Genomic DNA, 54,255 nt, shown 5'->3' on the forward strand with positions numbered 1-54,255 from the left:
GCATCCTAAAGTCCGAATTCTTCTACCTGAACAAGTTCACCAGCATCGAGCAACTGCAGGATGGACTGCGCCAATACATTCACTACTACAATCATGACCGCATCAAGCTCAAACTAAAAGGGCTGAGTCCCGTGCAATACAGGACTCAGYCCTTTCCGGCCTAGCCATCAACCGTCCAACTTCTGGGGGTCAGTTCAGATTGCCGGGGCCTTCTTACATTTAGCGCAGGGCCAGTGCGAAGTCGTCGAGTTGGGTGATGCAGGTGTTCCAGCCGTCGAAGAAGCCCAGCTTCTCGTGCTGGTCCCGCGTTTCGTCATCGGGGTGCATCACCGTAGCGGTGTAGCGGCTGCCCGTACCTTCGTCGGCCATCGTGATGATGGCCGTGAAGCCAAGCCACGGCTTGGCCGGACGCCAGCCGCCAGTCAGCATCGACGTCATCACCAGGCGCGCTTGCGGCACCACCTCGAGAAAGCTGCCGGGGTTGTCGCTGACACCCCCGTCGGGGCCGCGCATGATGGTATGGAAGGCGCCGCCCGGCCTGAGGTCGAAGGCCAGCACCTCGGTGGTCCAGGGTTTGGGGCACCACCATTCCTTGAGCAATACCGGGTCCGACCAGGCGCGCCACAATGCGGCGCGCGGCGCGCGTAGCACGCGGGAGATGACGAGGTCGCGGGATTCAGCGTTGTCGGCTGGGCTGTTTGACATGGGCTTGCTCCTCCTGATGTAGACGTTCGACAAATTGGGCCATGCGATCGGACCTGGCCTCCCAGACGGCGCGTTGCTCGGCTATCCACTGCTCGGCCTGCGAGAGCCGCTCCGGCAACAACTCGCACGTGCGGGTGCGCCCAAGCTTGTGCGTGCGGATCAGGCCGCTGCGTTCGAGCACGGTCAGGTGCTTCATGAACGACGGCAGCGCCATGTCGAACGGCGCCGCCAGCGTGGACACCGACTGCGCGCCGCCGCCCAGTGCGCTGACAATCGCGCAGCGGGTGGGGTCGGCGAGCGCGTGGAACACCTCGCTGACCGAAGCTTGATAGTTAGCCATATGGGTAACTATAGGCCAAAAGAAAATCCCCGGCAAGGCGGGGCCTGCTCGGGGATTCGGGACGGGCGAAGGCGCGAGCCGCGTGATCAGCCCATCGCCGCCTTCACCGCCTCGCCGAGTTGATACACCGCCAGCGCGTAGAAAAAGCTGCGGTTGTAGCGCGTGAGCACGTAGAAATTGCGCAGGCCGATCAGGTACTCGGTGGGCTGGTCCGGCGTGGGCAGGTCCACCACCAGCACGCCGGTCTCGCCTTCGCGCTGGAGGTCGATCGGCTCGTCCACGCGCAACCCGGCGCGGGTGAGCTGGTTCAGCGTGCGCGTAGGCCACGGCTCGCCGTCTGCGGCAGCCACGGCAATGCCCCGGCTGCCTTCGTCGCCGGCAATGCGCCAGATCACGGGCCGGCCCTGCTCCCAGCCGTGCAGTTGCAGGAAGCGGCCCACGCTGCCGATGGCATCGACGGTGCTGTTGCGCAGGTCGACGTGCCCGTCCTTGTCATAGTCGAGTGCGTACTCGCGCAGGCTGGTCGGCATGAACTGCGGAATGCCCACCGCGCCCGCGTACGAGCCGAGCACCGAGTAGACATCGGTACGGGTCTCGCGGCACCAGAGCAGGTAGTCCGCCAGTTGGTCGCGGAACAGCTTGGTGCGCGCGTCGCGGTTCGGGGTGTCTGGGTAGTCGAAGGCCAGCGTGGAGAGCGAATCCAGCACGCGGAACGTGCCCATGTCGCGCCCGTAGATGGTTTCCACGCCGATGATGCCGACGATGACCGACGCCGGCACGCCGAACTCGGCCTCGGCGCGGCGCAGCGTGTCGCGGTTTTCCTGCCAGAAGCGCACGCCCGCGTTGATGCGGATCGGCTCGATGAAGCGCGAGCGGTACGTCCGCCAGCTCTTCCGGCCCGGCGTGCTCGGCGGCATGATCAGCCGCGACACCGTGGCCGAATACACCGCCTGGCTGAAATACGTGTCCAGCTCGGCGCGCGGGAAGCCGTGGCGCGCCACCATGTCGTCGATGAACGCGCGGGTTTGCGGATGATTTCGATAGCGGCCCGGTTCGATTTCTTCTTCCCGGACGCTCACACGACGCTTGCCGGCAGCCATCAGTCGAGGAGAAACGCCGCACAGGCCCAATGCGGCAGCGGTGAGTGCGGCGCCCAGCAGCGGGCGGCGCAAGGAGCGCTGTTTGTCGGTCATGTTGTCCTTTGCAAGTCGCACCGAGTATAGCGGATGCCTCCCGGCGCCAGCGATCCCGCCGGCTCACGGATGATGTGGCACGTCATGTGCTAACGTATCGATTGGAGACAAACTTGACCCGGAAACGACAATGCCAACGGGCTACTACACACATCCCGCATTCCAGCTGCACGAGATGGGACATTTCCATCCGGAGTGCCCGGAACGGCTGCAGGCGATCGAGGATCACCTGATCTCGCACGGGCTGGACGGGCTGCTGGACCGCCGCGACGCGCCAGCCGCCACCGAAGAGCAGATCGAGCGCGTGCACCGGCCCGACTATGTCTCCCAGTTGGCGGCCGTGAGCCCCGCGAGCGGCTACCACGCGATCGATCCGGATACCACCATGAATCCCCACACGCTGACCGCCGCCACGCACGCGGCCGGCGCCGCCGTGGCCGCCACCGACGCCGTGATGGCCGGCGAACTGGAAAACGCGTTCTGCTGCGTGCGCCCGCCGGGCCACCACGCCGAGCCGGACCGCGCCATGGGCTTCTGCTTCTACAACAACGTGGCGATTGCCGCCCGTCACGCGCTGGCCGCGCACGGCCTGGAGCGCGTGGCCGTGATCGATTTCGATGTCCACCACGGCAACGGCACCGAGGCGGCTTTCCGCAACGACCCGCAGGTGCTGATGTGCAGCTTTTTCCAGCACCCGTTCTATCCGTACAGCGGTACGGAGCACATTGCGTCGAACATGGCGAACATCCCGCTGCCCGCCTATACCAACGGCATGGCAGTGCGCGAGGTGGTGGAGACGATCTGGCTGCCGCGCCTGAACGAATTCCGGCCCCAGATGCTCTTTATCTCGGCCGGCTTCGATGCCCACCGCGAGGACGACCTCGGCCAGATGGGTCTGGTAGAGCAGGACTACGCGTGGATCACCGAGCGGCTGATGGAAGTGGCGCGCGTGCACGCCAAGGGTCGCATCGTGAGTTGCCTGGAGGGCGGCTACAACCTCAGCGCGCTGGGTCGGAGCGTGCATGCGCACCTGAAGGTGTTGATGGAAGGCTGAAAACCTTTAAGGTCGTCGATTCAAGTGACCCGTAATTCGCAAAAATGCGATCGACGGTGCTTCTATATGCTCTCAATGCATAAGGGGATCGAAAAAATCTCGTTTGAGGTATGAAGCGAATCGCATAAAATGCGAGCTTCAGAAAAATAATGCGCGGCAACAACGCTGGAGACCCCACGCTGTTGCCGTTTTCTTTTCTCTTTCCATGATCGAACTGCAAGGACTCTCGCAGCGATTCCCCGGCGGGTCGGGGGAAGTGCATGCGCTGCGCGACGTCAGCCTCTCCATCGCGCCCGGTGAAGTCTTCGGCATCATCGGCCGAAGCGGGGCCGGCAAGAGCACGCTGGTGCGTGCCATCAACCTCCTGAACCGGCCCAGCGCCGGCCGGGTGATCGTCGACGGCCACGATTTGACCGCGCTGGACGCCAACCGCCTGCGCGCGGCGCGCCGCGAGATCGGCATGATCTTCCAGCATTTCAACCTGCTGTCGTCGCGCACGGTCTATGACAACGTAGCGCTGCCGCTGGAGCTGGCCGGCAAAACCAAGTCAGAAATTGCCGCGACGGTGCTGCCGCTGCTGGACCTCGTGGGCCTGTCGGCCCTGCGCGACCGCTATCCCGCGCAGATCAGCGGTGGGCAGAAGCAGCGCGTGGGTATTGCGCGTGCGCTGGCCAGCAAGCCGAAGGTGCTGCTGTCCGACGAAGCCACCTCCGCGCTGGACCCCGAGACCACGCGCGCGATCCTCGACCTGCTCAAGCAGATCAACCGCGAGCTGGGCCTGACCATCGTCATGATCACGCACCAGATGGAGGTCATCAAGCAGGTCTGCGACCGCGTGGCCGTGCTCGAGGCCGGCCAGGTCGTGGAAACCGGCCGCGTGATCGACGTCTTCCTGCGCCCGCAGCACGCCGTCACGCGCGCGATGATCGGCGACGTGATCGCCCAGGAGCTGCCGGCCAGCGTGCTCAAGCGCGTGGAAAGCCGGCTCGGCAACGGCCGCGACCACGTCTACCGGCTGGCTTTCACGGGCGAGAACGTCGACCGGCCGGTGCTGGCCCAGGCGATCCGCCAGCACGGGCTGGACTTCAACATTCTGCACGGCCATATCGACGAGATCCAGGGGCAGGCGTTCGGCTCGCTGGCGATCATGGCCACGGGCGAGCCGGCCGCGGTGCGCGCGGCCATGGAGTATTTGCAGACGCAGGGCGTTGTGGTGGAGGAGATCGAACATGTGGTCTGAAATGTTTGACCTGTTCCTGGCGTCGTTCGGCGAGACGCTGTTGATGGTGTCGATCTCGGGCGTGGTGGGCGCATTGTTCGGCGTGCCGCTGGGCGTGCTGCTGCACCTGACCAACCGGGGCGGCGTGCTGTCGCATCCGCTGTTCAACCGCTCCATCGGCGTGGTCGTGAACGCGGTGCGTTCGATCCCGTTCATCATCCTGCTGGTGGTGGTGATCCCGTTCACGCGCTTTATCGTCGGTTCGTCGATCGGCACAACGGCGGCCGTGGTGCCGCTGACGATCGCGGCGGTGCCGTTCATCGCCCGGCTGGTCGAGGCGGCGCTGCGCGAGGTGGACAAGGGGCTGGTGGAAGCCGCGCAGTCGATGGGCGCCACCACGCGCCAGATCGTCTGGAAGGTGCTGTTGCCCGAGGCAATGCCTGGCATCGTGGCCGGCCTGACCATCACCTTCGTGAGCCTGGTCGGCTATTCGGCCATGGCCGGCGCCATCGGCGGCGGCGGGCTGGGTGACCTGGGCATCCGCTACGGCTACCAGCGCTATATCACCGAGGTCATGGTCGCCGTGGTGGTGATCCTGATTGTCTTCGTACAGGCCGTGCAGAGCTTTGGCGACTGGCTCGTGCGCCGCATCAGCCATCGTTGATCGGCTTCAATTCTTTGGGAAACTAGGGGTAAATCGAAAATGCAACGTCGTAATTTGCTGAAGACTGCCGCAGCGCTGGCGCTGGGCATGGCTGTTTCCGTGGGCGCCTCCGCGCAGGAAAAGCCGATCAAGGTTGGCGTGACGGGCGGCCCGCACGCGCAGATCATGGAGCAGGTGAAGAAGGTGGCGGCCAAGGACGGCCTGAATATCCAGGTGGTGGAGTTCAGCGACTATATCCAGCCGAACGCTGCGCTGGCCGCTGGCGACCTCGATGCCAACAGCTACCAGCATCTGCCGTACCTCGAAGCCCAGATCAAGGATCGCGGCTACAAGTTCACGCACGTGGGCTTCACGGTCACGTTCCCGATGGGCGTGTACTCGAAGAAGGTGAAGTCGCTGGACCAGATCAAGCAGGGCGCCCGCGTGGGCGTGCCGAACGATCCGACCAACGGCGGCCGCGGCCTGTTGCTGCTGCAGGCCAAGGGCTTGATCAAGCTGCGTCCGGACGCCGGCCTGAAGGCCACGCCGCTGGACATCGTGGAAAATCCGAAGAAGATCAAGATCGTCGAACTGGACGCCGCCCAGCTGCCGCGCTCGCTTGACGACCTGGACGCCGCCGCGATCAACGGCAACTATGCCGAGTCCGCCGGCCTGTCGCCCACGCGTGATGCAATCGCCACAGAAGGCCCGAAGGGCCCGTACGCGAACCTGATTGCCATCCGCGCGGCGGACAAGGACAAGCCGTGGGTGGCCAAGCTGGTCAAGGCCTACCACTCGGCCGAGGTGAAGCAGTACATCACCAACACCTACAAGGAGTCGGTGATCACCGCCTGGTAATCATCACTCCGGTGCCGGTCAGGGACGATTTTCGAGGAAATCGTCCAAACCCTGTGCACGCGGGGCATCCTGCGGCACAATGGGCGCAGATTTCTTCGATTGCCGGGCTAGCCCCGGCAATTCTTTGTCTATAAAATAGTACGATCGTTCGAAAAACTAAAGCTGCGCCACCCCGGTGGTTATAATGGCGAGCGATTTAAATCTTTGGACTATCAGCTATCAGTGGAGTGAGCGCATGAAAGTACTCGTCGCAGTCAAGCGGGTGGTGGACTACAACGTCAAGGTCCGCGTGAAGTCGGATGGCACGGGCGTCGACCTGGCCAACGTCAAGATGAGCATGAACCCGTTCGACGAAATCGCCGTGGAAGAGGCCGTGCGCCTGAAAGAAGCTGGCGTCGTCACCGAAGTGATCGCCGTGTCGTGCGGTGTCACGCAGTGCCAGGAGACCCTGCGCACCGCGATGGCCATTGGCGCCGACCGCGGCATCCTGGTGGAATCGAACGAAGACCTGCAGCCGCTGGCCGTGGCCAAGCTGATCAAGGCACTGATCGACAAGGAGCAGCCGCAACTGGTGATCCTGGGCAAGCAGGCCATCGACGATGACTCGAACCAGACCGGCCAGATGGTGGCCGCGCTGGCCGGCCTGCCGCAAGCCACGTTCGCCTCGAAGGTAGTGGTGGCGGATGGCAAGGCATCGGTGACCCGTGAAGTGGATGGCGGTCTGGAAACGCTGTCGGTCAAGCTGCCGGCCGTGGTGACCACGGACCTGCGCCTGAACGAGCCGCGCTACGTGACGCTGCCGAACATCATGAAGGCCAAGAAGAAGCCGCTGGAAACCGTGAAGCCCGAAGACCTCGGCGTGGATGTGGCCCCGCGTCTGTCGACCGTGAAGGTCGTGGAGCCGGCCAAGCGCAGCGCGGGCGTGATGGTGCCGGACGTGGCCACGCTGGTGCAAAAGCTGAAGTCTGAAGCCAAGGTTATCTGAGCGCGGGGAGAGAAAACATGACTGCACTCGTCATTGCTGAACACGACAATCAATCGATCAAGGCCGCCACGCTGAACACCGTGACGGCTGCCGCACAGTGCGGTGGCGACGTCCACGTGCTGGTAGCCGGCGCCAATGCCAAGGCTGCCGCCGATGCCGCCGCCAAGATCGCCGGCGTTACCAAGGTCCTGCTGGCCGATGCCGCCTATTTCGGCGACGGCCTGGCCGAGAACGTGGCCGAGCAGGTGCTGGCCATCGCCAACGACTACAGCCACATCCTGGCGCCGGCTACGCCGTACGGCAAGAACATCCTGCCGCGCGTGGCCGCCCGCCTGGACGTGGCCCAGATCTCGGAAATCTCCAAGGTCGACGCACCGGATACCTTCGAGCGTCCGATTTACGCTGGCAACGCCATTGCCACCGTGAAGTCGGCCGACAAGATCAAGGTCATCACCGTGCGCGGCACGGCGTTCGACGCGGCTGCCGCCGAAGGTGGCTCGGCTGCGGTCGAGACCCTGCCGGCCGTGGCTGACCTGGGCATCTCGCAATTCGTCTCGCGCGAAGTGGCCAAGAGCGACCGTCCGGAGCTGACCGCCGCCAAGATCATCGTGTCCGGTGGCCGTGGCGTGGGTTCGGGCGAGAACTACACCAAGGTGCTGACGCCGCTGGCCGACAAGCTGGGCGCCGCGCTGGGCGCCTCGCGCGCCGCCGTGGACGCCGGCTTCGTGCCGAACGACTATCAGGTCGGCCAGACCGGCAAGATCGTCGCGCCGCAGCTGTACATCGCCGTCGGTATTTCGGGCGCGATCCAGCATCTGGCCGGCATGAAGGACTCCAAGGTGATCGTCGCGATCAACAAGGACGCCGAAGCCCCGATCTTCTCGGTGGCGGACTACGGCCTGGTGGGCGACCTGAACACCGTGGTGCCGGAGCTGGTGGCAGCACTGGGCTGATGTCTGGCCCGCGCCGGGCCGCGTACCGTCTGGTATGGGCGCCGGCGCCACAACAAGAAGAATGAAGCCGTTCCGGGAGCATCCCGCGAGCGGCTTTTTTACAAGATCCAGGAGACTTCGATGACTTATCGCGCACCGCTCAAGGACATGCTGTTCGTCATGAACGAACTGGCGGACCTGAACGCCGTCAGCCAGATGCCGGGCTATGAGGAAGCCACCCCGGACACGGTGCAGGCCGTGCTCGAGGAAGCGGCTCGGTTCAACGAGGAAGTGGTGGCCCCGCTGAACCGCGCGGGCGATCTCGACCCCAGCAGCTGGAAGGACGGCGTGGTCACCACCACGCCCGGGTTCCGCGACGCGTTCCGCCAGTTCGGCGAGGGCGGCTGGCAGGGCGTGCTGCATCCGAGCGATTTTGGCGGCCAGGGTTTGCCCAAGCTCGTCGCTACGCCGTGCATCGAGATGCTGAACAGCGCCAACCTGTCGTTCGCGCTGTGCCCGCTGCTGACCGATGGCGCCATCGAAGCCCTGCTGACCGCCGGCACCGACGAACAGAAGGCGGTCATCCTGCCCAAGCTGATCGCAGGCGAGTGGACCGGCACGATGAACCTGACCGAGCCGCAGGCCGGCTCGGACCTGGCCGCCGTGCGCACGCGCGCAGAGCCGCAGGGCGACGGCACGTTCAAGCTGTTCGGCACCAAGATCTTCATCACGTACGGCGAGCACGACATGGCGAAGAACATCGTCCATCTGGTGCTGGCCCGCACGCCGAGCGCGCCGGAAGGCGTCAAGGGCATCTCGCTGTTCGTCGTGCCGAAGTTCCTGGTCAACCCGGACGGCACGACCGGTGCGCGCAACGACGTGCACTGCGTGTCGATCGAGCACAAGCTCGGCATCAAGGCCAGCCCGACGGCGGTGCTCCAGTTCGGCGACCATGGCGGCGCTATCGGCACGCTGGTCGGCGAGGAGAATCGCGGCCTCGAATACATGTTCATCATGATGAACGCGGCGCGCTTCGCGGTGGGCATGCAGGGCATCGCGGTGTCCGAGCGCGCCTACCAGCACGCCGTGGCCTATGCGCGGGACCGCGTGCAGAGCCGGCCGGTCGACGGCTCGGCGCGCGAAGCCGTGACGATCATCCATCACCCCGACGTCAAGCGCATGCTGATGACGATGCGCGCGCTGACCGAGGGCGCTCGCGCCGTGGCCTACGTGGCCGCTGCGACCAGCGATGCCGCCCACCAGCATCCGGACGAGGCGACGCGCCGCGAAAACCAGGCGTTCTACGAGTTCATGGTGCCCGTGGTCAAGGGCTGGAGCACCGAGCTGTCGATCGATGTGACCAGCCTTGGCGTGCAGGTGCACGGCGGCATGGGCTTCATCGAGGAAACCGGCGCGGCACAGTACTACCGCGACGCGCGGATCCTGCCGATCTACGAGGGCACCACGGCTATCCAGGCCAATGACCTCGTGGGCCGCAAGACCGTGCGCGATGGCGGTGCCGTGGCGCGCGCGATCTGCGCGAAGATCGCCGAGACCGAGGCCGCGCTGGGCCAGCATGGCGGCGCTGCCTTCGTGGCAGTGCAGGGCCAACTCAAGCGGGGCCGCGAGGCGCTCGAGGCCGTGGTGCGCTTCGTCGTGGAGAGCGCCAAGGGCGATCCGAACGCGGTGTTCGCGGGCAGCGTGCCGTACCTGAAACTGTGCGGCATCGTGTTCTCGGGCTGGCAACTGGGCCGTGCGATGCTGGCGGCCGACGCCAAGCGCGGCGAAGACCCGGCGTTTTACGATGCCAAGATCGCCACGGCGCATTTCTTCGGCGAGCACATCCTGTCGCAGGCGACGTCGCTGCGCGACGCCATCGTCGCCGGTGCCGAGCCGGTCAAGGCGATGTCGGTGGACCAGTTCTGACGCGCAGCTTGCGTTGGGGATGAAAAAGGGCGACCCGAAGGTCGCCTTTTTTTCGTCGAAGTACGGACGCTCAGGAACGATCAGGCCGGCACCGGACGCGGCACGCCGTGCGTGCGCGCGGGTTGGCGGTAGCGGTCCACCGACAGGTCGTCGGCGCGAATCGCCGGGCGCGTGCCGGAGACCAGGTCGGACAGCAGCTTGCCCGAGCCGCAGGCCATGGTCCAGCCGAGCGTGCCGTGGCCGGTGTTGAGCCACAGGCCGCGAATGCCGGCGGGGCCGACCACTGGCGTGCCGTCCGGCGTCATCGGACGCAGGCCGGTCCAGAAGGTCGCGCGGCTGACATCGCCGGCGCCGGGGAACAGGTCCGTCACCACGTGTTCGAGCGTGCGGCGCTTGGCCGGATCGAGCGAACGGTCATAGCCGACGATCTGCGCCATGCCGCCCACGCGGATGCGGTCGTCGAAGCGCGTGATCGCCACCTTGTAGGTCTCGTCGAGCACCGTCGACACCGGGCTGCGCGCGGCATCGGTCATCGGCACCGTGATCGAGAAGCCCTTGAGGGGGTACACCGGCAGGTTCGACAGTCCCGGCAGCACGTTGCGGACGAACGGCGTGGACCAGCTGCCCAGCGCCACCACCACGGCCTCGGCATACATCGGCTGGCCGCCGACCACGGCTCCGGTCACGGCGTCACCCTGGGTCATCAGGCCGTCGATCGAGCGGTTGTACAGGAACTGCACGCCAAGCGATTCGGCCATGGCTGCCAGCCGCTGGGTAAACAGCTGGCAATCTCCGGTTTCATCATTCGGCAGGCGCAGGCCGCCGGCCAGCTTGTGGCCAGCGGCGGCCAGCGCCGGTTCGCTCGCGCCGAGTTCCTCGCGCGAAAGCAATTGGTAGGGCACGCCCGCTTCCTCGAGCACGGCGATGTCGCGCGCCGCGGCTTGGAGTTGCGCGTCCGTGCGGAACACCTGGAGCGTGCCCTGCTGGCGGCCTTCATAGGCGATGCCGGTCTCGGCGCGCAGTGCGCGGATGCAATCGCGGCTGTACTCGGCCAGCCGCACCATGCGCTCCTTGTTCACGGCATAGCGGGCCGGTGTGCAGTTGCGCAGCATCTGCCACATCCACTGGAGCTGGAACAGCGTGCCATCCGGCTTGATGCTCAGCGGGGCGTGTTCCTGGAACATCCACTTGATGGCCTTGAGCGGCACACCCGGCGCGGCCCACGGCGACGCGTAGCCCGGCGAGATCTGGCCGGCATTGGCAAAGCTGGTGCCAAGCGCCGGCGCGGATTCGCGATCCACGACGGTCACTTCATGACCGGCACGGGCCAGGTACCACGCGCTGGTCACGCCAATAACACCACTGCCAAGCACAAGAACACGCATTTCGATGACTCCGGACCTGCGAAAGAATGAAATAGAAGGATTCGTATCTATACTATTGACTTCAAAGTAGTGTTAGTTACCGATTAATTTAGAAAAACAGGAAAAAGTCATGAGAACGACGCGTCAGCCGGTGCGCGGCCTCGATCGGCTGGATCGGAAGATTCTTACGGTGCTCCAGGACGACGGGCGGGTGTCGATGAAAGACCTGGCGGAGCGGGTGGGGCTGACCATCACGCCGTGCATCGAGCGCGTGAAGCGCCTGGAGCGCGACGGTGTCATCATGGGCTACTACGCCCGGCTGAATCCGGGGCTGCTGGGTAGCGCGCTGCTGGTATTCGTGGAGATTTCGCTGGGCAACAAATCGGGCAATATGTTCGAGCAGTTCCGGCGCGAGGTGCTGCGGATTCCCGAGGTGCTGGAGTGTCACCTCGTCTCAGGCGACTTCGACTACCTGATCAAGGCGCGGATTCGCGAGATCAGCGAGTACCGCCGCCTGCTCGGCGACATTCTGTTGCAGTTGCCGGGCGCAGCCCAATCCAAGAGCTACGTGGTGATGGAAGAGATCAAGGAGACACTGGCCATCTCGGTGGAAGAGCGCGAGTAAGGCCGTCCGACGCAAGATGGGTGACGATCACGACTTCGGCGGCGACGGGAAGGGCGAAGGCGCCCGCCGTCCGCCCGTGGCCCGCAAGGGGCGCGGCGCCGTCAGCAATCTCCAGGGACGCTTCGAGCGCGACCAGCGCGAGGCGTTCGACGACGGCTGGGCGCCGGCCGAAGACGATCCGGCCCCGGCCGAAGGCGCGCTGCCGCCCAGGCTCGTCACCCAGGTCACGCTCGAGCAGGCCCGCTCGATCCTGACGCGCAACGCCTCGCCAGACATCCCGTTCGATGTCTCGATCAATCCTTACCGGGGCTGCGAGCACGGCTGCATCTACTGCTTCGCCCGGCCGACGCACGCCTATCTGGACTTGTCGCCGGGGCTCGATTTCGAGACGAAGCTCTACGCCAAGACCAATGCGGCCGAGCGCCTGCGCGACGAATTGTCCAGGCCGTCGTATCGCTGCGAAACCATCGCGCTGGGCGTGAATACCGACGCCTACCAGCCCATCGAGCGCGAGCAGCGCATCACGCGCGGCCTGCTAGAGGTATTGCACGAGACTGACCACCCGGTGGCGCTGATCACGAAGTCGTCACTGATCGAACGTGATATCGACCTGTTGGCACCCATGGCCGCCAAGCGGTTGGCGGTGGGGGCTGTGACGATCACCACACTCGACGCTGGCATCGCCCGCACGCTGGAGCCACGCGCGGCCACGCCGGCGCGGCGACTGCGCACGATCCGCGAACTGACCGATGCGGGGATTCCAGTGGGGGTGAGCGTGGCGCCGATCATCCCGTTCGTCACCGAACCGGACCTCGAGCGCGTGCTGGAAGCCGCCCGGGAGGCCGGGGCGGTCTATGCCAACTACATCGTGCTGCGTCTGCCGTGGGAGGTGCGCCCGCTATTCCAGGAGTGGTTGGAAGCGCATTTCCCCGACCGTGCCGAGCGGGTCATGAACCGCGTGCGCGAGATGCGGGGCGGCAAGGATTACGATGCCGACTTCGCCTCGCGTATGCGCGGCACGGGGATCTGGGCGGATCTGATGCGTCAGCGGTTCTACAAGACCGCCGAGCGGCTAGGCTTCCGTTACAACCGGTTCGAACTGGATACGTCGCTGTTCAGGCCGCCGCCCAGGCCGACCCGGCCCACCGGGCGACCCCGCGACACCGATGACCGGCAGGGTTCGCTTTTCTGAGGCGCCGCCTGCTGGTCCTCGATCATGCGGCAGGCCAACTCCAGCGCGGCTTTCGCACTGGTCGCCGGCAGGCCCGACGACAGGGCCAGCCTGACCGCGATGGCAGCCAGGCGTCCTTCTTCATACGTGGGATGTTCCATCGGGCGCTCCTTTGCATCGACCCGCCATGGCGGGCCATGCTCCATACCGTGCGTACTCGGACTTACCAGTATGGGCGATTTGCAGGAGCGCGTTTGACCAATGTCATCCCATTGTCATGTTGCAGCGAAAGTGTGCGCTAACTATTGGGAAAGCGCCTTGGCCGCCTCCACCTGCGACTCGAAGAACGTCTGGAAGCTGATAGCGAGCCCGGCCATCAGGAGGCCGGTACCGATCAGCAGGGACAGGATGACCAGGATCACCACGGGCCAGCCAGAGCGCGTGGGTTTGCCGTATGCGTTATAGCGCGCATCCCAGCGGTCGTCGGGGCGTAGCCCGAACACGATGGCGGTCAGGAAGGCCGCAATCACGGAGGTGCCGCCCGCCACCGCAAACGTCCAGTTCAGCGCGGTAGACCCGGCGCCCGTCACCAGCGAGGCGATCCCGATCGCCCCCGCCAGCGTGGCCAGCAGGTGCGCCCAGCCGAACTTGTCGCCGAATCCCTTCAGGTAGAAACGATGCGCCCCCAGGCTACCGAGCAGGAACGCCAGGGCGACGGTGATCAGCTTGGACTTGCCCCGGGCCGGGCGGCGTGCATCGGCGCCGAGGGCGGGGGCTTGGCTTGCGGTGGTGGGCATTGTGGGTGGCGATGTGGCAGGCACGGGGGCTGACAATCGTCACATTGTACGTGGAGGCTGCGCCCGGTGAGGATATCGGGACAAGACCGGAGTGGCCGGAGCCGGACCAGTGGGTGCCGGGCAGAGGCAGGTCAGTTCGATTGCCGTCTGCGCAACGACGGCACGCTGCGAGGGCGCCGGGGTTGAACCCCGTCTGGAATCGCCGACTGCACCGGGCGGCAGCCTGTGCGGACACGAGGCACGCACATCCTGAGAGACACGGCAAAACGGCCGGAGTTCCGGCCGTTCGAGAAAGGGGATGGGGGATGGGGGAGGGGCGGGAGCTCAGCGCGCGCCATCGCGGCCGCGCGCCTGCCAGCCCGGGCCCATGCCCGCCGGGCGCATGTCGTTGCCGCGACCGGGGGTATCATTCATGCTGCTGCGGTCGGACGTCTGCCTCACTGGGCGGTCATCGTCGCGTCCCGCGGCTCCGGGCGGGCGCCCGCTCAGGCGGTCATCATTGCGCGCCCGCTGTTCCATCCGTTCGATCTGCGCCCGCACGTGGTCCCGGCTTTCGGCACGCACACTCGCCATTTCCCAGCCACCGGCAACGCGATTGACGCGCGCCGATTGTTCGGCCCGGGCGGTGTGCCAGAAGGCAACTTGCGCGTGGCTGGCGGCAATACTGCCGATCAGGCCCGTGAGGGCCAGGGTACCAGCCACCAGGAGACGCAGGTGGGGGCGGGTAAGCATGCGAAATTCCAAGATCCTGTAGCAGGCAAAAGAGTCAGGAAGATGGGTTCATGGTACGCAGGCGCCGTGTGACCGCCTATGCCAATCCCGTTACCCGTGTAACCGATTGTTTCGACATTTTTGCCAGCTTTGTAACGTCGCGCCGGCCGTGGGTTTTGCGGCGGGTTTCACGGTGGATTTCACGATTTACGCGACGGTGCCGGCAGCCCATGTTGCGCCAACGGCGCACCAGGGGCCGGGCGCGGCGCGAAATGCGCGCTAAGTGTTTGTTTGGCATTGGGAACTGGGCTATACTCTTGCGTTTCGTGTTCGCACACCCCCGTTTTTTCGAGGAATAACCCCATGGTCGTAATCCGTCTGGCTCGCGGCGGCAGCAAGAAGCGCCCCTTCTTCAATATCGTTGCCGCTGACTCGCGCAACCGTCGCGATGGCCGTTTCATCGAGCGCGTTGGTTTCTACAACCCGCTCGCCTCCGGCAAGGAAGAAAGCCTGCGCCTGGTGCAAGACCGCCTGACGTACTGGCAAGGCGTTGGCGCCCAGCTGTCGCCGACGGTTGCCCGCCTGGTCAAGCAAGCCGCCAAGGCCGCTGTCTGATTGCCGCCATGGCGCGCGGCCCGTTGTGGCGCGTGCCTGACGCATCGGACGCATCGTCTCAGTGACTGGCAACGCCCCCGGCCGCAAGCCGTTGAACCGGCAAGGTACCGCGGCGCAGGCCGAGGTATCGGGCCAGCCGCCCAAGCCCCGCAAGCTGCCCGCAGCGCTGCTGTTCACCGACAGCCTGCCCGACGATCTCGTCGAAGTGGGCTATGTGGGCGCCGCCTATGGCATCCGTGGCTGGATCAAGGTCCTGCCGCACGCGGACGACGCCTCCGCATTGCTCCACGCCCGCCGCTGGTGGCTGCTTCGCGCGCCGCAGGCCGGCGTGGTGGTGGCGCCGGCACAGCCGGACGAGGCGTTGTGCGTCAAGATTGCCCAGTCGCGCGAACATAGCGGCACCGTGGTGGCCCAGGCCGCCGGCGTAGCGGACCGCAATGTGGCCGAAGCCCTGAAAGGGCGTCGCGTCTGGATCCGGCGCGCGGATTTCCCGCCGCCGGAAGAGAATGAGTTTTACTGGGTCGACCTGATCGGTTGCGCCGTGCTCAACGAACAGGGCGAAACCCTGGGCGAGGTATCCGGCCTGATCGACAATGGCGCCCACCAGATCCTCCAGGTGGCGTACACGCTGCCGGATGGGAAGCCCGGCGAGCGGCTGGTGCCGTTCGTGGACGCGTTCCTGCGCACGGTGGATACCGCCGCCCGGCGCATCGTGGTGGACTGGGGGCTCGACTACTGAAGTACCGAAGCACACCAAGGGGCCGCGGATGCAGTTCGATGTAATCACGCTGTTTCCCGAGATGTTTCGGGCGCTGACCGACTGGGGCATTACCAGCCGGGCGGCCAAGCAGCAGCGTTACGCGCTGCGCACCTGGAATCCGCGCGACTTCACGGTCGACAATTACCGCACCATCGACGACCGGCCTTACGGCGGTGGTCCTGGCATGGTGATGCTGGCCAAGCCGCTGGACGACGCGATCGACGCGGCGGCCGCGGCGCAGGCGGAAGCCGGTGTGGCAGTCCCGCATGTGGTACTGATGTCGCCGCAGGGCGCCCCGCTCACGCATGAGAAGGTGATGTCGCTGTCGCGGCGCCCCGGGTTGGTGCTGTTGTGCGGCCGCTACGAGGCAATCGACCAGCGGCTGATCGACCGCCGCGTGGACGAGGAAATCAGCCTCGGCGATTTCGTCCTGTCCGGTGGTGAACTGCCGGCCATGGCGCTGATCGACGCGGTGGTGCGGCATCTGCCTGGCGTGCTGGGCGATGCGCAGTCGGCCGTGCAGGACAGCTTCGTCAACGGCCTGCTGGATTGTCCGCATTACACGCGGCCGGAAGAATACGAAGGTGTGCGGGTGCCCGATATTTTGCTTGGGGGCCATCACGCCGAGATCGAGAAATGGCGGCGCCAGCAGGCGCTGGCCAACACCGCGCGCAAGCGTCCCGATTTGATCGAGGTGGCGCGCGGACAAGGTTTGTTGTCCAAGGCCGATGAGAAGTTTCTGTCGGAGTGGACGGCGAAAGCAGGGCGGGAGTTCGCTCCCGTCAAATGAAACCCCATCCTCTGCCGGGGCCCGGGCCAAGTCCTGGGGCATACAACGCTGGCATGATGGTAATGGAGAAAAAACGATGAATCTCATCGAGCAAATCGAGCAGGAAGAGATTGCGCGCCTGACCGCGAACAAGACCATTCCCGCGTTCGCCCCGGGCGACACCGTGATCGTCAACGTGAACGTCGTGGAAGGCACCCGCAAGCGCGTGCAGGCCTACGAAGGCGTGGTGATCGCCAAGCGTAACCGTGGCCTGAACTCGTCCTTCATCGTGCGCAAGATCTCGTCGGGTGAAGGCGTGGAACGTACGTTCCAGCTGTACTCGCCGCTGATCGCCGGCATCGAAGTGAAGCGTCGTGGCGACGTGCGCCGTGCAAAGCTGTACTACCTGCGCGAGCGTTCGGGCAAGTCGGCACGTATCAAGGAAAAGCTGGTCTCGAAGGCTGCGAAGGCTGCTGCCGCCGAGTAAGGCGATGCCGTCCGGCACCGGGCAACCGGTGCTGTATCGGATTCGGAAAGGACACCTTCGGGTGTCCTTTTTGCTTGTATGTGTGCTGCAGCGCGACATGGCGCGCTTCTGTCATACTCGATGGTGTCATGCGCCCCAAATTCGACCCAGAAACCTTGCCGGTCATCGGCACCGATGCCCTCCGCGCGCCGCTCTCGGCGCCCCGGATGCGCCCGGACTTCATCCGCCACCGCCTGCTGTCGCCGCCCGCCTGGGAGCCCGAGCTGACTGACGAGTCGCGCGTCTACGACAGGAGTCGGGGCCTGCGCGAAGCCGCCGTACTGGTGCCGCTGGTGGACCGTACGGACGGTCTGACCGTGCTGCTGACCGAACGCAACGCCAACCTCAAGGCCCACGCGGGCCAGATCAGCTTTCCGGGCGGGCGGCAGGAAACCTACGATGCGGACCGCATCGCCACCGCGCTGCGTGAGACGAAGGAAGAGATCGGGCTTGATCGGGACTATATCGAGGTGCTCGGCTCGCTGCCCGACTACATCACGGGCACCGGTTACCACGTCAGCCCCATTGTGGGGCTGGTGCGCACCGGCTTCGCGCTGGAGGCCGATGCCGGCGAGGTGGCCGACATCTTCGAAGTGCCGCTGGCCTTCCTGATGGACCCGTCACGCCACGAGCGGCGGCTGTTTCGCTGGGAGGAGGGCGAACGTCAGTTTTATTCGATGCCGTACCCGCGCGAGGAAGGTGGCCACCGCTTCATCTGGGGCGCCACCGCAGGCATGCTGCGCAACCTCTATCACCTGCTCGCCGCGTAAGAACTCGGCGAATTGCCAGGTGAATTCGCGTTGGGATGTGTGCGTCAGGCGGCCGCCTGACCGCTCTGCGCCGCGCAATGCGGGCATTGCTTGCCCACCACATAGCTTGGATGTTGCTGTTCCTCTGGCGTGACCACCGCACGGCAGGCAAAGCACTGCACCGGGCCGGCCGGCTCGAGGCTGGGGTTCAGGGCGGTTCGATAGTCGAACACGAAGCAGTCGCCCTTGTAGTGGCTGCCGCCCACTTCCTCGAAGTACTTCAGGATGCCGCCTTCGAGCTGGTAGATGTGCTCCATGCCCACTTCCTGCATGTGGATGGCGGCTTTCTCGCAGCGGATGCCGCCGGTGCAGAACGACACTACGGTCTTGCCCTCCAGCTCGGCCTTGCGGGCGGCCACGGCGGGCGGAAAATCGCTGAATTTCGCAATGTCGTATTCCACCGCGTTCTCGAAGGTGCCCACGGCCACCTCGAACGCATTGCGTGTATCGAGCATCACCACGGGGCGGCCGGCGTCGTCGTGGCCCTGGTCAAGCCAGCGCTTGAGATCCACGGGCCGCACGGACGGCGCCCGGCCCGCCTCGGGGCGGATCAGCGGCATCTTCATGGTGATGATTTCCTTCTTGGCGCGCACCAGCATCCGCTTGAACGGCTGGTTGTCCGACAGGCTCTCCTTGGGCGCGATGTCCGCGAAGCGCGCGTCGGCATGGAGCCAGGCCATGAAGGTGTCGATGGCGTCGCGCGGGCCGGCCAGGAACATGTTGATGCCCTCGGGCGCCAGCAGGATCGTGCCCTTGAGGCCGGCCGCCTCGCAGCGCGCGCGCATTTCCGGGCGCAGGGTCTCGATGTCGTCCAGCGTGACGAATTTGTAAGCGGAAATATTGACGATCTGCATGGGATGGGCGCTGCCGGACCGCGCGGCGGGCCGCGCGATAACTGCCTGATTGGAAAGGCGAAATTATAGCCGCTTGCGAGCCGGGCTGACACCCCGTTTCCAGGCACCCTGGACCGGACCAGACGTCGCCCGAGCCCCTCATTTTCCGAAAAGTCTCAAGTTTTCAGGCGGGGGGAGCCGGTACAATGGCGCCCTATGTCTGCACCCCGCTTCGTACACCTCCGCCTGCATTCCGAATACTCCGTCGTGGACGGCATCGTCCGTCTGGAGGATGCCGTCAAGGCCGCCGCCAAGGATGGCATGGGCGCGCTCGCCCTGACCGACCTCGCCAACGCATTCGGCCTGATCCGCTTCTACAAGGAAGCGCGCGGGGACGGCGTGAAACCGGTAGTGGGCGCTGACGTCTGGCTGACCAACGCCGATGACCGCGACAAGCCCGCGCGCATGCTGCTGCTGGTGCAGGACCGCCGTGGCTACCTGAACCTGTGCATGCTGCTCTCGCGTGCGTGGCTGGGCAACCAGCACAAGGGCCGCGCCGAGATCGAGCCGGGCTGGTTCGACGAACCCGGCGAGGACGGGCTGCCGCTGGCCACGGGCATGATCGCACTATCCGGCGCCATGGGCGGCGATATCGGTCAGGCGCTGGCCAACGGCAATGAGGAAGGCGCCCGCCGCGCTGCGCAGCACTGGGCGCGCGTGTTCCCGCAGCGGTTCTATATCGAACTGCAACGGGCCGGGCACCCCGGCACCGATGCCTACGTCCAGCAGGCCGTGCAGCTGGCTGCCGCGATGCAGCTGCCGGTGGTGGCCACGCACCCGGTGCAGTTCATGACGCCGGACGACTTCACGGCGCACGAGGCCCGCGTCTGCATCGCGGAAGGCGAGTTGCTGGCCAACCCGCGCCGCACGCGCAAGTTCACGACCGACCAGTATTTCAAGACGCAGGACGAGATGTGCGCGCTGTTCGCGGACATTCCTTCCGCGCTGCAGAACGCCGTCGAGATCGCGCGGCGCTGCAACCTGACGCTGGAACTGGGCAAGCCGCGCCTGCCGCTGTTCCCCACGCCGGACGGCATGTCGCTCGACGACTACCTGATCCACATGGCGCGCGAGGGCCTCGAGAAGCGGCTGGTTGTCCTGTTCCCGGACGAAGCCGAGCGCGAGGCGCAGCGGCCCGAGTACTACGCGCGGCTGGAGTTCGAGACCGGCACCATCATCAAGATGGGCTTCCCGGGCTACTTCCTGATCGTGGCGGACTTCATCAACTGGGCCAAGAACAACGGCGTGCCGGTGGGGCCGGGCCGTGGCTCGGGCGCCGGCTCGCTCGTGGCGTACGCGCTGGGCATTACCGACCTGGACCCGCTCAAGTACGCGCTGCTGTTCGAGCGTTTCCTGAATCCGGAGCGGGTCTCGATGCCCGACTTCGACATCGACTTCTGCCAGCACGGCCGCGACCGCGTGATCACGTATGTGAAGGAGAAGTACGGCAAGGACGCCGTGTCGCAGATCGCCACGTTCGGCACCATGGCTGCCAAGGCGGCCGTGCGCGACGTGGGCCGCGTGCTGGATCTCGGCTATGGCTTTGTCGACGGCGTGGCCAAGCTGATTCCGTTCAAGCCGGGCAAGCTCGTCACCATCGAGGAAGCCAAGAAGGAAGAGCCGGTCCTGGCCGAGCGCGAGAACAACGAGGAAGAGGTGCGCCAGCTGCTGGAGTTGGCGCAGCGCGTGGAAGGCATGACCCGGAACGTGGGCATGCACGCCGGCGGCGTGCTGATCGCGCCGGGCCGGCTCACCGATTTCTGCCCGCTCTACACCCAGGGCGGCCAGAACGACGGCATGAGCGGCGTGGTGAGCCAGTACGACAAGGACGACGTGGAGGCCGCCGGCCTGGTCAAGTTCGACTTCCTGGGCCTGACCACGCTGACCATTCTCGACTGGGCCGAGCGCTACATCCGCCGGCTGGACCCGAGCAAGGCTGACTGGAATTGCAGCCAGATCCCGCTGGCCGATGGCCCCGCGTTCGACATCCTGAAGACCGCCAACACGGTGGCCGTGTTCCAGCTGGAAAGCCGGGGCATGCAGGGCATGCTGAAAGACGCCAAGCCTGACCGCTTCGAGGACATCATCGCCCTCGTGGCACTGTATCGCCCGGGTCCGATGGACCTGATCCCGAGCTTCTGCGCCCGCAAGCATGGCCGCGAGAAGGTCGAGTACCCCGATCCGCGCGTGGAACCGGTGCTCAAGGAGACCTACGGCATCATGGTCTACCAGGAGCAGGTGATGCAGATGGCGCAGATCATCGGTGGCTACTCGCTTGGCGGCGCCGACCTGTTGCGCCGCGCCATGGGCAAGAAGAAGGCCGAGGAGATGGCCAAGCACCGCGAGCTGTTCCGCGAGGGCGCCGCCAAGAACGGGCTGTCGTCACAGCAGGCCGACGACATCTTCGACCTGATGGAGAAGTTCGCCGGCTACGGCTTCAACAAGTCGCACGCGGCCGCCTACGCGCTATTGGCGTACTACACGGCGTGGCTCAAGGCGCACCATCCGGCCGAATTCATGGCGGCCAACATGTCGCTGGCCATGGACGATACGGACAAGGTCAAGATCCTTTATGAGGATTGCCGCCTGAACGGCATCGCCGTGCTGCCGCCAGACGTCAACGCCAGCGAATACCGCTTCGCCCCGACCGATGCCAGGACCATCCGCTACGGGCTGGGCGGCATCAAGGGCTCGGGGCAGGGCGCCATCGAGGACATCCTGCGCGCCCGCGAGGAAAAGCCGTTCGCGGACCTGTTCGACTTCTGCGAGCGCGTGGACCGCCGGCAGGTCAATCGCCGCACGATCGAGGCGCTGATCCGCGCCGGCGCGTTCGACAGTCTCAATGACAATCGTGGCCAGTTGCTGGCCTCGGTGTCCATCGCCATGGAAGCGGCCGAGCAGAAGGCGGAGTCGGCCAACCAGGTGTCGCTGTTCGACCTGATGGGCGACGCCGGCGATGCCCACCGCCCGGAACTGCTCGACGAGCCGCGCTGGACGCCCAAGCGCACGCTGCAGGAGGAAAAGCAGGCGCTCGGCTACTACTTCTCGGGGCACCTGTTCGACGCCTGGCGCGACGAGGTACGCCGCTTCGTCAAGGGCACGCTGGCCGGGCTCGAGAAGGAAGTGCAGGGCAATGGCGGCGGCTATGGCCGCGACGTGCGGGGCAAGATCGTGGCGGGCGTCATCACCGGCATTCGCACGCAGATGACCCAGCGCGGCAAAATGTTGATCGTGCTGCTCGACGATGGTACGGGCCAGATCGAGATGACCGTGTTCAACGAGTTGTTCGACGCGAACCGCCACATGTTCCGCGAGGATGAGCTGCTGATTGCGCAGGGCAATGCCCGCCACGATACGTTCACCGGCGGCGTGCGGTTCACGGCTGAGTCGGTGATGGACCTCGTGGCCGCGCGCGCCAAGTATGCCGATGCGATCTGCCTGGGTTTCAACGGCAACGCCTCCACCGAGCGGCTGCGCGAACTGCTGACGCCGTACCTTGCCCACACGGCGCGTACGCCCGGCGTGCCGGTGCGTATTCGCTACGTCAACAAGACCGCGCAGTGCGAGGCCACGCTGGGCGAGCAATGGCAGGTCACGCCGTCGGACGACGCGCTGACCACCTTCCGCAACGCGCTGGGCGATAGCGTCCGGATGATCTATGGCTGAGGCGGCGGTGCAATCGATGACGCAGGGCGGCAAGCGGCGCATCCTGTTCCACGTCACCCATCTGCTGCATGGGGGAATCGAGACCGCGCTGGTCTCGCTGCTGACCTCGCTGGACCGCAGCCAGTTCGAGATCGGGCTGACGATCACCTATCCGTCGGACGAACTGGCCTCGCATTTTCTTGAGAGATTGCCGAAGGACGTGAAGGTCCACGTGCTGGCGCCCGAGGCCTGGCTGTCGCACTGCCGGCAGCTCAAGAAGAAGCGCAAGCTCGGGCCGCTCGGCAAGATCTACGAGGAACTGCTGCTGCCGCCGGTGCGCAAGCCGGTGCTGAACCGGCGCTTCCGCAAGATCCTGCAGGGCTATGACCTCGTAGTGGACTACGACATGTCCGTGTCTCGGCTGACGGGCAAGCTGCCCGTGCCGATGATGGGCTACCAGCATTTCAGCGTGGCGCACCTTGCGCGCGGGCATGGCCGCAAGCTCCGCAAGCTGCGGCGGCAGTGCCGCGAGCATTACGATGCCGTGGTCGTGCTCAATGACAGCATGCTGCGCGATGCGCAGGCGCTGATCCCGGAGGCTGCGGACCGGTTCGTACGGCTCTACAACCCGATCGATCTGGACAGCATCCGCGAGAAGGCCAAGGCACCGGTCGATGCGCCGGCCGGGCCGTTCGTCGTGTCGGTGGGCCGGCTCGAGGAGAGCCAGAAGGACTTCACCACGCTGCTGCACGCCTATGCGCGGCTGGTGGCGGATGGTATCGAGGACAGGCTGGTCATCGTCGGCGATGGCGCCTCCCGCCCGCAACTCGAGGCCCTGGCCAAGTCGCTCGGCATTGCTGACCGCGTCACGTTCCAGGGTTTCCAGTCGAACCCGTACGCCTGGATCCGGCGCGCGCGCCTGATGGCGTTCAGTTCGAAGATGGAAGGGCTGCCGAATGTCCTGCTGGAGGCGCTGGCGGTGGGTCAGGTTGTGGTCAGTACCGACTGCCCGACCGGGCCGCGCGAGATTCTCGATGAGGGCCGGGCGGGGCTACTGGTGCCCGTCGGCGATGCGCCGGCGCTGGCGGATGCGATCGGGCGCGGCCTGCGGGATGTCTCGCTGCGTGCCGCGCTGCTGGCGCACGCGGCGGTCCATATCGAGCAGATGGGCTTTGGGCCCACTGCGCGTGAATTCAGCGTGGTGGCAAACCGGCTGATGGCGGGGGTGTCTCCGCTGCCTGCCGGTGCAGCAGCCACAGCTTGACGTGCTTGTAGTAACTGGCCTGCCCGTTCATCAGCGCCACGCCGAGCCCCTGCGGGCCGTCGAGGAAGCCGCGCCGGAACAGGTAGGTCCGCAGGAAGGCCCAGGTGCCGTGCAGCAGGGCGCTGGCTGGCGAGGCGGTCTTGCCGCGCGCGAAGGCTTGCCGGGCGCCGAGCGTTGAATATTGATCGATCTTGCGCAGCACCTGCGAGAAGTCGTCGTAGGTGTAGTGCAGCAGCGGTGAACGCAGATGGGCCACCGGAGCATCGGTGACCACGTTCTCGTGGACGAGGTCATCGGTGAAGCGGGCCTTGCCCAGCCGGAACAGGCGGGTGAGGCGGTCCGGATACCAGCCGCCGTGGCGGATGAACCGGCCGCAGAACCGCGAGAGCCGGGGCATGTCATAGGCATCGGCCTGGCCCGAGTCGATGGCGGCCAGGATCTCGTCGCGCAGCGCGGGCGTGACACGCTCGTCGGCGTCGATGGACAGGACCCACTCACTCTGGGCCTTGGAGAGGGCGAGGTTTTTCTGGGGGCCGAAACCAGGCCACGTGGCGGTTTCGTAGACCTCCGCACCCATGGCGCGGGCAGCCTCCACGGTGCCGTCCGTGCTGCCCGAATCCACTATAATCGCGCGGTCGCACCAGGAGACGCTTTCGAGGCACTCCCGGATATTGTGTGCCTCGTTTTTCGTAATCAGTACGACAGAGATTTTCATAGAGATGCTTGCAAGGTTCCCCTTTTGGAACGCCATTCTAGCGGTAGTCGCAGTCTTGGCAGGCACAACCCCCCGTGCGAGCGGGGCGGAGTCATCGTGAACGAAAACAATAAACAAACGCCCCAGGAAGCCGACACCCTCAAGCGGGTCTGGGCTTACCTGAAGCCAGAGATGCGCCTGTTCGCGCTGGCCATCTTCGCCATGGGGCTGGTGGCCGCCAGCGAGGGGATTATCCCGAAGGTCGTCAACGACCTGCTCGACAAAGGGTTTGGCGGCGACTACGCCGGCAAGCTCTGGCATGTGCCCGCGCTGCTGACCGGTGTGGCGCTGGTCCGTGGCGTGGCGCAGTTCGCGTCCGGCTACCTGCTGGCGCAGATCTCGAACCGCGTGCTGTTCAAGATGCGCATGCAGATGTTCGGCCGCATGCTGCAGGCGCCCGCGCTGTTCTTCCACCGCAACACCGCCGCGTCGCTGATCAACGCCGTGATCTTCGAGGTCAACCAGGTGATGCAGATCCTGACCGGGGTGCTGATCACGCTGGTGCGAGACTCGCTGACCGTGCTGGCGCTGCTGATCTACCTGTTCTACACCAACTGGCGGCTTACGCTGGTGGTGGCGGTGCTGCTACCGGTAATCGGCTTCATCATGTCGAAGGTGAACCGGCGCCTGCGCCGGCTGAACCGTGACCACCAGACGCTGACCAACGAGGCCGCGTACGTGGTCGAGGAAGCCGCCGGCGGCTACAAGGTGGTCAAGCTGCACGGCGGGGAGGCCTACGAGCAGTCGCGCTTCGAGGCCATGGCCGAGCGCCTGCGCGGCTACTCGATGCGCATGGCCGTGGCGGGCGGGCTGAACCAGCCGGTCACCGCGTTCCTGGCCTCGCTGGCACTGTCGGTGATCCTGACCATCGCGATGATCCAGGCCCAGGGCAACCAGACCACCGTGGGCGGCTTCACCGGCTTTGTCATGGCGATGCTGCTGCTGATCTCGCCGCTCAAGCACCTGACCGACCTGAACCAGCCGCTGCAGCGCGGGCTCACCGCCGCCGAGATGATCTTCCGCCTCATCGACGAGCCGATCGAGCCGCAGACCGAAGGCCTGCCGCTCGAACGTGCGAAGGGCGATCTGGTGTTCGAGGACGTCGGTTTCCGCTATGGCGATGCCGGCCGGCCGGCGCTCCAGCACGTCAATTTCCGGGTGGCCCCGGGCGAGGTGGTGGCGCTGGTGGGTCCGTCCGGCAGCGGCAAGACCACGCTGGTCAATCTCGTGCCGCGCTTCTTCGATCCGACCGACGGCCGGATCGTGCTCGACGGCCAGCCCATCGCCCAGTTCGCGCTGGCCGACCTGCGTCGCCAGATCGCGTTCGTGAGCCAGGATGTCGTGCTGTTCAACGATACCGTGGCGGCCAATGTGGCCTACGGCGTTCATCCGCGTGAGGCGATCGATATGGCACGCGTGGAGCGTGCACTCGCAGCGGCCTACCTGACCGATACGGTCAAGGGGTTGCCGGAGGGGCTGGAGACCAATATCGGCGACAACGGCATGAAGCTGTCTGGCGGGCAGCGCCAGCGGTTGGCCATTGCGCGTGCGATCTACAAGGATGCCCCGATCCTGATCCTGGACGAGGCCACTTCCGCGCTCGATTCCGAATCGGAGCGGCAGGTGCAGGCGGCGCTGGAGTCGCTGATGGTGGGGCGGACCACGCTCGTGATCGCCCACCGCCTGTCCACGATCGAGAACGCCGACCGCATCGTCGTGCTGGAGCAGGGCCGCGTGGCCGAGCATGGCAGCCATGCCGAACTGCTCGCCGCCAACGGGCTCTACGCGGGCCTGCACCGCATCCAGTTCGCGACCCAGCAGTAACTTCCTCCGATCCCCCGAGGGCGCTTAGCGGATCTCCGCGCAAGCGCCGCTTTTCGGGTCGAACAGCACCGGCCACGCCTGCTCGTAGATTCCCGGCGTGCAGTGTTTCTCGCAGCGGGCATGGGCCAGCGTCACCCGGCGCGGGTCCTGCCACACCATCAGTTTGCAGCCGCTGCCGTCAATTGCATGCAGTTCGATGTGTGGCGTCTGCTGTACCTGCTTGAAATCCTCCAGATCGAACTGGCACGAACCCTTCCGGGACACCCAGAGCTTCCATCTCAGGGCCTGCACGGCATTGTGTGAAACCTTGACCAGTGCGTCCTCGCGGAAGCCATCCTCCTCGGTCCGCTTGCAACTGCCCTGTAACTCGATCACACGCGCCGCGATGGGCGTGGCGCGAGTTTCAGGCGGCGGCGGGTAGGGCTTTGGGGCGGTGGGGCCCTGCAAGGGCGCCGAGCGGTCAGCCAGCATCGGCGGCGCGCAGGCCGCACATAAAAAAACAGCCAGCATGGCTGGCAGTATGGGTTTGAACGGCATGCTGGCTCCTCGGGTGCGATCCGGCCGTCCTGCTTGGCGGCCCGCCTTCCTTATATATAGAGAGGAAGGCGCCGGAACGCGAGCGCGAGGGGATTGGGACAAGCCCTGAGGAACGCGCCTGCCCCGGCAATCTATAGTAAGAAGATGTGCGGCACGCGCCGGCTTCTCGTACTCGTCAGACCCGTTTCAAACGCTTCAGACGCGTTCCAGCCGTTTGTGCGGCAGTGGCGGCAGCGTCGTTTCGATGCCCTGCCCGGGCCGCACCACGCCGCCCGCTACGACTACGCCCATCACGCCAGCCTTGCGCACGATCTCGCCGTGCGCGTCCTTAACCACCACCTGACTCAGCAGCCCCTCGCGGAACTGCTCGATCTGCGCGCACGGGTTGCGCAGCCCGGTGATCTCGATCTGTGCATCGCCAATCCGCAAGCGGGTGCCGACCGGCAGCGCGAGCAGGTCGATGCCGGCCGTGGTGATGTTCTCGCCCAGTTCCCCATAGCCGATGTCGAACCCGGCCGCCGCCAGCGCCGCGTGCAGCTCGGCGTGGATCAGGTGGACCTGACGCAGGTTCGGCTGGGTCGGGTCCACGGCCACGCGCGAGCGGTGCTTGACCGTGGTGCCGGCATGGGCGTCGCCTTCCACGCCGATGCCGGGCAGCAGCCGGATGGACGCCTCGCGCGGCTTGCTGAAGCCGTGCACGGGGCTGCGGCTCACCGCCACCACCTGCGCCAGTCCGGCGGCCTGTTCGTCCGACTGCGCGGCTCGCATCAGGCGACCTCGCGCATGGCTTCGCGCGGCGCGGCTTGCTGCACCGCGCCAGCCGGGTAGCCGGCCGAGAACACCAGCCGGCCCGCCGACCACGTGTGCGTGACCAGCGGCTGCCCGGCCACCGTGGCCACGGCGATCAGGTCTGCGCGCAGACCCGGCGCCAGGCGGCCCCGGTCGTCGAGCAGGCAGGCATCGGCCGGGTTGGCGGTGACCAGCGCCAGCGCCTCGTTGAGCGGCAGGTCGGCCTGCCGGGCGGCGGCGTAGGCCGAGGCAATCAGCGTGGACGGCTGGTAGTCCGAACAGAGGATGTTGCCCACCCCGGCATGGATGGCGTCGATGGCGCGCATCGACCCGCTCTGGCTCTTGCCGCGCAGCACGTTGGGGGCGCCGAGGATGGTCGGCAGCGCGTGCGTGGCCGCCGCGCGGGCGGTCTCCAGGTTGATCGGGAACTCGCTCATCCGCACCCCGAGTGCCTGCATCGCGGCAATGCGCTGGGGGCTGTCGTCGTCATGGCTGGCCGTGGGAATGCCCAGTTCGTGCGCCCGGGCCACCAGCCGGTTCACGCGCTCGTGCGCACCGTCCAGCTCGGCGGATTTCCTGGCGGCGGCGTCGGCGGCTTCCTCGCGGCTCATGCCGTGGTTGCCCATCATGTACGAGAGATAGGCGTCCAGCGTCTTGAACTGGCCCTGGCCCGGGGAGTGATCCATCACGGAAAGCAGGTCCACCACGCCTTCGGCCATCAGCATTTCGAGCACGGGCACGGCGGCGGCGTCGGTCACCTCGTAGCGGCAGTGGATGCGGTTGTCGACCAGGCTGTGCGCGCGGTACGCGGCCACGGTACGCACCAGCGTGGCGGCGGTGTCGTTGTTGCGCACGCCGAACTGGTTGCTGGCGAACGAGAGCGCGTGGTACGGCGTGGTGATGCCGGCGGCGGCGTTGCGGCGGTCCACCTGCGCCACGGCGAAGTCCAGCGGAAACAGCACATTGGCGCGCGGCTCGGCCTCTTTTTCGATGGCGTCGCAGTGCACGTCGATCAGCCCCGGCATGACCGCGTGGCCGCGCAGGTCGATCACGGTGGCGTGGGCCGGCACGGCAGCCGGAGCGGGTTCGATGGCGGCGATGCGGCCATCCTCGATCAGCAGGGCGCTGTCTTGCAGCACGCGGTCCGGCAGGACCAGCGTGGCGTGGGTCAGGTAGGTGGTGGTCATGGGGGCGGTCGTCCGTCAGGCGATGGCGGTAGCGGGTTGCAGCGGCAGCAGGCGCGTGGCCACGGCGTCGCGTACGGCTTCGTCGTGGAAGATGCCGATCAGCGCGCGGCCTTCGGCCAGGGCTTCGCGGATCAGGTCGATCACCACGGCGCGGTTGTCGGCGTCGAGCGAGGCGGTGGGCTCGTCGAGCAGCAGGATCGGATGGCCGCCGATCAGCCCGCGCGCGATGTTCACGCGCTGCTGCTCGCCGCCCGAGAAGGTGGCGGGCGGCAGGTCCCAGAGGCGGCGCGGCAGGTTCAGCCGTTCGAGCAGCACGGCGGCGCGGGCGCGGGCTTCCTCGTGCGAGGTGCCGCGCTGCTGGAGCGGGTCTGCTACCACGTCGAGTGCCGAGACGCGCGGGATGGCGCGCAGGAACTGGCTGACGTAGCCGATCACATGGCGGCGCAGATGCAGGATGCGTTGCTCGGGGGCCTGGGTCAGCTCGACCCACGGCGCGCCCTCGGCGCTGGTATCGCGCAGGCGGATGGTGCCTTCGGTGGCCAGATAGTTGCCGTAGAGGCAGCGCAGCAGCGTGCTCTTGCCGGTGCCGGAACGGCCAGACAGCACCAGGCATTCGCCACGTGCGGCGTCGAAATCGATCGCGCGCAGCACGGGCAGGCGGATGCCGCCCTGGTTGTGCAGCGTGAACATCTTCCCAAGGCCGCGCACCTCGATCAGTCGCTCGGCAGGGGTGTGGAGGTTGTCGGTGGACATCGTCGTCAGCCTTGCAGGATGGAGGAGACCAGCAGCTGGGTGTAGGGGTGCTGGGGGTCGTCGAGGATCTGGTCGGTGAGCCCCTGTTCCACTACGCGGCCGCCCTGCATGACCAGCGTGCGGTGGGCCAGCAGCCGGGCCACGGCCAGATCGTGGGTGACCAGCACGGCGGCGAGGCCGAGATCGGTGACCAGGCGGCGCAGCAGGTCGAGCAGGCGGGCCTGCACGGAGACGTCGAGCGAGGCGGTCGGCTCGTCCATGAAGACCAGGCGCGGATGGGTGACGAGGTTCCGTGCAATCTGCAGGCGCTGCTGCATGCCACCCGAGAACGTGCCGGGCACGTCGTCGAGCCGGGACAGGTCGATTTCCATCTTCTCGAGCCAGGCGCCGGCCACTTCGCGCAGGTTGCCGTAGTGGCGCTCGCCCACGGCCATCAGCCGCTCGGCGATGTTGGCGCCGGCGCTGACCTGCATGCGCAGGCCGTCGCGGGCATGCTGGCGCACGAAGCCCCAGTCGGTGCGCGCCAGCAGCCGCATGCGGGCGCTGGAAAGCGTGGCAAGGTCGGTCAGGCCCGATTCGCGCATGTCATAGCTGACGCTGCCGCGCTGCGGCGGCGCCTGCATCGACAGGGCCTGCAGCAGCGTGCTCTTGCCCGAGCCGGATTCGCCGACCACGCAGAGCACTTCGCCCGGATAGAGGTCGAAGCTGACGTCGTGGCAGCCGTGCAGGCCGTCCCAGGTGCGCGTGAGATGGCGGACGGAAAGAAGCGGCGTGGCGGTCATTGGCGCACTCCCGCGGCTTCCACGGCCTGCGCGGCCTGGCGGTCGGCGCAGTACTCGGTGTCCGAGCAGACGAACATGCGGGTGCCGGCGTCGTCGGTGATGATTTCGTCGAGATAGCTGTCCGTGGCGCCGCACTGGGCGCAGCAGCTGGACCATTTCTCCACCGTGAACGGGTGGTCCTTGAAATCGAGGCTCTTGACGGACGTGTACGGCGGCACGGCGTAGACGCGCTTCTCGCGGCCGGCGCCGAACAGCATCAGCGCGGGGCTGCGGTCGAGCTTGGGGTTGTCGAACTTCGGAATCGGCGACGGGCGCATCATGTACCGCTGGTTGACGATCACGGGATAGTCGTAGGTCGTGGCGATATGCCCGTGGTGGGCAATATCCTCGTAAAGCTTGACGTGCATGGCGCCGTACTCGGACAGCGCATGCATGGTGCGCGTCTCGGTCTCGCTCGGCTCCAGCCAGCGCAGCGGCTCGGGAATGGGCACCTGATAGACCATGGTCTGGCCCGCGCGCAGTGCCGTCTCGGGAATGCGGTGGCGGGTCTGGATGATCGATGCCTCGGCGGTGCGCTCGGTGGTCTGCACCCCGGTCACGCGGCCGAAGAAGCGGCGGATGTTGATGGCGTTGGTGGTGTCGTCGGAACCCTGGTCGATCACCTTCAGCACGTCCTGCTTGCCGATGATGGCGGCCGTCACCTGGATGCCACCCGTGCCCCAGCCATAGGGCAGCGGCATCTCGCGGCTGCCGAACGGCACCTGGTAGCCCGGAATCGCCACGGCCTTGAGCAGCGCGCGGCGCAGCATGCGCTTGGTGGATTCGTCGAGGTAGCCGAAGTTGTAGTGGTCGTCGCGGGCGACGGCGGCCGGATGGGCGATGGTCTGTGTCATGCCAGCGTTTCCTCTTGGGTGGCGGCCGGTGCGGGGGCCGGCGTCGGCGCGGATGCGGCCTGCGGCGCGGCGGCCGCCTGCTCGGCGCGCAGGCGGCGCAGCAGTTCCAGGTTGGCCTGGAAGTCGACGTAGTGGGGCAGCTTCAAGTGCTGGACGAAGCCCGAGGCCTCCACGTTGTCGCTGTGATAAAGCATGAATTCGATGTCGTTGGCCGGGGCGTCGGCGGCTTCGCCCAGCTCCGCCGCGCGCATCGCGCGGTCCGCCAGCGCCATCGACATGGCCTTGCGCTCGTTGTAGCCGAACACCAGCCCGTAGCCGCGCGTGAAACGGGGCGCCTCGTCGGCATTGCCGCTGAACTGGCTGACCATCTGGCACTCGGTCAGCTCGACCTCGCCGATCGTCACGGCGAAGCCCAGTTCCTCGACGAACAGTTCCACCTCGGCGGTGCCGTAGCGGATCTCCGCCGCGAACGGGTGCGAGTTGCCGTAGCCGCGCTGGGTCGAGTAACCCATCGACAGCAGGAAGCCCTCGTCACCGCGCGCCAGGTTCTGCAGGCGGGCGGCGCGGTCAGCCGGCAAGGTCAGCGGCTCGCGCGTCAGGTCGGGCGGGGCGGGGTCGCCGGGGGGGATGGTGTCCGCTTCCACCAGTTCATCGGCTTCCAGCAGGCCCGTCACGCGTGGCATGCCGCCGGCCAGCGGCTGGGCCGATGGCGGCAGCGGCTCGGGGTCGCGGCCAGCTTCGAGCGAGAAGTCGAGCAGACGCTGGGTGTAGTCGTAGGTCGGGCCGAGTACCTGGCCGCCGGGCACGTCCTTGAATGTCGACGAAATGCGGCGTTGCAGGCGCATGGCGCCGGTATCGAGCGGCTGGGTGTAGCCGAAGCGCGCCAGCGTGGTGCGATAGGCGCGCAGCAGGAAGATCGCCTCGATCTGGTCGCCGGCGGCCTGCTTGAGAGCGAGGGCGGCGAGGTGCGGATCGTAAAGCGAGCCTTCGGCCATCACGCGGGCCACGGCCAGCGGCATCTGCTCGCGGATCTGGGCGAGCGTGAGTTCCGGCACCGACGTATCGCCACGGCGATAGCTGTCGAGCATCTGGTACGAGTTCAGGATGGCGCGTTCGCCTCCCTTCACGGCTACGTACATGTCAGTTCTCCCCGTGCGTCAGGTGCGTAAGGTGCGTAAGGTGCGTAAGGTGCGTGGTGCGCGTGAGCGCGCAGAATTGGTTGCCGCTGGCCAGCAGCAGGTCCACACCGAGCGGAAAGCTGGCGTTGTTCGCGCGCCAGCTGGCCCGGAAATCGACGGGCAGGCCGGTGACGGTCAGCGCCTGCGTGGTCTCGATGCCGGGGCCGTGCAGCGTGAGCGTGTCGCCATCGGTCAGCGAGGCCACCTCCACGATCAGCGTGGCCGAGCGGTCCGGGTAGGCCGGCTGGCCCTGGGCGCAGTCGGCGAGGGCCGGCATCGCATGGCCGGCCGGCACGCAGACGAAGCTGGCGGCATCGAGTTGATCGACCAGCGGGCAGCCGCAGTGGAAACGCAGGAAGGCGCGCGCCGGGGCGGGGACGTCAGCGGGCAGCCAGACCGGCGTGTCGGGGTCGGCCAGCGTCAGCAGCAGCGCGGCCAGCGCGGGCGAGAGGCCCTCGGGCACGCCGCTGGTGGCGGGTAGCGTCTCCAGCCGGCCCGGATGGGCGAAGGCTTCCAGCGTGGCGCGGAACACCTGCTGGGCGTCATCGACCGGGTTGTCGAAGCCGGGCAGCAGCGAGGCGGCCGGCGTGCCGAAGTTCGGCTGATTCGATTGCGTGGTGGGCATGTCAGTCTTCTCCGCGTGCCATCGTGAAGAATTCGACGCGCGTCTGCGCGGCGGTGGCGGCCTGCTGCGCTGCGCGCTCGGCAAAGGCCTGCGCCAGCGGGGTCAGGACGAGGTCGGTGACGCGCTGGTGCCAGGCCGGAAGCTGGAGCAGGGCGTCCAGTACGGCGGCCTGCTCGGCATGGCGAGTGCCACGGCCCTGCACGTAGGCCACGCCGGCGGTCCCACCGGCTTCCCCATCCTCGATCACCACGGCGCAGCGCGTGACGGTCATCTCGCCCAGATTGAACTGGGCGCCCGTGCCGCCGGCGCGGCCCCGCACCATGGCCATGCCCGACTCCGGCTTGCGCAGCAGGCGGTAGGCCGGCAGCGCCGCTGCCTCGCCAAGCCGCGCGTAGGCCGCGTCCAGCGCGTCAGACCGCGCCAGGGCCAGGGTTCGCAGCCATGCGGCGCGTGCCGCATTGGTTTCGCTTTGCATCATCACCCCTATACGTCTATACGTTTAGATGTAAAATACCACATCACGGCGATACTAGACCACAGCCACATGAAGCTTTGATGACGCGCAGGCCAGCCCGGAGCGGTTTGATCGGGCACGCCACGCGGGCGCTCCGGCTGAGGCACAATCGCATGCAATTGTGGATTTACGATGAATGCATGATGAAAGAGGGAAGCGATGTCTGATCGGGAAGTCGAACGTGGCTCCGGCGTGGCCGTGTGGCGCCAGATTGGCGAGGCGCTGGCGGACGACATCCGCAACAAGCTCTACGGCCCCGGCGAGCAGCTGCCGCCCGAGCCGGAGCTGGCTACGCGCTTTGCCGTGAACCGCCACACCATCCGGCGCGCCATGGGCGAGCTGGAGCTGAGCGGGCTCGTGCGCATCGAGCAGGGGCGCGGCACCTTCGTGCAGGAGCACGCCATCGACTACGCCATCGGGCGCCGCACGCGGTTCTCGCAGAACCTGGCCGCGCAGGGCATGCGCGGGCATATGGAGATCCTGGGCAGCCAGGTCATCCGCGCGCCGGAGGCGGCCAAGCATCTCGGGCTGGCGCGCAATGCCGACGTGCTGCACGTGCAGATGGTGGGCAAGGCCGAGGATCGCACCATCGACGTGGCCGAGCACTACTTCGACCCCAAGCGCTTCCCGGGCATGGAGGAGCAGGTGCGCGCCAAGCTGTCGATCTCGCGCGCGCTGGCGCACTTCGGCATTGCCGACTACACGCGCAAGTGGTCGCGCATCACCGCCGCCATGCCGAGCGCGCCCGTGGCGCGGCTGCTGAACCAGCCCAAGACGCGCCCGGTGCTCCAGGTGGAAGCGCTCAACGTGGATATCGACGGCGCACCGCTGCAATACAGCATGACCCGCTTTGCCGGAGACTGGGTGCAGCTCACCGTCTCCGATAGCGACTGAATCCGGGCGCGCCGCGAGGTGCGGCGCTTGCATCGCATTGGTCTAGACATCCGGTGTAGACATGCGACTGTCATCAACCAGGGGTAGTGTGTTGCCCATGCCTACGACAAACCAAACTCATTCGGCGCGGCTGGCCGGCATCACGGGTCGCCGTGTGCTGGGCGCGGCCGCCATTGGCCCGGCAACGCTGGGCTTCGACCAGGGCAGCATCGCGTCGCCGCAACAGGCGCCCGAGAACGGCCCCTGCATCGATGCGGGCGACCTGCTGGTGCTGCCCGGCATCGTCGACATCCATGGCGATGCCTTCGAGCGTGCCGTGATGCCGCGCCCCGGCGTGAGCTTCCCGTACGCGGGCGCGCTGCTCGACGTGGACCGCCAGCTGCTGTCGCACGGCATCACGACAGAATTCCACGGCGTGACGCTCTCCTGGGAAGGCGGCCTGCGCGGCGAAGCCTACGCGCTGCGCATGTTCGATGCCCTGACGCACCTGCAACCGGTGCTGGGCGCCTCCCACAAGGTGCACCTGCGCTTCGAGGCCTATCACCTAGCCGGCGTGGAGACGGCGCTGTCCTGGATGGCCGATGGCCGCGTCGGCCTGCTCGCCATCAATGACCACCTGCCGACGATGGCGCGCAAGATGGCCAATGACAGCAAGCTGGCCCAGTATGCCGAGCGCGCCGAGTGCGACCCCGAGACCTTCCGCACGCGCCTGCGCACGGCCAGCCGCAACGCGCAGGACGTGCCGGCAGGCGTCTCGAGCCTGATCGCGGCCGCCCGCGCGGCGGGCCTGCCGGTGGCTTCGCACGACGACCCGGACCTCGCCACGCGCCAGCACTATCACCGTCAGGGCTGCCATATCGCCGAGTTCCCGCTGACCATCGAGGTGGCGAAGCTCGCCCGCCAGATTGGCGACGAAACCGTGTTCGGCGCGCCTAACGTGGTGCGCGGTACCAGCCACACCGGCGCCCCGAACGCCACCGAGATGGTGGCGGCGGGCCTCTGCACGGTGCTGGCTTCCGACTATTACTACCCCGCGCCGATCCAGGCCGCGTTCAAGCTCGCGCAGCTTGGCGTGGTCTCGCTGGCGGAGGCGTGGTACCTCGTCTCGCGCAACCCGGCCCGCGCGGCCGGCCTGCGCGACCGGGGCGTGCTCGCGCCGGGCCTGCGTGCCGATGCCATCCTCGTCGATGATAGCGTGCCGGGCCTGCCGCGCGTGTGCGCCACCCTCGTCAATGGCGAACTGAAGCACGCCACGCGCGCGCTGCCGATGATCGACATCGCCGAGGCCCGCTACACGGCCGATGGCGACGCAGGCGGCCTGGCCGCATGACGATGGCCGCACCGCGCTTTGCGATCTACCTGGCGCCGGCCGAGCCGTTCCGCACCTTTGGCGCGCAGTGGCTGGGCCGCGATGCCGATGCCGGCACGCCGCTGCCACTGCCCAAGGGCCTCGCGCCGCGCCCCGATGCCTGGGTGGCGGCGCCTGCCCACTACGGCCTCCACGCCACGCTGAAGCCGCCGTTCCGGCTGGCAGCGGGCACGGATGCACGGATGCTCGATGCCGCCGCGCGTGACTTCGCGCGCGGGCTCGATGCCTTCCACGCCCGGCTCACGCTGCGCGCGCTGCGCGGCTTCCTGGCGTGGTGTCTCGATGACGGCGCGGAGAGCCACGATGGCGCACGCCGGATGCACGCGCTGGCCGACGGCTGCGTACGGGCCTTCGAGCCGTTCCGCGCGCCGCCCACCGAGGCGGAGCTGCGCAAGCGCAAGCCGGATCAGCTGAGCGCCGCCCAGCGGCGCATGCTCGAGGCGTGGGGCTACCCCTACGTGTTCGAGACCTTCACCTTTCATATCACCCTCACCGGCATGCTCGACGCCGCGGCGCAAGCCGCCGCGCTGGCGCAACTCGCGCCGGCCAGCCAGTCGCTCTGCAGCGCGCCGATGCATGTGGACGGCATCGCCGTGTTCGTGCAGCCCGAGCCCGGCGCCGACTTCCGCGTCGCGCGCCACTACGGCTTCAACGGCAGCACGCGCGATGGCGCCGGCGCGGCCTGGCTCGCATCATGACGACCTATACCCGTGCCGACTCCGGCATCGATCCCCAGGCGGACGGCCACGGCCTGTTCTACGTGATGGGCCCCTCGGGCAGCGGCAAGGATTCGCTGCTGCGGGCGCTGCGCGAGCGGCTGGGGCCGCAGGACCGCGTGGTGGTGGCCCACCGCTACATCACGCGCGCCGCCGATGCCAACGAGGCCTCGGTGGCGCTCTCCACTGACGAGTTCGCGCGCCGCCAGGCGCTCGGCTGCATGGCGCTGCACTGGCACAGCCATGGGCTGGACTACGGTATCGGCGTGGAGATCGAGGACTGGCTCGCACGCGGGCTCAAGGTCATCGTCAATGGCTCGCGCGAGTACCTGCCGAAGGCAGTCGCCCGCTATCCGGGCCTGTGCGCGGTGCATGTGCGCGTGAAGCCCGAGGCCCTGGCGGCGCGCCTGCGCCAGCGGGGCCGGGAGTCGGAAGCGGCGATCGCGCAGCGGCTGGCGCGCGCGGGGCAGGCGTTCGACGTGCCGGCGGGCTGCAAGCTGGTCGAGATCGACAACAGCGGGGCGCTGGATGACTCGGCGGCGTCGTTCGCCCGGCTGATTGGGGTAGGGCACGACTGAGCCCCAGATCGAATGAAAAATGCCCGGGACTCCCGGGCATTTTTCATGGGCGCGTGGCTCAGGCGTGCCGCGTGCAGCGCGCGGCAATGTCCAGATAGTGCGCCAGCGCCGGCGTCGGCAAATCCACCACCTTGGCCAGATCATCGTAGCGGCGCAGCCGCACCGCTGCCTCGGCATGCGGGCTGGCGATGAAGGCGTCGGCCTGCGCGGCGTCGTACGGTCCGCCCTGCAGGGCCAGGCTGTGGACCGAGGCGGGCGAGAGCGTGGCGAAGTAGGCCGGGTCCACCGCACACAGGTAGCGCTTGGCGGCCACGTGCAGGCGTACAGGCTCGGTCACGTCCGCGCCGAACAGGTCGGCCAGCGCCTGGGCGGCGGCCTCCTGGTGGCGCATGTCGGTGGTGCTGCTCTCGGCCAGCATCAGATGACCCACGTCGTGCAGCAGCGCGGCGGCCACCAGCGCCGCCGGCTCGCCGGCCTGCTCGGCCAGTTGCGCGCATTGCAGCGCGTGGGCGGTCTGGCTGATCGCCTCGCCGCCATACCAGTCCGTGCCGTGGTTGGCGAACAGCGTCTCGATGCGGGCCAGGGTCAGGCGGTCCGCGCTCATACGAGCACCTTGCGGATCTGCGCGGACACGATGTCGATGCCGGTGACGAACAGGATGATGATGATCATCACCGCACACGTCTGCGCGTACTGGAAGCTGCGGATGATCTCCCAGAGCACGGTGCCGATGCCGCCGGCGCCCACGATGCCGACCACCGACGCCGAGCGCACGTTCGACTCGAAGCGGTACAGCGCGAACGACAGCCACAGCGGCAGCACCTGCGGAATCACGCCATAGACGATTTCCTCGATCGGGCCGGCCCCGGTGGCGCGCACGCCTTCCACGGGGCGGGGGTCGATGGCTTCCACGGCTTCGGCGAACAGCTTGGCCAGCACGCCCGTGGTGTGGATCCAGATCGCCAGCACGCCCGCGAACGGGCCCAGCCCCACGGCCACGATGAACAGCATCGCAAAGACCATCTCGTTGATGGCGCGGCAGGCGTCCATGATGCGGCGCGCCGGCTGGTAGACCCACACCGGCACGATGTTGGCGGAGCACAGCAGGCCGAGCGGCACGGCCATGAACACGGCGATGGCGGTACCCCAGAGCGCGATCTGCACGGTCACGAGCATCTCGTCGAGGTAGTTGCGCCAGTCGCGGAAATTGGGCGGGAAGAAGTCGGCGGCGAACTTCGCCATGTTGCCGGAATCGCGCAGCAGGTCCATCGGGCGCATGTCGGCGCCTTGCCAGGACATGGCGAGCAAGGCCAGCACGATCGCCCAGACCAGCATCATGGACAGCGAGGTGCGCGGCGGGCGGACGTTGCTGTGCGGCGCGGGGGACGGGGGCGGGAGGCCGGGCTTGGCGGTGGCGGTCATGGGGGGCATCGGATGGAATACGGTGAAGATGGCACAAGGCCGATGGCAGCGCGCCATCGGCCCTGGGCGGGGTACGGCTTACTGGGCGCTGATGGCCTTGTCGATCTCGGCCAGGCGGCGCGATACGTCAGCCAGCTGCTTTTCCTTGTCGGCGGCGGCCAGCGTGGTGTCGGTCTCGATCTTGGACTTCTGCTTGGCCAGCTCGATCTGGCGGATCGGCAGCAGCTGCGCGTCCGACGACACGCGGAAGCCCTGGTAGGTCAGCGTGGTCAGCACCTGCTTCTCGCGCGCGGCGTCGGCGCCCTTGCCGTAGTTGACGAAGAAGTCCTGGATCTTTTTCTTCGTCTCGGCCGGCAGGTCCTTGCGGTAGACCATGGGGTCGGCGGCGATCAGCGGGCTCTTCCACAGCACGCGCACCTCGTCATAGGCATTCTTGCCCGTGTTGATGCGATAGCGCTCGAAGTTCTCGGTGTTGTTCACGGCCACGTCCACCTGCTTGTTCAGCACGGAGAGCAGGTTGGTCTCGTGGTTGCTGATGCGCACGGCCTTGAACAGCGTCTTCGGCTCCACCTTGTGGGCGCCCCACAGGTAGTAGCCCGGCACGGCCGTGCCAGACGTGGAATTCGGGTCGCCGGCGCCGTAGGAGAGCTCCTTGCCGCGCTTGATCACGTCTTCCACGGTCTTCAGGTTGCTGTCCTTGCGCACGACCAGCAGCGACCAGTAGCCCGGGTTGCCGTCCTTGTCGATCACGGAGGCGAACACCTCGCCGTTGGCGCGGTCGACGGCTTCCATGGCCGACTTGTTGCCGAACCAGCCGATCTGCACCTTGTTGAAGCGCATGCCTTCGATGATGCCGGCGTAGTCGGAGGCGAAGAACGGCTTGACCGGCACGCCGAGCGCCTTGCTCAGGTCGTCGATCAGCGGCTGCCAGGCGGACTTCAGGTTCGACGACGATTCCGTCGAGATAAAGCCGATGTTCAGGGTCTTGGCGTCCTGGGCGTAGGCGGGCAGGGCCACGACGCCCGAGGCGACCACGGCGAGAAAGGTTCTGCGAAGCATGTGTGACTCCGTTTCGGATGAGTCGTTGTGGATAACGGCAAATGACCGCAATACAGCGGGAAAGCGAAAATGGGGTGCGATGACGCGGCGGCGCTCAGGCGGCCGCGAGGTTCATCGTCACCATGGCCGGGGCCGGCATGACGCTGGTGGTGTCGGCCTGGTCGGGTACCGAGTCGTGGAGCAGTTCGTCGGCCTCGGTGCCGTACAGGTCGCGCAGCATGCCCGGCGTGAGCGCGGCGGACGGGCCGTCGTAGACCACCTTGCCCTGGCGCAGCGCCACCACGCGGGGGCAGTAGCGCATGGCCACGTCCACCTGATGCAGCGACACCACCACGGCCACCTTGCGGGTGCGGTTGATCTGCGAGAGCAGCGCCATCACGCGGCGCGACGATTCCGGGTCGAGCGAGGCTATCGGTTCGTCGGCCAGGATGACCTTGGCGTTCTGCACCAGCGTGCGTGCGATGGCGGCGCGCTGCTGCTGGCCGCCCGAGAGCGTGGAGGCCCGCTGAAACGCATAGTCGTCTATACCAACCTGGGCAAGTGCATCGAGGCCGGCTTGCACTTCGTCAGCCTTGAACAGGCGGAACAGGCTGCGCCAGGCCGGGATGCGGGTGAGCATGCCGACGAGCACGTTGGTGATCACCGGCAGGCGGCCGACCAGGTTGAACTGCTGGAACACAAAGCCGATCTCGGCGCGCACCTTGCGCACGTTGCCGGCCAGGCGGCCCTGGCGCTGGATGGAGCGGCCATTGACCAGGATCTCGCCGGCGTCGCCGGTCACGAAGCCGGCCACATGGCGCAGCAGCGTGGACTTGCCAGAACCCGAGGCGCCCAGCAGGGCCACCATTTCGCCCGGCGCGACGTGCAGCGTGACATCGTCAAGCGCCTTGCGGTCCGCGCGGAACGATTTGCTGAGTCCGCGGACTTCGATTGCATGCGTCATGTCGACTCCCTTGCTTGAATGACTTGGCGCATTCTGGGGGGAGCGGATGACAGAACGATGACGTGGCGCGGGAGAGTGTGGGGGGAATGTCTGCGGGCTGAGGCATTGGGCGCGTGACGCCCAATGCACTTTACATCAGGATGATGTCGTACTGTTCCTGATGGAACGTGGATTCCACCTGGAGCGAAATCGGCTTGCCGATGAAGTCGTTGAGCATCGCCAGATGCTGGCTTTCTTCCTCGAGGAACAAATCGATCACTTCCTGGGAGGCCAGGATGCGGAACTCGCGCGGGTTGAACTGGCGGGACTCGCGCATGATCTCGCGCAGGATGTCATAGCAGACCGTGCGCGGCGTCTTGACCTGGCCCTTGCCCGAGCAGACCGGGCACTGCTCGCACAGCACGTGCGCCAGCGACTCACGCGTGCGCTTGCGGGTCATCTCCACCAGCCCGAGCTGCGAGAAGCTGTTCACCGTGATCCGGGTGCGGTCCCGGGACAGCGCGCGCTTCAGCTCGGAGAGCACCGCGTCGCGATGCTCCACGTTCTCCATGTCGATGAAGTCGATGATGATGATGCCGCCGAGGTTGCGCAGCCGCAGCTGCCGGGCGATGGTGTGCGCAGCCTCGAGGTTGGTCTTGAAGATCGTGTCGTCGAAGTTGCGGGCGCCGACGTAGCCGCCCGTGTTGACGTCGATCGTCGTCATCGCCTCGGTCTGGTCGATCATCAGGTAGCCGCCGGACTTCAGGTCCACCCGCCGCGACAGCGCCTTCTCGATCTCGGCGTCGATATTGAACAGGTCGAAGATCGGCCGCTCGCCGGTGTAGTGCGAGAGCCGGGGCAGCACGGCCGGGGTGTACTCCTGGGCGAACTCCACCAGCTTCTGGTAGTTCTCGCGCGAGTCGATCTGGATCACGCCCGTGGCGTCGTTGATGAAGTCGCGCAGCACGCGCTGGGCCAGGTTCAGGTCCTGGTACAGCAGGCTGGTGGCCGGCTGGGTGGTCGCGTTCAGGCGGATCGACGCCCAGATCTTGCGCAGGTAGGAGATGTCGTTGCCGAGTTCGTCGTCGCTGGCTTCCTCGGCGATGGTGCGCACGATGAAGCCGCCACGCTCATCGCGCGGCACCAGTCCCTGCACGCGGGCGCGCAGCGCCTCGCGGTCTACCTCGCCCTCGATGCGTTGCGAGATGCCGATATGGGGATCCTGGGGCAGGTACACCAGCGTCCGGCCGGCGATGCTGATCTGCGTGGACAGCCGCGCGCCCTTGGTGCCGATGGGGTCCTTGATGACCTGCACCATCAGGGCCTGGCCCTCGAACAGCGTCTTTTCGATGGCGAGTTGCGCGGCGCCGTTCTTGTCGGGGTCGCGCGGATGCCAGATGTCGGCCACGTGCAGGAAGGCTGCGCGCTCGAGGCCGATGTCGATGAATGCGGATTGCATGCCCGGCAGCACGCGCACGACCTTGCCGAGATAGATATTGCCCACCAGCCCGCGCGTCAGCGTGCGCTCGACATGCAGTTCCTGCACGGCGGCCTGCTGCACGATGGCAACGCGCGTCTCTTGCGGCGTGATGTTGACGAGGATGTCTTCAGTCATAGCGATGGATGCGCGCTGCCGTGTTGTCGGCGGCTTGTTGTTGTCGTTCGGCGCCGGGCGGGATGGCTGCGGGACGGGGCGCTCAGAAGCGCAGGCCGGCCTCGCGCAGCAGGGCCGCGGTCTCGAACAAGGGCAAGCCCATGATACCCGAATAGCTGCCGTCGATTCGTTCGACAAACTCGGCCGCGCGGCCCTGGATGCCGTACGCGCCAGCCTTGCCGAGCGGCTCGCCGCTGGCCACGTAGCGGGCGATCTCGGCGGCGTTCATCGGCCGGAAAGTGACGTGCGAGATCGACAGCGCGTGGCGCTGGCCGAGCGTGGAAACCACGGTCACGGCGGTCAGCACGCGGTGAGTGGTGCCGGCAAGCGCGGCCAGCATGGCGGCGGCATCGTCCGGGTCGGCCGGCTTGCCCAGGATGTCGCCACCCCGGCATACCGTGGTGTCCGAGGTCAGAATCGGATGGTCGGGCAGGGCGCGGCGCTCGCGGCGGCGCAGGGCGGCCTCGGCCTTGAGCGCGCAGACGCGCTGCACGTAGGCGTCGGGCGTCTCGCCGGGGAGCACGGCTTCGAGCGCTTCGGCGTCCTCGTCGTCATCGGCGAGCAGCAATTTGTGGGAGACGCCGAGCTGCGTCAGCAGTTCGCGGCGGCGCGGGCTTTGGGAGGCGAGGTAGAGGAGGTCGTGGGTCACGGCGCGCATCGGGAAATCGATGCGGCGATTGTAACCGCCGGTGAGGAGGCGCAGACGCGGCTCAGACGCGGTGATACGGGTGGTTTTGTGTGACCGACCAGGCGCGGTAGAGCTGCTCGGCCAGCAGCACGCGCACCATGCCGTGCGGCAGGGTCAGGCTGGAGAGCCGGATCAGCGTGGTGGCGCGCGCCTTGAGGGCCGGGTCCAGCCCGTCCGCGCCGCCAATCAGGAAGGCCACGTCGCCGCCTTCGCGCTGCCAGCCGGTCAGCTGGTCGGCCAGCTGCACCGTGGTGAAGTCGCGCCCGCGTTCATCGAGCGCAACGATCCGGCATTGCTTGGACAGCGAACCGAGCACGGCGTCGATGCGCGCGGCTTCCCGCTGCATGACCGTGGCGGCGTTATTGCTCGACGAACGGGCTTCCGGCTTGACCTCGCGCAGTTCGATGCGCAACTCCGGCGGCATGCGCTTGGCATACTCGCCGAAGCCGGTTTCGATCCAGCCGGGCATCTTGTGGCCGACGGCCACGATCACGAGTTGCATGGGCGATCTGGCGATACCTGGTGGATCGGTGCGGACGGCTTAAGTCGACCCAGCCGACTCAGGCCGAGCGCTTGCGCGGCGCAGCGGTCTTGGTCGCAGCCTTCTTGGCAGCCGGCGCCTTGCGTGCCGGGGCCTTGGCGGCGGTCTTTGTGGCCGGCTTCGTAGCCGTCTTGGTCGCCACCTTGCGGGCCGGCGCCTTCACGGCCGGGGACTTGCGGGCCGGAGCCTTGGCAGCCGCCGTCTTGGTGGCGGCGCCGGTGCTGGTCTTGCGCACCGGCTTGCGGATGGTGGCGATGGCGTCCGGATCGGTGTCCTCGTGGCCCATCGGCGGCGAAGGCTCCTTCATGCCTTCCGGCAGCTTGGCCAGGGCCGGGCGCAGGCTCGAGGCACGGCGCGAGCGCGGCGCGGGCGCCGAGGCTTCGGCTTCGTCCTCGTCCATCGGCTCGCTGGCCTTGGCCAGGCTCTTGGCGCCGGTCAGCTTCACGCGCACCGGCTTGTCGCCCCAGATTTCCTCGAGGTTGTAGTACAGGCGCAGTTGCGGCTGGAGGATGTGCACCACGGCGTCGCCGCAGTCCACCAGCACCCATTCGCCGGTTTCCAGGCCCTCGACGGCAATGATGTGGCCGCCGGCGTCCTTCACCGTATCCCGGACGGAGGCGGCAAGCGCCTTGGTCTGGCGGTTCGAACTACCGCTGGCGATCACCACCCGGTCGAATAGTTCGGTCAGGTGAGTGGTGTCGAACACCTTGATGTCCTGCGCTTTGACATCTTCGAGCCCGTCGACGATGGCGCGTTGCAGTTTACGAATATCCATGGTGTCTTTCTTGTTCAGCTTCGTTCGGGATAGGGGCGAGCCGGCTCAGGGATTGCGGTACAACCCGCGACTCGCGATGTAGTGTGCCACGCCGGCAGGCAGTTGGTCATCCGCCGGCTGGCCATCGGCCAGGCGCTGGCGCAGACCGGTGGAGGACAGATCGACGGCAAGGGTCTGGTCGATCCACATCCGGCCGGAGGGCGTGCATTGTATCAGGTGCGTGTCCGCCAGCCGCTGGTTCATGGCTTCGAGCACCGGACCGTCCAGCGCGGCGAGGTCGAAACCGGGCCGGGTGGCGATGCACAGGTGCACTTGTTCGAACAGCGCCTCCCACCCGTGCCAGGTGTGCAGGCGCAGCAACTGGTCGGCGCCCATCAGCCAGGCCATGGAGGTATCCGGGCCGTATTCGTCGCGCAGGTGGCGCACCGTGTCGATGGTATAGCTCGGGCCGGCCCGGTCCACCTCCATGCGGCTTACTCGTATCTTGGCGCGTGGGCTGTCCAGCGTGGCGGCGGCCAGTTCGGTCATGGCGAAGCGGTCGGCGGCGGGCGTCACCTGGTCACCCTTCTGCCAGGACTGGCCGGTCGGGATCCAGACCAGCTCGTCGAGCGCCAGATGGTCGATGCAGAGTTGCGCCAGCGCGACATGGCCGCGATGCGGCGGATCGAAGGTGCCGCCCAGGATACCCAGGCGGTACGGGCGGCCGGTGGACGGGGCGGGGTGGGTTGCGCGGGAGTCTTCGGGAACAGTCATCACACTCGCCGTCAGGCCCACTCGCGTGCCGGCAGGAAGTCGGTGTACAGCGCGGCCTCCGCACTGCCCGGCTCGGGTTGCCAGTCGTAGCGCCAGGTTACCTGCGGCGGCATCGACATCAGGATGGATTCGGCGCGGCCGCCCGATTGCAGGCCGAACAGCGTGCCGCGGTCGAATACCAGGTTGAATTCCACGTAGCGCCCGCGCCGGTAGGCCTGGAAGTCGCGCTCGCGCGCGCCGTACGGCGTGTCCTTGCGGGCTTCGAGGATGGGGAGGTAGGCGTCCAGGAAGGCGTCGCCGACCGATTGCATCATCGCGAAGCTGCGGTCGAAGCCCAGCGCGGCGAAATCGTCGAAGAACACCCCGCCGATGCCGCGCGCCTCGCCCCGGTGGCGCAGGAAGAAATAATCGTCGCACCACTGCTTGAAGCGCGGGTACAGGTCGTCGCCGAACGGCGCCAGCGCGGTCTTGCAGGTGCGGTGGAAGTGCGCGCAGTCATCGGCATTGCCGTAGTACGGCGTCAGGTCCATGCCGCCGCCGAACCACCAGACCGGGTCCGCATCGGGCTTCACGGCCACGAAGCAGCGCACGTTCATGTGTACCGTCGGCACGTACGGATTGCGCGGATGAAACACCAGCGAGACACCCATGGCCTCGAAGCTGCGCCCGGCCAGTTCGGGCCGGTTGGCGCTGGCCGAGGGGGGCAGGGTGTCGCCTTTCACGTGGGAGAAGCCCACGCCGGCGCGTTCCATCACGGCGCCGCCCTCCAGAATGCGGGTGCGGCCATTGCCGCGCAGGCGCTCGGTCGGCGGCTTTTCCCATTCGTCGGTCAGGAATGGCTGGCCGTCCACGGCAGCAATGGCGTCGGTGATGCGGTCTTGCAAGCCGAGCAGGTAGGCGCGGACTGCCTGGGAGTCGATCATGATGGGCGGAATCGGATGGGCCGGTGGCGCTGCGGCCGCCCGGAGGGCGCGGCCGTCATGGCGCTGTCATGATTGTACCGGCTGGACTCCCGCCGCGCCTTGAACGTGGCGCGGGGGCGTCCGGCGCGCACATCAGCGCTTGATGGCGCGGTAGCCAATGTCGGTGCGGAACTGCATGCCGTCGAAGCGGATCTGCTCCACGGCTGCGTAGGCAGCGCGCTGCGCGGCCTTGACGGTATCGGCCAGGCCCACCACGCACAGCACGCGGCCGCCCGAGGTCAGCAGGGTGCCGTCCTTGAGCGTGGTGCCGGCGTGGAACGTCACGGCCTCGGCCGTCTCGGCGGGAATCCCGGTGATGACATCGCCCTTGCGCGGGTCTTCCGGGTAGTTGTAGGCAGCCATCACCACGCCCAGCGCGGTACGGCGGTCCCAGTCCAGTTCCACCTGGTCGAGCTTGCCGTCCACGGCCGCTTCCATCACGTCCACGAGGTCGGTCTTCAGGCGCGCCATGATCGGCTGCGTTTCCGGGTCGCCCATGCGGCAGTTGAACTCGAGCGTCTTCGGGTTGCCGTCCTTGTCGATCATCAGGCCGGCGTACAGGAAGCCCGTGAACGGGATGCCATCCTTTTCCATGCCGCGCACGGTCGGCATGATGATCTCGCGCAGCGCGCGGGCGTGCAGCGCCGGCGTGACCACCGGGGCGGGCGAGTAGGCGCCCATGCCGCCGGTGTTGGGGCCGGCATCGGCGTCCAGCAGGCGCTTGTGGTCCTGGCTGGTGGCCAGGGCGAGCACGTTCTTGCCATCCACCAGCACGATGAAGCTGGCTTCCTCGCCTTCCAGGAATTCCTCGATGACCACGCGCGCGCCGGCATCGCCGAGCTTGTTGTCGGCCAGCATCATGTCCACGGCGTGGTGCGCTTCTTCCAGCGTCATCGCCACGACCACGCCCTTGCCGGCGGCCAGGCCATCGGCCTTGATCACGATCGGGGCGCCCTGGGCGTCGATATAGGCATGCGCGCCGGCCGCATCGGCAAACGTCTGGTAGGCGGCCGTGGGGATGTTGTGGCGATGCATGAACGCCTTGGCGAAGTCCTTGGAGGACTCCAGCTGCGCGGCGGCCTTGGTCGGCCCGAAGATGCGCAGGCCACGGGCGCGGAACACGTCGACGATGCCGGCGGCCAGCGGGGCCTCGGGGCCGACAACGGTGAACGCCACCCCTTCGCGCTCCACGAAGGCGGCGAGCACCTCGGGATCGGTCAGCGGCACGTTCTGCAGGCGCTTGTCGAGCGCCGTGCCGCCGTTGCCCGGCGCCACGTACACCACTTGCACCTTGGGGGACTGGGCCATTTTCCACGCCAGCGCGTGCTCACGTCCGCCCGAACCGACAACCAATACTTTCATGATCCACTGCCAGAAAAGAAACGCATGCGAAAAGCGGCAGCTGGCCGGGGCCGGGCTGCCGCCATGGGGCGCGGCGGAGGACTTAGTCCTCGATCACCGCGTTGGTGAAGACTTCCTGTACGTCGTCCAGGTTTTCCAGGGCGTCCAGGAGCTTCTGCATCTTGACCGCGTCGTCGCCGGTGAAGCTCACCTCGTTCTGCGGCTTCATCACCACATCCGCCAGCTCGGCCTTGAAACCGGCCGCTTCGAGGGCGGTCTTGACCGCCGGGAAGTCGTTGGGCGGGCAGGTCACTTCGATCGAGCCGTCGTCGTTGGTCACGACGTCATCGGCGCCGGCTTCGAGCGCGGCATCCATCAGCTTGTCCTCGGGCGTGCCCGGGGCGAACAGGAACTGGCCGCAGTGGGTGAACATGAAGGCCACCGAGCCTTCCGTGCCCATGTTGCCGCCGTGCTTCGAGAACGCGTGGCGGACTTCGGCCACGGTGCGGGTACGGTTGTCGGTCAGGCAGTCCACGATGATCGCCGCGCCGGCCAGGCCGTAGCCTTCGTAGCGGATTTCCTCGTAGTTCGCGCCTTCCAGGCCACCCACGCCGCGCTGGATCGCGCGCTGGATGTTGTCCTTGGGCATGTTCGCGTCCATGGCCTTGTCGATCGACAGGCGCAGGCGCGGGTTGGAGTCGGCATCGCCGCCGCCAAGCTTGGCGGCCACGGTGATTTCCTTGATCAGGCGCGTCCAGATCTTGCCCCGCTTGGCGTCAGCAGCGGCTTTCTTGTGTTTGATATTGGCCCATTTTGAGTGACCGGCCATGATTCTCTCCGAGGCGGAATAGCTGTCGTGCAGCGTGCTGGGTGGCGCTTCCGGCGGCCACGCCATGTGATGGATGTGCCGATTTGCTGGCTATAATCAGCGCAGGATTTTATCACGCGGCCCCTGTCTTCCGATCTGGAAGACACCGCGATTACGACGAGACCATCATGGCCGACCCCATCCTCATCGCCAAGAACGCCGACTGCGAGCTCGTACTGCTGCCCGAGATGGGGAATCGGCACGGTCTCATCACCGGCGCCACCGGTACCGGCAAGACCGTCACGCTGCAAACGCTGGCGCAGGGGTTCTCGCGCCTGGGGGTGCCGGTGTTCATGGCGGACGTCAAAGGTGATCTGTCAGGCATATCTCAGGTCGGCAAGCCCTCGGACAAGCTCAAGGCCCGCCTGGCGGAACACGGCCTGCCCGAACCGGCCTGGGGTGCCTGCCCGACCACGCTCTGGGATGTCTTCGGCGAAAAGGGGCATCCGGTGCGCGCCACGGTCTCGCACATGGGGCCGTTGCTGCTGGCGCGGATGCTCGAACTCAACGACACCCAGCAGGGTGTGCTGAACCTCGTGTTCCGCATCGCCGATGCCAACGGCCTGTTGCTGCTCGACGCCAAGGACCTGCGCGCGATGCTCCAGCACGTGGGCGACAACGCCAGCCAGTTCACCACCGAGTACGGCAACATCTCGGCGGCCTCCATCGGCGCGATCCAGCGCGGGCTGATCGCGCTGGAGTCGCAGGGCGCGGACAAGTTCTTTGGCGAGCCGATGCTGAACCTGGAGGACTTTATCCAGACCGAGAAGGGGCAGGGCGTCGTCAACATCCTCGCCGCCGACAAGCTGATGAATGCGCCCCGGCTGTACGCCACCTTCCTGCTGTGGATGCTGTCCGAGCTGTTCGAGCGCCTGCCCGAGGCCGGTGACCTGGACAAGCCCAAGCTGGTCTTCTTCTTCGACGAGGCGCACCTGCTGTTCAACGACGCCCCCAAGGCGCTGCTGGACAAGATCGAACAGGTGGTGCGGCTCGTGCGGTCGAAGGGCGTTGGTGTGTACTTCGTGACGCAGAACCCCGTGGACATTCCGGATACCGTGCTCGGCCAGCTTGGCAACCGCGTGCAGCATGCGCTGCGCGCGTTCACGCCGCGTGACCAGAAGGCGGTGAAGGTGGCCGCCACGACCATGCGGCCAAATCCGAAGCTCAATCTGGAACAGGCGATTGGCGAACTGGGCGTGGGCGAGGCGTTGATCTCCTGCCTGGACGCCAAGGGGACGCCGGTCGTCACCGAGCGGGCGTGGGTACTGCCCCCGGGCAGCCGCATCGGCCCGGCCACGCCCGACGAGTGCAAGGCCCTGATCGCCAATTCGCTCGTGGCCGGCACCTACGAGAAGACCGTGGACCGGGAATCGGCCTACGAGAAGCTGCGCGGCAGCGTGGCGACGGCCGGCAACGGCGAAGCATCGGCGCAAAAGCCCGGCACGACCGCCAGGCCCGGCACCCCCCAACCGCAGGCCGAGGAAGGCGGCAGCAGCTGGGCCGGCGACATCTTCGGCACGCTGACCAAGGGCACCGGCAAGACCGGCCGCGGCGACTCGATCCTCGAATCGATGGCCAAGTCCGCCGGCCGGACGCTCGCCTCGCAAGTCGGCCGGGAACTGGTCCGTGGCGTGCTGGGCAGCCTGCTGGGCGGCGGCGGACGGAAGAAGTAGGGCTCGTTTAGCGCAACAGCAGCAAGTGCGGGAAATGCACCGCCAACTGGATCGCGCATAAACATTGAGGCGCATCAAGCGCCTCACGTTTCACATCAGTTCTTGGTGCCGAACAGCCGGTCGCCGGCGTCGCCCAGGCCCGGGATGATGTAGGCGTGGTCGTCCAGGTGGCTGTCCAGCGACGCCACGTACAGCCGCACGCCCGGGTGGGCCTTCTGGAACACTTCCACGCCTTCCGGCGCGGCCACCAGCGCCACGAAGGTGATGGCTTCGTCCTTCACGCCGCGCCGCTTGAGCACGTCCACCGCATGCGCGGCCGAATAGCCGGTGGCGACCATCGGGTCGCAGAGGATGAAGCTGCGGTCTTCCACGTCCGGCAGGCGCACCAGGTACTCCACCGGGCGATGCTGTTCATCGCGGTACACGCCGATATGGCCGATGCGGGCCGACGGAATCAGCTCGACCAGACCATCGCTCATGCCCACGCCGGCGCGCAGCACCGGCACGATGGTCAGCTTCTTGCCGGCGATGACCGGGGCATCCAGCGGCACCAGCGGGGTCTCGATGCGGCGCGTGGTCAGCGGCAGGTTGCGCGTGATCTCGTAGCCCATCAGCAGCGTGATCTCGCGCAGCAGCTCGCGGAACGTGCGCGTGGACGTTTCCTTGTCGCGCATGTGCGAGAGCTTGTGCTGGATCAGCGGGTGATTAAGGATGAAGAGATTGGGGAAACGCGGGTCTTGTTTCATGGCGGCGGCAGGCTCGGCGGAGAGTGGTGGGCGCGCTGGCCTGGCAAGGCAGGCGCGGCGCCCGATGCAGCGGGATTGTAATGGATGCCGCCCCGCTCCACGCGGCCATCTACGCCGCCATCGTGGTCGCCGGGCACCGCCTTTGATCTCGCTGCGCCTCAGTCCACCGTAATGGCGGCCGACTTCGCCACTTTGCCAAAGCGCTCGTACTCGGTCTGCGTCAGCGTCTGGAGTTCGGCCGCGCTCGATCCCTTCGGATTGAAACCGGCCTGTTGCAGCTTGTCGCGCACCTCGGGGCGGGCCAGCGCCTCCACGAAGGCCGCGTTGAGCGCCTGCACCACAGGCGCCGGCAGGTTGGCCGGGCCGTAGACGCCGAACCACGGCTCCACGGCGTAGCCGGGCAGGCCGGCCTCGGCCAGGGTCGGCACGTTGGGCAGCGACGGCGCACGGGTCTTGCCGGCCACCGCCAGCGCGCGCAGCTTGCCCGCCTGGATATGGGGCAGCGAGGCGGGCAGGTTATCGAACATCACCTGGATATGGCCGCCGAGCAGGTCGTTGATGGCCGGGCTGCTGCCTTTGTAGGGCACGTGGGTCAGGCCGGTCTGGGTCATCTGGGAGAACATCGCGCCGGCCAGGTGCATCGACGTGCCGGTGCCAGCCGTGGCGTAGGTCAGGCCCGGGTGTGCCTTGGCATAGGCAATCAGCTCCGGCACCGTCTTCACGGGCAGGCTTTCGCTGACTTCCAGCACGATGGTCGAGGTGCCCAGCAGGCTGATCGCCGTGAAGTCCTTGCGGGGGTCGAACGGCACGTGTTTGTAGATATGGGGATTGAGCGCGTTCGTCGAAATCGCGCCGAAGCCAATGGTGTAGCCATCGGCAGGCGCCTTGGCCACGGCTTCCATGCCGATGTTGCCGCCTGCGCCGGGGCGGTTTTCCACCACAACCGGCTGGCCGAGCTTCTCGGCCACGCGCTGGCCGACGGTGCGGGCGACGAGGTCCGTGGTGCCGCCGGCGGCGTAGGGCACGATGAAGCGGATCGGCTTGGCGGGGAAGGCATCGGCGGCGCCGGCAGGGGTGGCCGCGGCGGCGAACAGGACGCCGGTGGCAAGGACGGCGCGGGCGAACGGGAAGGGCATGGCTCGGAGTCTCCGTGTTTCTTATATGGCAGGGTGTGGCCTGGTATCGTCTTGGCGCCCCGCCGACAAGGCTTGGCGGGGCGCGGGCCATTGTAGGGGAAAGCTGCTCATGCCGCGCGCGGCACCCCGGCGCGCGTTGCGCCTTTTGACATACAATCGACGCGTTCCGGCCCCGCGTCTTCCTCGCGTCACCCCCTCGCGGCCGCGGCCGGCATCCGAACCCTGCGTCTCCCGTGCCTGCTTCCCAGAAGTCCCTGTCCACGCCCGTCGAGCTGCCCGCGCCGCAGCGCTATGGGCTCGCCGTCGCGGCCGTCGGTGCCGTGCTGTTTTCCGCCAAGGCCATCGTGGCCAAGCTGATGTACCGCTACAGCGTCGATGCCGTCATGGTCATCACGCTGCGCATGCTGTTCGCGGTGCCGCTGTTCATGGCCATCGGCTGGTGGCAGGCGCGCAAGCTGCCGGCGCTGTCCTGGGCCGATCGCGGCCGGGTGGCCTTCCTGGGCTTCATCGGCTATTACCTGTCCAGTTTTCTCGATTTCCTCGGCCTGCAGTACATCACCGCCGGCCTGGAACGGCTGATCCTGTTCCTGACGCCGTCCTTCGTGCTGCTGACCACGGCGCTGGTGTTCCATCGGCCAATCCATGCGCGGCAGTGGATGTCCCTGCTGCTGGCGTATGCCGGCATCGTGCTGGTGTTCGCCCATGACCTGGATGTGAGCGGTGCGCAGGTCTGGCTGGGTGGCGCGCTGGTGCTGGCCAGCGCCTTGTCGTATGGTGTGTACCTGATCCTGAGCGGCGAGCTGGTCAAGCGCGTCGGCTCGCTGCGGCTGGTGGCCTACGCGATGTGCGTGTCCACGGCCTGCTGCGTGGTGCAGTATGTGGCGCTGGGCCGTCCGCTGGCGGCGCTGGCGCAGCCGGCACCGGTGATGTGGCTGTCACTTGTCAATGCGGTGTTCTGCACGGTGCTGCCGGTGTCGCTGACGATGATCGCGGTGGCGCGCATCGGCGCGCCGATGGCATCGCAGGCGGGCATGATCGGCCCGGTCTCGACGCTGCTGCTGGCATTCTGGCTGCTCGGCGAGCCGATCACGGGCTGGCAGATCGCCGGCAGCGCGCTGGTGCTGGGCGGCATGTATCTGTTGTCGAGCCGCCGGGCCTGAATATTTTCGAGAGCAACCGGGACGCCGCACCAAGAGCCGGCGCCCGGTCTTAGCAACCAAGGAAGGAGAGCAAGCAATGGATTTCGGACTGCGCGGTAAGCATGCGCTGGTGTGTGGCGCCAGCAAGGGACTCGGGTTTGCGTGCGCCGACGCGCTGGCGGCCGAAGGGGTGGACGTGGTGATCGTGGCGCGCGGCGCCGATGCGCTGGAAAAGGCCGCTGCCGACCTGCGCGCCCGCCATGGCCGCCGCGTGCTGGCCGTGGCCACGGACATCACCACGCCCGAGGGTCGCAAGCTCGCGCTGGACGCCGCGGCCAAGCTGGGCGACCTCGACATCCTGGTCAACAACGCCGGCGGCCCGCCCCCGGGCAATTTCCGTGACTGGGACCGCGACGCCTGGCTCGCCGCCATCGACGCCAACATGCTGACCCCGATCGAGCTGATCAAGGCCACCGTGGACGGCATGATCGCGCGCAAGTGGGGCCGCATCGTCAACATCACGAGCGGCGCGGTCAAGGCACCGATCGACGTGCTGGGCCTTTCCAACGGCGCACGCTCGGGCCTGACCGGCTTCGTGGCCGGCCTGGCGCGCGAAGTGGCGCAGCACGGCGTGACCGTGAACAACCTGCTGCCCGGCCCGTTCAACACGGACCGCCTGTTCAAGACCATGGAAGGCGGCGCCAAGAAGGCCGGCCTGAGCGTGGAGGAAGTGGCCGCCAAGCGTGCCGCCGCCAACCCCTCGCGCCGTTTTGGCGAGCCGGCCGAATTCGGCGCGACCTGCGCGTTCCTGTGCAGCAAGCAGGCCGCCTACATGACGGGCCAGAACGTGCTGCTGGACGGCGGCTCGTACCCGGGGACGTTCTGATGGGCAAGCCGCGCATCGCGCTGATTGCGCACGATCACAAGAAGGACGACATCGTGGCCTTCGCGGGCCGTCACCGCGAGATGCTGGTGCGCTGCGAGCTGCTGGCCACCGGCACCACCGGCGGCCGCATCGCGGCCGAAACCGGCCTCGAGGTGGAGCGCATGCTGTCCGGCCCGTGGGGCGGCGATCTCCAGATCGGCGCGCAGCTGGCCGAGGGCAAGGTGACTGCGGTGATTTTCCTGCGCGACCCAATGACGCCGCAGCCGCATGAACCGGACATCAACGCGCTGGTCCGGGCGTGCGACGTCCACAATGTGCCGTGCGCGACCAACCTTGCCACGGCCGAACTGCTGCTGGTGGAACTCGCGCGGCACTGCTTCGAAGACGAAAAAGCCGCCGGAACGCCGGCGGCCTGAGTAGAGAGTCGGGTGGGACGTTGCCGTCAGCGCGACCGGACCGTGGTCGCGGTGGCGCGCATCGTCGCCTGGCGCAA

At 67.0% G+C, this 54,255-nt stretch carries 58 protein-coding genes (1 of these 58 only partly in view); 26 read left to right on the top strand and 32 right to left on the bottom strand.

Going from position 1 to position 54,255, the window contains the following annotated elements; translation table 11 throughout:
- On the top strand, positions 1-164 hold a 164-nt coding region (locus AB4120_RS25395), incomplete at its 5' end, for an IS3 family transposase (protein ID WP_441643004.1).
- Between the two features lie 55 nt (positions 165-219).
- On the opposite strand, the gene AB4120_RS25400 is transcribed toward AB4120_RS25395, so the two are convergent.
- The 3 genes from AB4120_RS25400 to mltB form a co-directional block, all read right to left on the bottom strand.
- On the bottom strand, positions 220-705 hold the full coding sequence (locus AB4120_RS25400; protein ID WP_149136521.1) for an SRPBCC family protein: 486 nt from the start codon (positions 703-705) through the stop codon (positions 220-222).
- Entirely contained in the window at positions 677-1,045 is a 369-nt protein-coding gene (locus tag AB4120_RS25405) for an ArsR/SmtB family transcription factor (RefSeq protein ID WP_149136520.1), read from the bottom strand. The genes AB4120_RS25400 and AB4120_RS25405 overlap by 29 nt, the downstream gene beginning before the upstream one ends.
- An 86-nt stretch (positions 1,046-1,131) precedes the next feature.
- Positions 1,132-2,238: a lytic murein transglycosylase B gene (gene mltB / locus AB4120_RS25410; protein WP_144197449.1), complete on the bottom strand. Its 1,107-nt coding sequence runs from the start codon at positions 2,236-2,238 to the stop codon at positions 1,132-1,134.
- A 130-nt stretch (positions 2,239-2,368) separates the two neighbouring features.
- Between mltB and AB4120_RS25415 the strand changes: the two genes are divergently transcribed.
- The 7 genes from AB4120_RS25415 (at position 2,369) to AB4120_RS25445 (ending at position 9,855) form a co-directional block, all read left to right on the top strand.
- Complete coding sequence (locus tag AB4120_RS25415; protein WP_149136519.1) at positions 2,369-3,292, top strand: histone deacetylase family protein; 924 nt, start codon at positions 2,369-2,371, stop codon at positions 3,290-3,292.
- 205 nt (positions 3,293-3,497) lie between these two features.
- Positions 3,498-4,532, top strand: coding sequence for a methionine ABC transporter ATP-binding protein (locus AB4120_RS25420; RefSeq protein ID WP_144197451.1), 1,035 nt, complete (start codon positions 3,498-3,500; stop codon positions 4,530-4,532).
- Positions 4,522-5,175, top strand: coding sequence for a methionine ABC transporter permease (locus AB4120_RS25425; protein WP_092301909.1), 654 nt, complete (start codon positions 4,522-4,524; stop codon positions 5,173-5,175). The genes AB4120_RS25420 and AB4120_RS25425 overlap by 11 nt, the downstream gene beginning before the upstream one ends.
- A gap of 39 nt (positions 5,176-5,214) precedes the next feature.
- On the top strand, positions 5,215-6,012 hold the full coding sequence (locus tag AB4120_RS25430; RefSeq protein WP_149136518.1) for a MetQ/NlpA family ABC transporter substrate-binding protein: 798 nt from the start codon (positions 5,215-5,217) through the stop codon (positions 6,010-6,012).
- A 235-nt stretch (positions 6,013-6,247) separates the two neighbouring features.
- Entirely contained in the window at positions 6,248-6,997 is a 750-nt protein-coding gene (locus tag AB4120_RS25435) for an electron transfer flavoprotein subunit beta/FixA family protein (RefSeq protein WP_149136517.1), read from the top strand.
- Positions 6,998-7,014: 17 nt separating this feature from the next.
- The gene (locus AB4120_RS25440) at positions 7,015-7,950 is read left to right on the top strand and encodes an electron transfer flavoprotein subunit alpha/FixB family protein (RefSeq protein WP_441642995.1); all 936 of its coding nucleotides are present in this window, start codon (positions 7,015-7,017) and stop codon (positions 7,948-7,950) included.
- A 120-nt stretch (positions 7,951-8,070) separates the two neighbouring features.
- On the top strand, positions 8,071-9,855 hold the full coding sequence (locus AB4120_RS25445; protein ID WP_149136515.1) for an acyl-CoA dehydrogenase: 1,785 nt from the start codon (positions 8,071-8,073) through the stop codon (positions 9,853-9,855).
- Positions 9,856-9,935: 80 nt separating this feature from the next.
- On the opposite strand, the gene AB4120_RS25450 is transcribed toward AB4120_RS25445, so the two are convergent.
- Positions 9,936-11,240, bottom strand: a complete 1,305-nt coding sequence (locus tag AB4120_RS25450) for a D-amino acid dehydrogenase (protein ID WP_149136514.1) — start codon at positions 11,238-11,240, stop codon at positions 9,936-9,938.
- A 109-nt stretch (positions 11,241-11,349) separates the two neighbouring features.
- Between AB4120_RS25450 and AB4120_RS25455 the strand changes: the two genes are divergently transcribed.
- Together AB4120_RS25455 and AB4120_RS25460 are read left to right on the top strand one after the other, a co-directional pair.
- Entirely contained in the window at positions 11,350-11,844 is a 495-nt protein-coding gene (locus AB4120_RS25455; RefSeq protein ID WP_092301927.1) for an Lrp/AsnC ligand binding domain-containing protein, read from the top strand.
- Between the two features lie 16 nt (positions 11,845-11,860).
- On the top strand, positions 11,861-13,036 hold the full coding sequence (locus AB4120_RS25460) for a PA0069 family radical SAM protein (RefSeq protein ID WP_149136513.1): 1,176 nt from the start codon (positions 11,861-11,863) through the stop codon (positions 13,034-13,036).
- A gap of 281 nt (positions 13,037-13,317) precedes the next feature.
- On the opposite strand, the gene AB4120_RS25465 is transcribed toward AB4120_RS25460, so the two are convergent.
- Both AB4120_RS25465 and AB4120_RS25470 read right to left on the bottom strand, forming a co-directional pair.
- Positions 13,318-13,812 (bottom strand): NINE protein, encoded by a 495-nt coding sequence (locus tag AB4120_RS25465; protein ID WP_149136512.1) that lies wholly within the window; start codon positions 13,810-13,812, stop codon positions 13,318-13,320.
- Between the two features lie 324 nt (positions 13,813-14,136).
- Entirely contained in the window at positions 14,137-14,544 is a 408-nt protein-coding gene (locus AB4120_RS25470) for a hypothetical protein (protein ID WP_149136511.1), read from the bottom strand.
- A gap of 342 nt (positions 14,545-14,886) precedes the next feature.
- Between AB4120_RS25470 and rpsP the strand changes: the two genes are divergently transcribed.
- The 5 genes from rpsP to AB4120_RS25495 all read left to right on the top strand — a co-directional run bounded on the left by rpsP (position 14,887) and on the right by AB4120_RS25495 (position 17,963).
- Positions 14,887-15,138: a 30S ribosomal protein S16 gene (gene rpsP / locus AB4120_RS25475; protein ID WP_149136510.1), complete on the top strand. Its 252-nt coding sequence runs from the start codon at positions 14,887-14,889 to the stop codon at positions 15,136-15,138.
- Positions 15,139-15,199: 61 nt separating this feature from the next.
- Positions 15,200-15,877: a ribosome maturation factor RimM gene (gene rimM / locus AB4120_RS25480; RefSeq protein ID WP_149136509.1), complete on the top strand. Its 678-nt coding sequence runs from the start codon at positions 15,200-15,202 to the stop codon at positions 15,875-15,877.
- 28 nt (positions 15,878-15,905) lie between these two features.
- A complete protein-coding gene (trmD, locus tag AB4120_RS25485; protein ID WP_149136508.1) occupies positions 15,906-16,688 on the top strand; it encodes a tRNA (guanosine(37)-N1)-methyltransferase TrmD in 783 nt (260 codons plus the stop codon).
- 76 nt (positions 16,689-16,764) lie between these two features.
- A complete protein-coding gene (rplS, locus tag AB4120_RS25490; protein ID WP_144197462.1) occupies positions 16,765-17,154 on the top strand; it encodes a 50S ribosomal protein L19 in 390 nt (129 codons plus the stop codon).
- Positions 17,155-17,282: 128 nt separating this feature from the next.
- On the top strand, positions 17,283-17,963 hold the full coding sequence (locus AB4120_RS25495) for a CoA pyrophosphatase (RefSeq protein ID WP_149136507.1): 681 nt from the start codon (positions 17,283-17,285) through the stop codon (positions 17,961-17,963).
- Positions 17,964-18,007: 44 nt separating this feature from the next.
- Here the strand turns inward: AB4120_RS25495 and AB4120_RS25500 are convergent, their stop codons facing one another.
- Entirely contained in the window at positions 18,008-18,856 is an 849-nt protein-coding gene (locus AB4120_RS25500) for a sulfurtransferase (RefSeq protein WP_144197464.1), read from the bottom strand.
- A 195-nt stretch (positions 18,857-19,051) separates the two neighbouring features.
- On the opposite strand from AB4120_RS25500, the gene dnaE reads away from it, so the two are divergent.
- Positions 19,052-22,561: a DNA polymerase III subunit alpha gene (gene dnaE, locus AB4120_RS25505; RefSeq protein WP_149136506.1), complete on the top strand. Its 3,510-nt coding sequence runs from the start codon at positions 19,052-19,054 to the stop codon at positions 22,559-22,561.
- On the top strand, positions 22,554-23,804 hold the full coding sequence (locus AB4120_RS25510; protein ID WP_244844493.1) for a glycosyltransferase: 1,251 nt from the start codon (positions 22,554-22,556) through the stop codon (positions 23,802-23,804). The genes dnaE and AB4120_RS25510 overlap by 8 nt, the downstream gene beginning before the upstream one ends.
- On the opposite strand, the gene AB4120_RS25515 is transcribed toward AB4120_RS25510, so the two are convergent.
- A complete protein-coding gene (locus AB4120_RS25515; RefSeq protein ID WP_149136505.1) occupies positions 23,734-24,519 on the bottom strand; it encodes a glycosyltransferase family 2 protein in 786 nt (261 codons plus the stop codon). The two genes, AB4120_RS25510 and AB4120_RS25515, sit on opposite strands and share 71 nt — an antisense overlap.
- Before the next feature lie 96 nt (positions 24,520-24,615).
- Here AB4120_RS25515 and msbA point away from each other — a divergent pair, with 96 nt between their 5' ends.
- Positions 24,616-26,382: a lipid A export permease/ATP-binding protein MsbA gene (gene msbA, locus AB4120_RS25520; RefSeq protein WP_149136504.1), complete on the top strand. Its 1,767-nt coding sequence runs from the start codon at positions 24,616-24,618 to the stop codon at positions 26,380-26,382.
- A gap of 24 nt (positions 26,383-26,406) precedes the next feature.
- On the opposite strand, the gene AB4120_RS25525 is transcribed toward msbA, so the two are convergent.
- The 9 genes from AB4120_RS25525 to phnG form a co-directional block, all read right to left on the bottom strand.
- Complete coding sequence (locus AB4120_RS25525; RefSeq protein WP_149136503.1) at positions 26,407-26,919, bottom strand: hypothetical protein; 513 nt, start codon at positions 26,917-26,919, stop codon at positions 26,407-26,409.
- A gap of 195 nt (positions 26,920-27,114) precedes the next feature.
- A complete protein-coding gene (locus tag AB4120_RS25530) occupies positions 27,115-27,687 on the bottom strand; it encodes an MOSC domain-containing protein (protein WP_149136502.1) in 573 nt (190 codons plus the stop codon).
- A complete protein-coding gene (locus tag AB4120_RS25535) occupies positions 27,687-28,895 on the bottom strand; it encodes an alpha-D-ribose 1-methylphosphonate 5-triphosphate diphosphatase (protein ID WP_149136501.1) in 1,209 nt (402 codons plus the stop codon). The genes AB4120_RS25530 and AB4120_RS25535 overlap by 1 nt, the downstream gene beginning before the upstream one ends.
- A 15-nt stretch (positions 28,896-28,910) precedes the next feature.
- Positions 28,911-29,648: a phosphonate C-P lyase system protein PhnL gene (phnL, locus tag AB4120_RS25540; protein WP_144197471.1), complete on the bottom strand. Its 738-nt coding sequence runs from the start codon at positions 29,646-29,648 to the stop codon at positions 28,911-28,913.
- 5 nt (positions 29,649-29,653) lie between these two features.
- Positions 29,654-30,430: a phosphonate C-P lyase system protein PhnK gene (gene phnK, locus AB4120_RS25545; RefSeq protein WP_149137573.1), complete on the bottom strand. Its 777-nt coding sequence runs from the start codon at positions 30,428-30,430 to the stop codon at positions 29,654-29,656.
- The gene (locus tag AB4120_RS25550; protein WP_149136500.1) at positions 30,427-31,323 is read right to left on the bottom strand and encodes an alpha-D-ribose 1-methylphosphonate 5-phosphate C-P-lyase PhnJ; all 897 of its coding nucleotides are present in this window, start codon (positions 31,321-31,323) and stop codon (positions 30,427-30,429) included. Before AB4120_RS25550 ends, phnK begins: the two co-directional genes overlap by 4 nt.
- Positions 31,320-32,462 carry a carbon-phosphorus lyase complex subunit PhnI gene (locus AB4120_RS25555; protein WP_441642996.1) on the bottom strand — a complete coding sequence of 381 codons (1,143 nt, stop codon included), beginning with the start codon at positions 32,460-32,462 and terminating at the stop codon, positions 31,320-31,322. Before AB4120_RS25555 ends, AB4120_RS25550 begins: the two co-directional genes overlap by 4 nt.
- Before the next feature lies 1 nt (position 32,463).
- Positions 32,464-33,126, bottom strand: a complete 663-nt coding sequence (phnH, locus tag AB4120_RS25560; RefSeq protein ID WP_441642997.1) for a phosphonate C-P lyase system protein PhnH — start codon at positions 33,124-33,126, stop codon at positions 32,464-32,466.
- A gap of 1 nt (position 33,127) precedes the next feature.
- The gene (gene phnG, locus AB4120_RS25565; protein WP_149136498.1) at positions 33,128-33,604 is read right to left on the bottom strand and encodes a phosphonate C-P lyase system protein PhnG; all 477 of its coding nucleotides are present in this window, start codon (positions 33,602-33,604) and stop codon (positions 33,128-33,130) included.
- Between the two features lie 195 nt (positions 33,605-33,799).
- Between phnG and phnF the strand changes: the two genes are divergently transcribed.
- The 4 genes from phnF (at position 33,800) to phnN (ending at position 37,197) form a co-directional block, all read left to right on the top strand.
- Positions 33,800-34,534 carry a phosphonate metabolism transcriptional regulator PhnF gene (gene phnF, locus AB4120_RS25570; protein WP_149136497.1) on the top strand — a complete coding sequence of 245 codons (735 nt, stop codon included), beginning with the start codon at positions 33,800-33,802 and terminating at the stop codon, positions 34,532-34,534.
- A 97-nt stretch (positions 34,535-34,631) separates the two neighbouring features.
- Positions 34,632-35,864: an alpha-D-ribose 1-methylphosphonate 5-triphosphate diphosphatase gene (locus AB4120_RS25575; RefSeq protein WP_441642998.1), complete on the top strand. Its 1,233-nt coding sequence runs from the start codon at positions 34,632-34,634 to the stop codon at positions 35,862-35,864.
- Positions 35,861-36,601, top strand: coding sequence for a DUF1045 domain-containing protein (locus tag AB4120_RS25580; RefSeq protein ID WP_149136495.1), 741 nt, complete (start codon positions 35,861-35,863; stop codon positions 36,599-36,601). The genes AB4120_RS25575 and AB4120_RS25580 overlap by 4 nt, the downstream gene beginning before the upstream one ends.
- Positions 36,598-37,197 (top strand): phosphonate metabolism protein/1,5-bisphosphokinase (PRPP-forming) PhnN, encoded by a 600-nt coding sequence (phnN, locus tag AB4120_RS25585; RefSeq protein ID WP_149136494.1) that lies wholly within the window; start codon positions 36,598-36,600, stop codon positions 37,195-37,197. Before AB4120_RS25580 ends, phnN begins: the two co-directional genes overlap by 4 nt.
- A gap of 58 nt (positions 37,198-37,255) precedes the next feature.
- Here the strand turns inward: phnN and AB4120_RS25590 are convergent, their stop codons facing one another.
- The 12 genes from AB4120_RS25590 to AB4120_RS25645 form a co-directional block, all read right to left on the bottom strand.
- Positions 37,256-37,801: a phosphonate degradation HD-domain oxygenase gene (locus AB4120_RS25590; protein WP_149136493.1), complete on the bottom strand. Its 546-nt coding sequence runs from the start codon at positions 37,799-37,801 to the stop codon at positions 37,256-37,258.
- On the bottom strand, positions 37,798-38,619 hold the full coding sequence (gene phnE / locus AB4120_RS25595; protein ID WP_092292169.1) for a phosphonate ABC transporter, permease protein PhnE: 822 nt from the start codon (positions 38,617-38,619) through the stop codon (positions 37,798-37,800). Before phnE ends, AB4120_RS25590 begins: the two co-directional genes overlap by 4 nt.
- Before the next feature lie 78 nt (positions 38,620-38,697).
- Positions 38,698-39,678, bottom strand: a complete 981-nt coding sequence (gene phnD / locus AB4120_RS25600; RefSeq protein WP_149136492.1) for a phosphonate ABC transporter substrate-binding protein — start codon at positions 39,676-39,678, stop codon at positions 38,698-38,700.
- A 94-nt stretch (positions 39,679-39,772) separates the two neighbouring features.
- Entirely contained in the window at positions 39,773-40,621 is an 849-nt protein-coding gene (phnC, locus tag AB4120_RS25605; RefSeq protein WP_149136491.1) for a phosphonate ABC transporter ATP-binding protein, read from the bottom strand.
- Between the two features lie 130 nt (positions 40,622-40,751).
- Complete coding sequence (gene rng, locus AB4120_RS25610; protein ID WP_149136490.1) at positions 40,752-42,215, bottom strand: ribonuclease G; 1,464 nt, start codon at positions 42,213-42,215, stop codon at positions 40,752-40,754.
- 82 nt (positions 42,216-42,297) lie between these two features.
- The gene (locus tag AB4120_RS25615; RefSeq protein WP_149136489.1) at positions 42,298-42,912 is read right to left on the bottom strand and encodes a Maf family protein; all 615 of its coding nucleotides are present in this window, start codon (positions 42,910-42,912) and stop codon (positions 42,298-42,300) included.
- 52 nt (positions 42,913-42,964) lie between these two features.
- Positions 42,965-43,444 carry a 23S rRNA (pseudouridine(1915)-N(3))-methyltransferase RlmH gene (gene rlmH / locus AB4120_RS25620; RefSeq protein ID WP_092292181.1) on the bottom strand — a complete coding sequence of 160 codons (480 nt, stop codon included), beginning with the start codon at positions 43,442-43,444 and terminating at the stop codon, positions 42,965-42,967.
- 58 nt (positions 43,445-43,502) lie between these two features.
- Entirely contained in the window at positions 43,503-44,258 is a 756-nt protein-coding gene (rsfS, locus tag AB4120_RS25625; RefSeq protein WP_149136488.1) for a ribosome silencing factor, read from the bottom strand.
- Between the two features lie 45 nt (positions 44,259-44,303).
- Positions 44,304-45,011, bottom strand: coding sequence for a nicotinate-nucleotide adenylyltransferase (locus AB4120_RS25630; protein ID WP_149136487.1), 708 nt, complete (start codon positions 45,009-45,011; stop codon positions 44,304-44,306).
- A gap of 11 nt (positions 45,012-45,022) precedes the next feature.
- Entirely contained in the window at positions 45,023-45,934 is a 912-nt protein-coding gene (gene hemF / locus AB4120_RS25635) for an oxygen-dependent coproporphyrinogen oxidase (protein ID WP_441642999.1), read from the bottom strand.
- A 132-nt stretch (positions 45,935-46,066) separates the two neighbouring features.
- A complete protein-coding gene (purD, locus tag AB4120_RS25640) occupies positions 46,067-47,335 on the bottom strand; it encodes a phosphoribosylamine--glycine ligase (protein WP_149136486.1) in 1,269 nt (422 codons plus the stop codon).
- A gap of 82 nt (positions 47,336-47,417) precedes the next feature.
- On the bottom strand, positions 47,418-48,143 hold the full coding sequence (locus AB4120_RS25645) for a YebC/PmpR family DNA-binding transcriptional regulator (RefSeq protein WP_144197491.1): 726 nt from the start codon (positions 48,141-48,143) through the stop codon (positions 47,418-47,420).
- Between the two features lie 167 nt (positions 48,144-48,310).
- On the opposite strand from AB4120_RS25645, the gene AB4120_RS25650 reads away from it, so the two are divergent.
- Positions 48,311-49,855 carry a helicase HerA-like C-terminal domain-containing protein gene (locus AB4120_RS25650; RefSeq protein WP_441643000.1) on the top strand — a complete coding sequence of 515 codons (1,545 nt, stop codon included), beginning with the start codon at positions 48,311-48,313 and terminating at the stop codon, positions 49,853-49,855.
- A gap of 95 nt (positions 49,856-49,950) precedes the next feature.
- On the opposite strand, the gene upp is transcribed toward AB4120_RS25650, so the two are convergent.
- Together upp and AB4120_RS25660 are read right to left on the bottom strand one after the other, a co-directional pair.
- A complete protein-coding gene (gene upp, locus AB4120_RS25655; protein WP_149136485.1) occupies positions 49,951-50,601 on the bottom strand; it encodes a uracil phosphoribosyltransferase in 651 nt (216 codons plus the stop codon).
- Positions 50,602-50,759: 158 nt separating this feature from the next.
- The gene (locus tag AB4120_RS25660; RefSeq protein ID WP_149136484.1) at positions 50,760-51,737 is read right to left on the bottom strand and encodes a Bug family tripartite tricarboxylate transporter substrate binding protein; all 978 of its coding nucleotides are present in this window, start codon (positions 51,735-51,737) and stop codon (positions 50,760-50,762) included.
- Between the two features lie 233 nt (positions 51,738-51,970).
- Between AB4120_RS25660 and AB4120_RS25665 the strand changes: the two genes are divergently transcribed.
- From AB4120_RS25665 to AB4120_RS25675, 3 genes are all read left to right on the top strand, one after another.
- A complete protein-coding gene (locus tag AB4120_RS25665) occupies positions 51,971-52,897 on the top strand; it encodes a DMT family transporter (RefSeq protein WP_392388452.1) in 927 nt (308 codons plus the stop codon).
- Between the two features lie 76 nt (positions 52,898-52,973).
- A complete protein-coding gene (locus tag AB4120_RS25670; protein ID WP_144197495.1) occupies positions 52,974-53,762 on the top strand; it encodes an SDR family oxidoreductase in 789 nt (262 codons plus the stop codon).
- Positions 53,759-54,178 (top strand): methylglyoxal synthase, encoded by a 420-nt coding sequence (locus AB4120_RS25675; RefSeq protein ID WP_149137571.1) that lies wholly within the window; start codon positions 53,759-53,761, stop codon positions 54,176-54,178. Before AB4120_RS25670 ends, AB4120_RS25675 begins: the two co-directional genes overlap by 4 nt.
- Positions 54,179-54,204: 26 nt before the next feature.
- Here AB4120_RS25675 and AB4120_RS25680 read toward each other — a convergent pair whose 3' ends face one another.
- On the bottom strand, positions 54,205-54,255 hold the 3' end of the coding sequence (locus AB4120_RS25680) for a YkvA family protein (RefSeq protein WP_149136483.1). 243 nt of this gene lie beyond the right edge of the window; only the last 51 of its 294 coding nucleotides appear in the window; its start codon lies off the right edge, out of view — the gene reads right to left on this strand; it ends in the stop codon at positions 54,205-54,207.

Origin of the sequence: Cupriavidus sp. 2KB_3 (assembly GCF_052115685.1) — a bacterium.
Taxonomy (GTDB): Bacteria; Pseudomonadota; Gammaproteobacteria; order Burkholderiales; family Burkholderiaceae; genus Cupriavidus; species Cupriavidus campinensis.

Excerpts from the sequence above, each read along its gene's own strand:
- AB4120_RS25400 (WP_149136521.1), bottom strand. The coding sequence starts at position 705 with ATGTCAAACAGCCCAGCCGACAACGCTGAATCCCGCGACCTCGTCATC.
- AB4120_RS25405 (WP_149136520.1), bottom strand. The coding sequence starts at position 1,045 with ATGGCTAACTATCAAGCTTCGGTCAGCGAGGTGTTCCACGCGCTCGCC.
- mltB (WP_144197449.1), bottom strand. The coding sequence starts at position 2,238 with ATGACCGACAAACAGCGCTCCTTGCGCCGCCCGCTGCTGGGCGCCGCA.
- AB4120_RS25415 (WP_149136519.1), top strand. The coding sequence starts at position 2,369 with ATGCCAACGGGCTACTACACACATCCCGCATTCCAGCTGCACGAGATG.
- AB4120_RS25420 (WP_144197451.1), top strand. The coding sequence starts at position 3,498 with ATGATCGAACTGCAAGGACTCTCGCAGCGATTCCCCGGCGGGTCGGGG.
- AB4120_RS25425 (WP_092301909.1), top strand. The coding sequence starts at position 4,522 with ATGTGGTCTGAAATGTTTGACCTGTTCCTGGCGTCGTTCGGCGAGACG.
- AB4120_RS25430 (WP_149136518.1), top strand. The coding sequence starts at position 5,215 with ATGCAACGTCGTAATTTGCTGAAGACTGCCGCAGCGCTGGCGCTGGGC.
- AB4120_RS25435 (WP_149136517.1), top strand. The coding sequence starts at position 6,248 with ATGAAAGTACTCGTCGCAGTCAAGCGGGTGGTGGACTACAACGTCAAG.
- AB4120_RS25440 (WP_441642995.1), top strand. The coding sequence starts at position 7,015 with ATGACTGCACTCGTCATTGCTGAACACGACAATCAATCGATCAAGGCC.
- AB4120_RS25445 (WP_149136515.1), top strand. The coding sequence starts at position 8,071 with ATGACTTATCGCGCACCGCTCAAGGACATGCTGTTCGTCATGAACGAA.
- AB4120_RS25450 (WP_149136514.1), bottom strand. The coding sequence starts at position 11,240 with ATGCGTGTTCTTGTGCTTGGCAGTGGTGTTATTGGCGTGACCAGCGCG.
- AB4120_RS25455 (WP_092301927.1), top strand. The coding sequence starts at position 11,350 with ATGAGAACGACGCGTCAGCCGGTGCGCGGCCTCGATCGGCTGGATCGG.
- AB4120_RS25460 (WP_149136513.1), top strand. The coding sequence starts at position 11,861 with ATGGGTGACGATCACGACTTCGGCGGCGACGGGAAGGGCGAAGGCGCC.
- AB4120_RS25465 (WP_149136512.1), bottom strand. The coding sequence starts at position 13,812 with ATGCCCACCACCGCAAGCCAAGCCCCCGCCCTCGGCGCCGATGCACGC.
- AB4120_RS25470 (WP_149136511.1), bottom strand. The coding sequence starts at position 14,544 with ATGCTTACCCGCCCCCACCTGCGTCTCCTGGTGGCTGGTACCCTGGCC.
- rpsP (WP_149136510.1), top strand. The coding sequence starts at position 14,887 with ATGGTCGTAATCCGTCTGGCTCGCGGCGGCAGCAAGAAGCGCCCCTTC.
- trmD (WP_149136508.1), top strand. The coding sequence starts at position 15,906 with ATGCAGTTCGATGTAATCACGCTGTTTCCCGAGATGTTTCGGGCGCTG.
- rplS (WP_144197462.1), top strand. The coding sequence starts at position 16,765 with ATGAATCTCATCGAGCAAATCGAGCAGGAAGAGATTGCGCGCCTGACC.
- AB4120_RS25495 (WP_149136507.1), top strand. The coding sequence starts at position 17,283 with ATGCGCCCCAAATTCGACCCAGAAACCTTGCCGGTCATCGGCACCGAT.
- AB4120_RS25500 (WP_144197464.1), bottom strand. The coding sequence starts at position 18,856 with ATGCAGATCGTCAATATTTCCGCTTACAAATTCGTCACGCTGGACGAC.
- dnaE (WP_149136506.1), top strand. The coding sequence starts at position 19,052 with ATGTCTGCACCCCGCTTCGTACACCTCCGCCTGCATTCCGAATACTCC.
- AB4120_RS25510 (WP_244844493.1), top strand. The coding sequence starts at position 22,554 with ATGGCTGAGGCGGCGGTGCAATCGATGACGCAGGGCGGCAAGCGGCGC.
- AB4120_RS25515 (WP_149136505.1), bottom strand. The coding sequence starts at position 24,519 with ATGAAAATCTCTGTCGTACTGATTACGAAAAACGAGGCACACAATATC.
- AB4120_RS25525 (WP_149136503.1), bottom strand. The coding sequence starts at position 26,919 with ATGCCGTTCAAACCCATACTGCCAGCCATGCTGGCTGTTTTTTTATGT.
- AB4120_RS25530 (WP_149136502.1), bottom strand. The coding sequence starts at position 27,687 with ATGCGAGCCGCGCAGTCGGACGAACAGGCCGCCGGACTGGCGCAGGTG.
- AB4120_RS25535 (WP_149136501.1), bottom strand. The coding sequence starts at position 28,895 with ATGACCACCACCTACCTGACCCACGCCACGCTGGTCCTGCCGGACCGC.
- phnL (WP_144197471.1), bottom strand. The coding sequence starts at position 29,648 with ATGTCCACCGACAACCTCCACACCCCTGCCGAGCGACTGATCGAGGTG.
- phnK (WP_149137573.1), bottom strand. The coding sequence starts at position 30,430 with ATGACCGCCACGCCGCTTCTTTCCGTCCGCCATCTCACGCGCACCTGG.
- AB4120_RS25550 (WP_149136500.1), bottom strand. The coding sequence starts at position 31,323 with ATGACACAGACCATCGCCCATCCGGCCGCCGTCGCCCGCGACGACCAC.
- AB4120_RS25555 (WP_441642996.1), bottom strand. The coding sequence starts at position 32,462 with ATGTACGTAGCCGTGAAGGGAGGCGAACGCGCCATCCTGAACTCGTAC.
- phnH (WP_441642997.1), bottom strand. The coding sequence starts at position 33,126 with ATGCCCACCACGCAATCGAATCAGCCGAACTTCGGCACGCCGGCCGCC.
- phnG (WP_149136498.1), bottom strand. The coding sequence starts at position 33,604 with ATGATGCAAAGCGAAACCAATGCGGCACGCGCCGCATGGCTGCGAACC.
- phnF (WP_149136497.1), top strand. The coding sequence starts at position 33,800 with ATGTCTGATCGGGAAGTCGAACGTGGCTCCGGCGTGGCCGTGTGGCGC.
- AB4120_RS25575 (WP_441642998.1), top strand. The coding sequence starts at position 34,632 with ATGCCTACGACAAACCAAACTCATTCGGCGCGGCTGGCCGGCATCACG.
- AB4120_RS25580 (WP_149136495.1), top strand. The coding sequence starts at position 35,861 with ATGACGATGGCCGCACCGCGCTTTGCGATCTACCTGGCGCCGGCCGAG.
- phnN (WP_149136494.1), top strand. The coding sequence starts at position 36,598 with ATGACGACCTATACCCGTGCCGACTCCGGCATCGATCCCCAGGCGGAC.
- AB4120_RS25590 (WP_149136493.1), bottom strand. The coding sequence starts at position 37,801 with ATGAGCGCGGACCGCCTGACCCTGGCCCGCATCGAGACGCTGTTCGCC.
- phnE (WP_092292169.1), bottom strand. The coding sequence starts at position 38,619 with ATGACCGCCACCGCCAAGCCCGGCCTCCCGCCCCCGTCCCCCGCGCCG.
- phnD (WP_149136492.1), bottom strand. The coding sequence starts at position 39,678 with ATGCTTCGCAGAACCTTTCTCGCCGTGGTCGCCTCGGGCGTCGTGGCC.
- phnC (WP_149136491.1), bottom strand. The coding sequence starts at position 40,621 with ATGACGCATGCAATCGAAGTCCGCGGACTCAGCAAATCGTTCCGCGCG.
- rng (WP_149136490.1), bottom strand. The coding sequence starts at position 42,215 with ATGACTGAAGACATCCTCGTCAACATCACGCCGCAAGAGACGCGCGTT.
- AB4120_RS25615 (WP_149136489.1), bottom strand. The coding sequence starts at position 42,912 with ATGCGCGCCGTGACCCACGACCTCCTCTACCTCGCCTCCCAAAGCCCG.
- rlmH (WP_092292181.1), bottom strand. The coding sequence starts at position 43,444 with ATGCAACTCGTGATCGTGGCCGTCGGCCACAAGATGCCCGGCTGGATC.
- rsfS (WP_149136488.1), bottom strand. The coding sequence starts at position 44,258 with ATGGATATTCGTAAACTGCAACGCGCCATCGTCGACGGGCTCGAAGAT.
- AB4120_RS25630 (WP_149136487.1), bottom strand. The coding sequence starts at position 45,011 with ATGACTGTTCCCGAAGACTCCCGCGCAACCCACCCCGCCCCGTCCACC.
- hemF (WP_441642999.1), bottom strand. The coding sequence starts at position 45,934 with ATGATCGACTCCCAGGCAGTCCGCGCCTACCTGCTCGGCTTGCAAGAC.
- purD (WP_149136486.1), bottom strand. The coding sequence starts at position 47,335 with ATGAAAGTATTGGTTGTCGGTTCGGGCGGACGTGAGCACGCGCTGGCG.
- AB4120_RS25645 (WP_144197491.1), bottom strand. The coding sequence starts at position 48,143 with ATGGCCGGTCACTCAAAATGGGCCAATATCAAACACAAGAAAGCCGCT.
- AB4120_RS25650 (WP_441643000.1), top strand. The coding sequence starts at position 48,311 with ATGGCCGACCCCATCCTCATCGCCAAGAACGCCGACTGCGAGCTCGTA.
- upp (WP_149136485.1), bottom strand. The coding sequence starts at position 50,601 with ATGAAACAAGACCCGCGTTTCCCCAATCTCTTCATCCTTAATCACCCG.
- AB4120_RS25660 (WP_149136484.1), bottom strand. The coding sequence starts at position 51,737 with ATGCCCTTCCCGTTCGCCCGCGCCGTCCTTGCCACCGGCGTCCTGTTC.
- AB4120_RS25670 (WP_144197495.1), top strand. The coding sequence starts at position 52,974 with ATGGATTTCGGACTGCGCGGTAAGCATGCGCTGGTGTGTGGCGCCAGC.